Genomic DNA, 50,647 nt, shown 5'->3' with positions numbered 1-50,647 from the left:
CATCACGTTGCCCCCTATGGCAGCATGATCAACCCGGCTTGGCCGGAGATCGCTAAGGCTACGCCGGCGAACCTACACCACCATATGGGACACGACCTGTCACAGCCGATAGCTACATCTCGATCAGTCAATCCAACGGGAGACCACCACAATGTCCAGCAGCCCTTGGGCACACCACCGCAGCGCCTCGATTGCCGATGACATCGATTTCGAGATCAAGGGGCAGGAACTCCAGTTCCTCGAAATCGAACTCGATCCAGGCGAAAGCGCCGTCGCCGAAGCCGGCGCGCTGGTGTGGAAGGATGGCGCCATCGGCATGACCACCGTGTTCGGCGATGGCAGCGGGGCTGATCAGCAAGGCGGCTTCATGGGCAAGCTGCTCGGCGCAGGGAAGCGGCTGGTTACCGGAGAAAGCCTGTTCACCACCGTTTTCACGCACAACGGCCATGGCAAGGCCCGCGTTGCCTTCGCCTCGCCCACACCCGGCGCAATCCTGCCGATGAAGCTTTCGGACGTTGGCGGAACACTGATCTGCCAGAAGGACAGCTTCCTTGCCGCCGCGCGCGGCGTCTCCATCGGCGTGGCGTTCCAGCGCAAGGTAATGACCGGCCTGTTCGGCGGCGAAGGCTTCATCATGCAGAAGCTTGAAGGCGATGGCTGGGTCTTCGTGCAAATGGGCGGCACCATCGTTGAGAAAGAGCTGCGCCCCGGCGAGGAACTCCATGTCGATACCGGCTGCCTTGCCGCCTATACACCCTCGGTGGAATTCGACCTCGTCACCGCTGGCGGCGTAAAGTCCGTGCTCTTCGGCGGCGAAGGCCTGTTCTTCGCGCGCCTGCGCGGCCCGGGAAAGGTCTGGATCCAATCCCTGCCCTTCTCGCGCCTCGCCGGGCGGATGCTCGCCGCAGCCGGATCGCGCGGTGGCCAGAACCGTGGCGAAGGTTCAGTACTGGGCGGGCTTGGCGATTTTATCGGGGGTAACAACTAACCAGCCACGAGGCCGGTGGCGCAAACCACCGGCCTCACGCCGTCAGAAGTTCTTGCGCAGGGTAAGCCCCCACGTGCGCGGATCACCCGGAAGCCCGGCAATCAGCCCGGTATTGCCCGGCCCTACGAACAACTGCTCGAAGTAGTTCTCGTCGAATGCGTTGCGCACCCAACCGTATACATCGAACCCATCGTCCGTGCGAAAACCAGCGCGGAAGTTCGACAGCGAGTAGCCACCGACATTGGTGTAAGTCGAAGCGCTGGGGTTCGACGAGAAGTCCGACCGGTAACTGCCGTCATAGCCGAAATAGATCTGCCCATCCTGCTTCAGGAAGGTGACCGGCGCGTTGGTTTCGAACCCGAACGAGAACGACCACTTCGAGACACCCGGCAGACGCTGCCCGGATATGTCGCAGTTGGCAGGGCTGAGCGCACCCGGCGTCCCCGCTGCACCCGGAACATGTGATCCGGTCGCCACGGTGCCGCCCGAAAGCTCTGGCGGGCATGGCGCGTCGATGAACGTGCGATAGGTCGCGTCGGTGTAGGCTGCGTTGGTATAGGCGTTGAACCGGTCGCTCGGCCGGATCGAGAAGTCTGCCTCGACGCCCTGTGAGCGAACCGCCCCCGCGTTGGCCAGATAGCCTCGCAGCACCCCGAACTGGCCGTTGTTCACATTGGCCTGATAATCCTTGATGTCCGTGCGGTAGGCCGAAAGGTTGAAAATCGCGCCGATCTCGCGAAACTCGGTCTTGATCCCCACTTCATAGTGATTGACCGATTCCGGCTTCACCGTTGCTGTGCCCAGCAGCGGATTGTTCTGCGTATCAGTGGGCACGCCGTTCTGGTTGATCCCGCCTGACTTGAACGACTTGGCATAGGTCGCATAGGCCAGCACGCCCTCTGCCACCTTGTAGCTGGCGGTAAAGTCGTAGCTGAAATTCCAATCGCTGAATTTCGGCGCGATTTCCTGCGGCGTAAATATCCCCAGTTGCGCGGTCTTGGTCGCACTGGTCGTCCCGTCGAGGAGAATTTCGGTGCCTGCTCCGGTAAAAACCCGGCGTTGGTAGAAGCCGTCCTTCTTGTCGTAGTTTACGCGGAGGCCGAGCTGCAGCGTCAGCTCCGGCGTCAGCTTCCAGCTCGCCTGTCCATAGACTGCAAGGCTGGTGTTCTTCAGGAACTGCGTGTTCCGCGCAGTCAGCCCGTCCAGCACGTTGGAATTGTAGAGCGCGTTGGTCGGCGCAAGGTTCCACTTCGTGGAGGCCGAACCATGCGATTCCGTGCCTTGCGTGTCGATCCGCTGGTAAAAGCCGAACGCCCCCACAACAAAATCCACCGTATCGCCGCTATAGTTGTAGCGCAGTTCTTGCGTGTACTGGTCCTGCTGCGAAGGGTTCTGCGATCGCGTAACAATCGGCAGACCGGTAAAGTCGCGATCGTTCTCTGGCTCCCAGTCCCAGAAGCGCCATGCCGTGACCGACGTCAGCGTGCCCGGCCCCACATCCCACTTCACCTTGATCGACGCACCGCCGATCTTGTTGCCAGCCTGCAATGCGGCATCCAGATCGGTCACACGATCGAAAGGCTCGGTGCTGGCAGGCACATAGCCTTGCGCCGCGGCCAAGGCCGCAAACTGCCGGTTGAGCGTGCGCTGGGTCAAACCGGTACGGACGAAGACGGACCCGCAGCACACCGCGTCCTGCTCGCTGTAGTCGCCCGCCAGCGTGATGCTGAAGGCCTCACTCGGCTGGAACAACAACTGTCCACGCAGACCCACGTTGTCCTGACTTTGAATCCACTGCTGCGAAGTGACGTTGTAGATCGTCCCACGCCGGTTGGTTGCAGACACCGCAAACCGCGCCGCCAGCGTATCGGTAATCGGCCCGGACACCGCCGCCTTGGCCTGAACATAATTCAGGTTCCCCACGCTCGCCTCGGCCCGTGCTTCGAAATCGAAGGTCGGCTGGTTGGTCGTGATGTTGATCGCACCTGCCGTGGTGTTCTTGCCGTAGAGTGTGCCCTGTGGCCCGCGCAGCACTTCGATTTGCTTCACGTCCAGAAAGTCGAACGTCGCCGAAGCCACGCGCGAATTGTAGACATCATCGATATAGATGCCGACGCCCTGTTCGATCCCGTCGTTCGTCAGCCCGAACGGCACGCCCAGGCCGCGAATGTTCACCGCCGTGTTGCGCGGGTTCGACGAATAGAATTGCAGCGTCGGCGTCAATTGCTGCAGGCGGCCCACGTTGAAACTGCCGGTACTGTCGATCTGGTCACCGCCCAGCACGGATATGGCCAGGGGCACCTCCTGCGCTGTCTCGGCACGACGGCGCGCGGTGACGACGATCGTGCCGCTGTCATTCGCGCCTGTACCGACCGACGATTCCTGCGGTGCCTCATCATCGGCAACTGGTGCGGTGGCGGCCAAAGCCGGCCCGGTCTCTTCAGCGAATGCGCTAGACGAAACGGAGAACGAAGCAATGGCAAAGGGCGCTGCCCCCGCCAGAAGCAAGACACGGAAATTCATCGCAAAGACCTCATGGTTTTTTGTGCGATGCTTCCGGTGGTCCGGTCAGCGGTGCGGTTGCTTGTTGTCGTTTCTGGTGAAAATGTCGGACGCCCGTATCAGTTCGGCTTGAGCCGCCGCTTTTCCGTTACGTCGATTTGGACGACCCGGCCCTCGTGAACCGTGAGTTGCACTGCGCCATAGCGCAGCCCTGTCAAAGCCTCGCGCACACTGGCAAGGCTCTCGTCGAGATGATCGTTGCCATCACCGGGCAGTGGCCTCCCGGAAGGTGCTGATTCAGTCATCAGTTTGTTCATCCTGTATCCTCGCAAGCCGAACGTCCTGCGCAAACGTCGCAGGATCGGTTGCCCCCACCCACGACAGCGATTCGCCTTCCAACACACCCTTATAGTCAATCAAATAGGTAGACATTAAACTTTGACTATGCTGGTGCGAAGGCCAGCTTGTCGGCCAATCAGTGGGAACCTTCGCAAAGAAGGCAGGCCCGAGTGCATGCGCACACTCGACCTGCCCACACATTATGGTAACTCAACTATTTCAGTAGACAAACGTCTTGCGATAAAGTGAGCGGTTTCACCGATGAAACGCTCAAGGCCGTAGCGGCCCGAATCCTATGGGTCGGAAGCCTCGGTTTGGTGTGCAGAAACGGTGATGCCCGATGGAGCGGGCCGCAAGGACGCGTCAGATCAGGATGAAGCTACCAACCGAAGATGTGGGCGGCGTTCCATACTGGAGTCCGCTTCATTCGCCGGATCAAGACACTCCCGCAGGCAGTCTACGGCCATTGCCAGATGCAGTGCGGCCATTGCCTCGCCATGGTAGTCCAGATCATCCAGCGCCCCGGACAAAGCTACGAAAACTTCCGCGAGTGGTCTTGCCGCTGCTTGCATACCGACGCCCCATCCTGATCTTTGGCAGTACGCTCGCCCCGGACAACCCAACAGGCTGTCTTCACTTGCGCCCCGTATTCATGCAGGCGTCGTAGCCGAATGACGCGATTGCGAAAGCAAAGAATGCACCGCTTAAGAGCAAACGAAGGCGCACATCCATGACGCCACCCGGCCTGCATTCGCATAATTACTTACGTCACTGACAGTTAGCTTGACCGGCCAACGTCGTGGCCTCGCAGCAGCCTTGCCAGAACGATGCATATAACTGGTTCGAAAATGGTGAAGGCCCGAAAACCGAGGGACGCTGCCGCCTTCAAGTGGCCATGGGCAAGGCCTCGGAACTGCGAATCATGACGGGTGGCGTGCAAAAAATCGCCTGCAAACAGCAGCGCAACGTCCAGTCCGTTTTAGCTGAAGCGGCAACGAAAGTTTATAGAGGTTAATCTTCCGAACCGGAACTTGTCGAACGCTCACCCGCGCGTTCGGTAGAAGTCCCGAAAAGCTTCCGGCGCACCGCATTTACGAATGGCCGTTTCAACATGGCGCTTTCGCTCTGCCACCAGCGACGCAGAGGTCAGCGCGAACCGGCGTTCGTATTCCACTTCCTGTGCGGTGAACGGCTGCGTGCCGGGGATCACGCTGTCCCCACCCAGACCAAAGACCATGAAATTCAGCATGTCTGCCAGTTGCTGATTGTCGCTGATCCGGCTTTTGGCAATGTTGGGCAGCCGCAGCAGATAGGCGCGGGTATCGGCGGTACACATCATGTAGCCTACCCGCCCGCGCAGTTCGGGCAGTTTTGCCGGGGCAGAGATCCCCTGCACCCCGTGACACCCGGCGCAGTGCTCCACATAATCGCCCCGCGCCAGTTCCGGGTCACTCAGTGCGGCAAGGCCTCGCGCCACCGTTGCACTGCGCGGATCGTCCCGCGCCGCCAGTTGCGGTGCCAGAACAAGGGCTACTGCCGCCAGGACCAGTGCCCTCACCGCCAACCTCTCACGCAGCCCCGATCATCATGGCGGTGGAACAGTGGTATTCCATACTGCTCGTCCCGAAGCACCAGATGATGTTGTTGTTGAGTTGTGGCAGGTATAGCTGCGTTTCACGGTCGATGTTGTCGCAACCGCACTGGCCGCAGGTCGGCTTGCCGCAGCAATCGCGGTAGGCAATCATATAGGCCTTGCCGTCATCCGGGTTGATGCACGAACCCACCCACGAAACGGGCGATGGTTCAGACCCTGCCGGGCAAGTATGCATCCCGCCACCGCAGCACGTGCAGAGCGACCCATCAATCGCGCAATAGCGCCAATAGTCGCACTTGGTGTCGTCCTTGGTCTGCGCAGAGCGCGCAAACGCGGTTTTCGCCTCGGGCGAACGGTCAGGCTTGGCAGCCTCTGCCCGGCTCACCGGCAGCAGCGGAAAGACCGGAGCCGCCACCAGCGCCGCGCCAAGCCGTGAAAGAATCCCCCGGCGTGAAGTGCCCCCGGCCAACCGCCGCAGCAGCTTCTCGCCAGTTGCATCGGGATTGAACTTGATCATCAAATGCCCCCTTCGTTCGTCCCGCTTACGCCGCAACCGGCTGCTTCAGCCCCGAAATGTAATCCTGCACCGTCGCGATGCCCAATTCGTGGGCCACCACCAGACTTTCCAGATGCTCACGGCTGTTCACCAGCCCCTTGGACAGGATCAGCCCTTCGGAATCCAGCAGCACTGCATAGGGCAGCTTGCCCACCTCGAACGCCTGCCCCACTTCCGGCCCGTTGATGAAGCGATAGTCTTCCAGCCCCTGCGCCGCGATCAGCCCCTGCTGCGCCGCAACCGTATCGTCACCCACAAAGGTCAGCTCCACGCGCTCATCCTTGGCAAAGGATCGCGCCGCCGGGATCAGCCCCTTGCACAGCGGACACGTGGCCGAAACGAACATCAGCAACCGCAGCGGCACACCTTTGGCGGGGCCACCCACGATCACGTCCTTGCCCTCCAGCGTCTGTGCAGGAACCGCAGGGGCCTTTCCGCCCACTGCCGGGCCGCCGCTCGTCTGCAAAGCCCCTGCCGGCGCCACGCGCATGTGCAGCACGCCCACCTGCCGCGCCAGCGCCAGCAGCGCCACGACAAGGGCGATGATCACCACCCACGAAAGCACCTGCCCCACGATCAGCGCGGTCATCATCGTGAATTCCTTTCAACGGCCAGCGGCCCTGCCGCCAGCGCGGACAGTGCATTCACCAGCAAAGTCAGAAGATAGAGCGCCAGTCCGCCCGCAAGGGCAAAGCCCCACTCGACCGAGCCGAACACCGGCACCGCAAACATCGCAGGAACCAGCAGTCCCGCCAGCACGAGATTGCGCACCACGAGCGTCCGGCTCAACGGCTGGCGCAGTTCAGAACGCCCGCAACCGCAATCGATATGCGCCCGCCCCCGCCCGATATTCACCGCCATCGCCGCAGCAAAAGCCAGCAGCAACGCCGCAGCAGGCACCGCCGCCAAGGCAACGCCGCCCAGCAACGCCGCACCGATCAGCACCTCGGCCAAGGGCAGAACGGCTGCTACTGGCCCAACCAGCGCTTCGGGCAACAACCGATAGTTTGCCACCACACCCGGAAACACCCGGCGGCTGCGCAGCTTGGCAAAGCCAGCGGTCAGAAACACCAGCCCGTTCCCCACGGCGGCAACACCACCGCAGATCGCCAAAGCCGTGTCGAAAGCCCCGCTCACTTCGGCTCAACCACCGTAATCAGTCCGCCGCCCGCGTTCTCGATCTCGTGCTTCACTTCGCCTGTCTTGGAATCGATGATCATGGCATTGTTGTCCATTCCGTTGACCATGATCATCGCGGCATCGTCCTGCGTAATCTCGATATTGCGCGGATGGCCCCTCACCGGGATGCGCTTGACCAGCTTCTTCGTCGCCAGATCGAGGCCCCAGATTTCCTCGGCGCCTTCCTTGTGGCTCCAGTATTCACCCTTGTGCATCAGCACCCACAGTGTGCCACTTGGCCGGTGCAGTGCAGTCGGCTGCATCCCGCCCGGATACCACGCGATGTCCAGCGGCTTCACGTCCGCCGCCCGCATCCCGCCCGCTTCCTGGATGGAGAACGGCGCGCTCACCACCGGAGCCGCGCCCATCGCCACCGTGCGCACCAGCCCGGTATAGCTCAGCAGCACCGCCATGTTCTTTTTGCGGTCGAACACCACGTTGGAATAGATCGGGTCCGCCGCCGCATCGAAGAACTCGGCAGACCGCGTAATCTCCTGCGTCGCCCCCTTCACCGCCACCGTCGCCAGCGTGCCATCGGCACAAAGCGCGGAAAAGCCAACCCCCTCGTTGGGGATCAGGCTCGCACAGCCCGGCAGTTCGATCGCCCGCACGAACTTGCGCTTGGCCATATCGATCACGTTGACCGAAGACGCCGGATCGAAGTTGTAATCGTAGGCCGTCTTGCCATCGTCGCTCAGCACGAAATTTGTGGTGAACCCACCCACGATCAGCCGCCCCGGCGTGGGGATTTCCGTCACCAGCTTCAGCGTTTTGCTGTCATAGATCGAGATGAAGTCCATCCGCGTTCCACGGTTGACCTTGGTCCACATCGTTTCGGCCACGTAATAGAACTTGCCCGCAGGATCGATGGCAAGATCGGAATCGCGGCTGGTCGATACCATGCCCAGCATCTTGCCGGTGCCCGCATCGAAGATGCTCGATCCCGCAGAGCCCCATCCGCCCCGCACATAGAACCACCCCAGCTTGGGCGGATCGATGGTGTTTACAGTGGCCTCTTCAGCCTCGGGTACGATGTTTTCGGCCACAACCGGAGCGCCGAACGCTCCCATGCCCATCGCCCCCATAGTCACCGCACCGATAGCAACTCGTGCCAGCCTGCCCATACGCTTCATCGCGGCCCCCCTGAAAACCTCGCAACGAAATACCTCGCAGGCCCAAGGCTTGACGAATGTCCAGATTCGGTCAAGCGCCTTGTTGCAGTTGCGAAAGAAAAGTGCCCGGCAGCGACCTACTGTCGCGCGTCCAGACCTGCAATCTGCGCCGAAGTGATCGTCTTGGCAATATGCACCAAGCCATGCGCGGCAATCGCGGTGAACGCCGGCATCCGCGCTGCCCAAGGCTTTTCATAACCCAGGAACGGCGTTGCCCCCTCCATCGATGCACTGATGAACAGGGCCACATCACGCACTTCCTGATGGCTCAACGCCGGGTTCAGCTGCGCCACATAGTCCGAGATAAAATCATGCACGCGCTGGTAGAACACCCGCACCCGGTCCGCCACAAACTCGTTGTGATTGGCCAGTGCCCACAGTTCAGGGAACAGCCGCGTGGTCCGCTTGCCAGCAATGTCATCAAGGCACATCACCACGATCAGCCGCAGCCGCTCTTCGGCATCAAGCCCCGGCTGGCGCACGGTGCGTTCCAGCAATTTGTCATAGCTGCCGATGATATCGTCCAGCAGTGTCTGGATCAGCAGTTCCTTCTTGGGGAAGTGGTAGCTGACATTCCCCACTTTCATCCCGCATTCGGCGGCAATCCGGCGAATGGTGAACGCGCCTGATCCCTCGTCGATCAACACCCGCAGCGCGGCCTTGATGATCGCATCGACCGTTTCGGTTCCACGCGCATAGGTTCCGGGGCGCGGTGAAGACGGCAATTCCGTGTCGGCAGGGTCGGGGCGAGCGGCCATAAGCCCCGCGCATAACACCAAGCTTGCGCCCACGCCAATGGCAATGATCTGCCAGTTGTGCTGCCCGTTGCGCCAGATCAGAACAAGGTGCTTGACCAAAACTGCGCGCCTGTCCAGATTCCGCGCACGATGCGGGCCTGCTATCGGCGCGCTTGTTCGACCGAAGCGGCATATCCCAAGGAATCAATACGATGAGCGTCTCTCTCACCGTCAACGGCCGCAAACGCACAGTGGAAGCGGAAGCGGACAAACCCCTGCTGTGGGTCTTGCGCGAAGATCTGGACATGCCCGGCACGAAGTTCGGCTGCGGCGCAGGTCTGTGCGGTGCCTGCACCGTCCATCTCGATGGAGAGGCGGTCCGTTCATGCCAGACGCCGATTGCCGATGCCGCCGGAAAACAGGTCACCACGATCGAAGGCGTGGCCATGAACGAACTGGGCAAGCGCGTGGCCGATGCCTGGACCGCGCTGGACGTGCCCCAGTGCGGTTATTGCCAGGCAGGGCAGATCATGTCCGCCACCGCGCTGCTTAAACAGAACCCGAAGCCTACGCCCGATGATATCGACGGCTGGATGAGCGGCAACATCTGCCGCTGCGCCACGTATCTGCGCATCCGCGCCGCTATCCGCAAGGCAGCAGGCCTCCCCGCCGAAATGGCCGATGCCTCAGCCCTTCCCGCAATTGGCGTTTCCGGGGAGCAACTGGCATGACCCAAACAGTCGCCCTCTCGCGCCGCTCGTTCCTCGTCGCCTCGATGGCAGGCGGCGCGGTGCTCACGCTCGATGCTTCCGTTGTCCTCGCCGCTGCCAGCGCCACGGCACCTGCCGATGTGCTCAACGCCTTCGTCCGCATCAATGCCGACAACACCGTGACCATCGGCGCGAAGAACCCGGAAATCGGTCAGGGCGTCAAGGTCATGCTGCCCATGCTCATCGCCGAGGAAATGGACCTTGCATGGGAACAGGTGCGCATCGAACAGACCGATGCAGACGAAAAGCTCTATGGCCCGCAAGTCGCAGGCGGCAGCAGCGCCACCCCGCGCAACTGGATTCCCATGCGGCAGGTTGGCGCGGCCGCGCGCGAAATGCTGGTCATGGCCGCTGCCAAAAAGTGGGGCGTAGATCCCGCCACGCTCTCCACCGCCAGCGGCACAGTAGTCCAGACCTCGTCGGGCAAGACTGCCACTTTTGCATCGCTGGCAAAAGATGCCGCCGCCCAAACGCCGCCCGATCTCGCCAAGGTAACACTGAAAGACCCGGCCGCCTTCAAGATCATCGGCACGTCCAAACCCGGCGTCGATGTGCCAAAGATCGTCAAGGGCGAACCGCTCTTTGGCATCGACACCCGCGTGCCCGGCATGGTCCACGGCGCGGTGGTGAAATGCCCTGCCCACGGCGGCACAGTCGCGTCGTTCGATGATGCCGGGGTCAAGGCAATACCAGGCGTGCTGGGCGTCGTCGCCGTCAACAGCGGCTTCGTGCCTGAAGGCAAGGCGGACACGCTGGTAATCGTTGCTGACAGTTGGTGGAAGGCCAGCAAGGCACGTGAAAAGCTGGCCGTAAAATGGGACGATACCGCCGTCACCAGCTTCTCCACTGCCAAATATGAAATCGATGCTGCAAAGCTCATTGCAGGCACGCCGCAGACCAGCGTGTTCAAGGCCGGTGATCCTGATGCCGCACTGGCCAAGGCGGCAAAAGTCGTCACGGCCGACTACGAATACCCCTTCCTCGCCCACGCCTCGCTAGAGCCGCAGAACTGCACCGGACTGTTCAAGGATGGCAAGCTGGAGCTTTGGGCGCCCAGTCAGGCGCCCGCCGGTGGTCGCGCCGAAACCGCCAAGTTCTGCGGCCTCACACCTGATGATCTGACCATTCACCTCACCCGCATCGGCGGCGGCTTTGGGCGCAGATTGCTCAATGATTACATGGTGATCGCCGGGCAAGTGGCCAAGGCCATGCCGGGCAAACCGGTCAAGGTTCTGTTCGACCGGACCGACGATTTCCGCCACGATTTCTATCGCCCCGCAGGCTGGCATCGCCTCACCGCAGGGCTTGGCGCGGACGGCGCGCTGGTTGCCCTGAAAGATCACTTCGCCACGTTCGGTGCAGATGGAAAGCCTGTGCGCGCCGCGCAAATGTCCCCCGGCGAATATCCCGCGCCCGTCGTGCCCAATGTCGATCTTGGCGTCAGCTATATGGCCACCAACCTCGCCACTGGCTGGCTGCGCGCACCGTCTTCCAATGCCATGGCCTTCGTGTTCCAGTCCTTCCTCGATGAAGTGGCCGAAGCCGCGGGGCTGGACCTGCCCGAACTGATGCGCCGCACTTTGGGCGAACCGCGCGAAATTCCGGGCGAACGGGCCAAGTTCCATACGGGCCGCGCGCGCGGCGTGATTGACGCCGTGTGCAAGACCGCGGGCTGGAAGGGGCGTGAGAAAGGCCGCGGCTTCGGGTTCTATTTCAGCCACTTGGGATATTTCGCGGAAGTCGTCGATATCTCGATGGCCGATGGTGCGTTGAAGGTGGACAAGGTCTGGGTCGCCGGAGACATCGGCGCACATGTCATCAATCCGCTCAATGCCATGAATCAGGCCCACGGTTGCGTGATAGAAGGGCTGGGCCAAGCCATGGTCGGCCAGAAGATCGTTCAGGAAGCAGGCGCCATCACCGCTGACAACTTCGGCGATTTCGCACTCATGCGGATTGACGCAGCCCCGCGTGAAATTGCCGTCGAATTCGTGAAGACCGATTTCCCGCCCACGGGACTTGGCGAGCCTGCCCTGCCCCCGGTAATTCCCGCGCTGGCCAACGCAATCTACTCTCTGACCGGAAAACGGCATCGCCGTCTGCCGCTGGAGGTGGTATAGCGCCCGCCTGATGGTCGCTGCCTCCCCGCTTGATATCCTCCGCTTTCTCGCCACCCGGGCGGACGAGGGAGTGGAATGCGTCCTAGTCACTCTCGTCGGGATCGAAGGCGGATCATCGCGCGCACTTGGCGCGCAGATGGCGGTTGCGGCGGATGGCCGGAAGATCGGCTCCTTTTCCGGCGGCTGCATCGAAAACGCCATTGCCACCGAAGCCCTTGAAACGCTTGAAGAAGGCTGGGGCCACGTAGTCCGCTACGGCATCGGTTCGCCCTATATCGACATTCGCCTGCCCTGCGGCGGCGGGATCGACCTGTTGTTCACCCCGCGTCCCAAACCCGAAGCAATCATTGCCGCGCTCGACATGCTTGACCAGCGCCAACCGGCATCCCTTCGGCTTGATTGTGACAGTGCGGTGGTGGCTGAACCGCTGGCGCAACGGGCTTGGGATGGGCGGGAGGTTACACTCGTCTATCAGCCGCCGTTGCGCGTGATCGCACTCGGCCAGGGTGAGGATCTGACCGGTTTTTGCCATCTTGCCAAAGCTTTCGGCACGGAAGTTACGGCACTTTCTCCAGATGCCGGAACGCAGCAGTTGCTGGCGCAATCGGGCATAAACAGCCTGCATCTTCCAACGCGCACTACCCTGCCCCCGATCGAAGGCGATACATGGACCGCCATCGTGTTCCTTTTCCATGGCCGCGATTGGGAGGAATTCCTTCTGCCTCAAGCCCTTGATTTGCCCGCCTACTATCACGGTGCCATCGGCAGCCGCCGGACTCATGCGGCCCGCCTTGCGGCGCTGCGCGCTGCGGGGCTGGGTGAGCAGACCATCGGGAAATTGCGCGGCCATATCGGCCTGATTCCGGCAACGCGCGATCCGGCCACGCTGGCACTCTCAATTCTTGGCGAAATTGTATCGGAATACAACAGCTTGGCTAATTGGACATACTGGACCGGCGAACCTCTCAGCGCTGCCGCGTTACGGTGAGCGACCTGCGAATAGCAACCATCCTGCTCGCTGCCGGACGAGCGACCCGCTTTGGCGGCGGCAAGCTCGGAACCGCGCTGGCGGGAAAGCCCCTCGCCCGCCATGTAGCCGATAGCCTCAGCGCCCTCCCGTTTGACCGGAAGATCGCACTTTGTTCAACGCAAACACCTGATCTACCCAGATTTTCGCGCATCTTGCTCGATCCACCCGATGCACCTCTGTCGCAGTCGATAGCTACTGGCGTTGCTGCACTCACCGACGAAGACGCCGTGCTTTTCGCCCTCGCCGACATGCCGCTTGTCCCGACAGACCATTTCGCGCGGCTCATCGCGCAGTTCGATGGCAGCATGATCGCCACGCAAGTTGACGGGCGGAACATGGTTCCGGCGATCTTCGGAAAGCAGCATTTCGAAGCGCTCAAAACGCTGGTTGGAGACAGGGGCGCCGGCGCTCTCCTGAATGATGCCCCCTCCGTCGAACTCTCGCCGGAACTTGCGCTCGATATCGACACTTTGGAAGACCTGCAGAGTGCGCTGGAACACATTAAAGGCCGTTAGGTGCGCTTTAGGTGCGTTTTGGTGCACTTCAGGTTATCGTCCTTACGGCAAAGGCTGCCGCTGCCGCGCGTGTTTCAACGCCAAGCTTTTCAAACACTTGCTCAAGGTGCTTGTTCACCGTGCGCGGGCTTATACCCAAAATCTCGCTGATAACGCGGTTCGGCTTGCCATAGCTGATCCATAGCAGGACTTCGGCCTCACGCAGCGTCAATCCATAACGCTCGCGCAGCAATTCCACCTCAGCACCTTCGCGGATGACATTGAGACGCACCAGCACCTCCTCGCCCCGCGTCGGCCCGACGAGGACGAGTTCGATGGTCTGCCCGCCCGCATCGAAGCGCAGCGACGTGCCCGGATTCTCGCCCGGAATCATCAAGCGCGCGAGCGGCTGGGCGAATTCGGCAGGCAGCGCATCGGCACTCCCCAGCGTTTCCAGCAACCGCTCAACTTGCGGCGTCGCCCACAGCAGATCACCCCCCGGAGTCACCGCGAAAAGGTGTCGCCCGGTGGCGTCCAGCGCGCTGCGACCGGCCTGCGATACGCGGGCCGCTGTCAAATGCACGCGCATCCGCGCCAGCAGTTCCTCAATCGCGATGGGTTTGCGCACATAGTCCACCCCGCCAGCCTCAAGCGCGCGGACGGCATGTTCGGTTTCGGTCAGCCCGGTCATGAAAATCACTGGAATATCAGCGAGGCGCGGTTGCTTCTTGATCGCGCGGGTCGTGTCAAAGCCATCAAGGCCGGGCATGATTGCATCGATCAAAATCAGGTCGGGCGCGGCGTGTTCCAGCAGTTCAAGCGCATCGTTGCCGTTGGTGGCGATAAGCACCGTCATGCCCGCACGCTCGATCGTATCGATCAGGAAATGGAGCGATTCCGGGTTGTCATCGACCACCAGCACAGTGTCGCGCCCGGCCACTACATCCTTAGCTGACATGGACCACCCCTCGGCGGAGGGCTTCTCGTAAGCTCTTGAAATCGAAGCATTCGAGACAATTGCGAAGGTGGGCGACGAAACGGGCTGCATCAGGGACGGCTTCCTCAAGTTCGGAAAGGCGGCTTTGGATCGCCCGGACATTGCCGATGCGCGCAAGACCTTCGATTTCCGGCACAAATGGCAAGGCGGCGGCGGGAAGGTGAAGCTCAATGCCTGAAATTGACTTGGCTTCACGCAAAGGCGAACCGTCGGCCACGGTCCAGGTCAGATCCAGTTGCCACGAAACGGCATCGAGCAGGCTGTCCAACTGGATCGGCTTGGTCAGGAACATATCGTGCGGATCATGCCCATCGCCGCCGCGCCGGAACTGGTGCGCATCGGCGGAAACCATCACGATGCGCAGCGCAGAGCCATGTGCGGCCCGCAGAGCGGCAGCGGTTTCCCAACCGGTTTTGCCCGGCATGGAAATATCGAGCAGCGCAATATCGGGCCGCGAGGCTGCCGCGAGCGCAATCGCCGTATCGCCGTCTCGCGCGCCAGTGACGAGGAAACCCAATGGCTTCAGAAGGTTCTCGATTACGGCCGCCTGCGCCGCATCATCATCGGCGATGAGCACGTGGCGGCGCGCGCCTTCGTATCCGGTGATCACATCGGCGCGATGGCTCTGCACCGGCTGCGTAACCGGGCGCGAAAGCATGAGGCGCAAGCCAAAGCGGGTGCCTTCGCCGGGATTGCTCTCAACATTCAATTCGCCGCCCATCACGTGAACAAGCGTAGATGTGATGGCGAGGCCCAGTCCGATGCCCGGCTGCCCCGCCGCCGATTTGCTGCTGCCGCGTTCAAAAGCCCCGAAAATCCGCCCCATATCTTCAGGCGCGATGCCGATGCCGGTGTCGATCACTTCAAAAGTGGCGATCTCTCCGCGCCAGCCAATGCGGAACGTGACCGAGCCGGACGGCGTGAACTTGATCGCGTTGGAGAGCAGGTTGATGAGCACCTGCCGCAAGCGTTTCTGGTCCCCGCGCACAAATTCGGGCAACGGCTGCGGCACTTCCAGCACGAATTTGACGCCCTTGGCCCCGGCTTGCGGGCGGAACATGTTGGCGATCTGTTCGACGAAAGCGGGCAGGCGGATCGTATCGCGCGACAGGCGAAGCACACCGGCTTCGACCTGCGCAATATCGAGCAGGCCATCGACGAGGTTCGAGAGGTGTTCGCTTGACCGGCAGATGACCTTGCCCGCATCTTCAGGCTTCAGATCGCTGCCGCGTTCGAGCAACTGGGCATAGCCGTAGATCGAATTGAGCGGCGAGCGGATTTCGTGGCTGACCGAGACGAGATAGCGGCTTTTTGCGGCATTCGCAGCTTCAGCCACTTCGCGCGCCTTTTGCAGGGCGGCGTCGGTCTCCTCATGCGCGGCAATTTCCTGTTCGAGTTCGGCAAGGTGGCCACGCGTTTCCTCTTGCGCGGCGCGGCGGCTCTGGTGGGCCAGCACGATGATCCAGCTGCCAAGCCCGGACATGAAGAAGAACACGATGAACACTGCCAGCAGGATGGCCCAAACGTGCGAAGACAGCGCAGGGTGGGTGCGAGAATATTCGCGCCCGATCAGCCCGATCACCAGCGCATTGGCCAACGTGAACACGCCAATGACCCCGATAAAATGACCGGTAGCGGTGTGGACATAGCGGGCGAGCCGTTGCGGCAGCATCCATTCGGCAAGGTTGGTGAACTGCTGCGTGGCGCGGCTGCCCTGCTTGCACATATCGTGGCAGCGGGTTTCCAGCGAGCAGCACATCGAACAGATCGGCCCGGCATAGAGCGGGCAATGCGCAGTGTCAGGCGCCTGATAGGTGCATTCACAAATCACGCAGGTCTTGTCGGCTATATCCCACGCATCGCGCTTGCGGGCGATATAGAAGTGGCCCCGCGTAATTGCGGCAATCGCAGGGGCCGCGACAAAGGCAACGCCAAGTCCGATGATTGGCGCGAATGCCTGCGCTGCCTCTCCGAACAAGTGCAACTGACACAAGCCCGAAGCCGTGATGGACAACAGCAGCGCGCCGATGCCGACAGGGTTGATATCGTAGAGATAGGCGCGCTGGAACTCGATCCCCGGCGGGCTGAGGCCAAGCGGTTTGGACACGATCAGATCCGCCGCCAGCGCGCCGATCCAGCCTGCCGCAAGGCTGGAATAGAACAGCAGCACCGCCTCCATCGACCTGGTGATGCCGAACAGCAGCAGGATCGTGGCGAGGCCGACGTTGAACAGCAGCCAGACCACTCGGCCCGAATGGCTTTGCGTCAGACGCGAGAAGAAGTTCGACCATGCGACCGACCCGGCATAGGCATTGGTCACGTTGGCCTTCATCTGGCAGACGACGATCAGCAGCGCCGTGGCCCAGAGCGCAGCGCGCGGACCGCCGAACACTGGTTCAAATGCGTGGCGGAACATCCCGGTGGGCGATTCTGAAAGGGCAGGCGATACGCCGGACGATACCGCCCATGCCGCCAGCACCGAGCCGAGCAGCATCTTCACGCCGCCGATCAGCGTCCACCCCGGCCCGCCGATCAGCACCACCGTCCACCAGCGCCGCGCGCCCATCTGTTCACGCGCAGGCAGGAAGCGCAGATATTCCACCTGCTCCCCAATCTGCGGCAGAAGGCACAGCAGCAAGGACAGGGCAAGGCCAAAGGCGATCAGCGGCGGGCGGGCGGCATAGATGCCGGTAAATTCCCCCCACTGCGCCAACACATCGCCGCCCTGCCACAGCAGATAGGCAACCGGCAGCAGTTGCAGCCCAATCCACAGCGGCTGGGTCCATACCTGAAAGCGCGAGATTCCGCCCATGCCGTATTGCGCAATCGGGATCACAACCAGCGCGCTGACGAGATAGCCGAGTTGCGTGGGCAGCCCCGTGAGCGCGCGCAGGGCGACGGCCATGATGCTCGCCTCTACGGCAAACAACAGAAAGGTGAAGGCGGCGTAGATCAGCGAGGTGATGGTCGATCCTAGATAGCCGAAGCCAGCACCGCGCGTGAGCAGATCGATGTCTACTCCGCGCCGGGCGGCATGGACCGCGATGGGCAGCCCGGTGACGAACATCAGCAGACAGGCGGTGACAATCGCCGCGACGCTTACAGTCATGCCGTGGAGCAAGGTGATCGATGCGCCAACCGCTTCGCAGGCAAGGAAAGCCGCGCTGCCGATGGCGGTTTGCAGCACGGCAGCAGAGGACCACTTCCGCGCCGCATCAGGCGTGAAGCGCAAGGCCGGATCGTCATGCGTCTGGCTGGCGACCCACTGGTTATAACTGCGGCGTTCAGGAACGACAGTTGCAGAACGCGCCATGTTCAGCGCTGCCCGTGCCGCAAGGAAGGGCAAACGCTCGCAATGGCCTCGGCATGGTTCATGGCGCTGATAGTGCAGCCCGGCGGGCCTGCTGAGCATGGGCCGATTTACGTATGCCCGACGGGGCGATCCGGGGCGGTTTCGCCCGAAACTACGTCAAATGGCGAATGTGCCACTTTTTGCAACCGCGTAGCCTTGGTCACACTCTGGATGGAAACGCCGGTGCCGATTTTGGGGAGAAGCCCCATCCGAGCACTTTGGCGGAACAAACCGGCCGGGTCGAAACGGCTCCAGCAACAAAAGAGGGCCGTAGGCGGGGATGACTGAAACCATGAGACAAGAAACAACAACATGAGGGTTTCAATGAAATTTTCCCTGAAGCGCGCGGCGTTGCTGTCTGCCACCGCCATCGCAAGCATCACCGCCCTTCCCGCGCTGGCGCAGGAAGCCCCGCAGGCCGATGCGGCAGATGAGCCGGGCACCGAGATCATCGTGACTGCAACGCGCCGGGCAATTTCCCTGCAAAACGCACCAATCAACATTTCGGCAGTCACTGCGGAAAGTCTGAAAGATCAGCGCGTTGATGATGTTCGTTCGCTGGCTGCGTTCACTCCGGGCATTACCATTCAGGACACCGGTCCGCGATCAACAGGCGCAATCGTGATGCGCGGCCTTTCGGCCAATGATACCAGCGCTTTCGGTTCAAACTCCGACAACACGGTTGGCGTCTACCTTGGCGAAATCCCGCTCTATCAGGATTTCAAGTTCATCGACATGAACCGGGTCGAAGTGCAGCTTGGGCCGCAAGGCACGCTCTATGGCCTTGGCACGCTTGCCGGCGCAATCCGTTACATCCCCAACCGTCCCGATCCTGACCGGTGGGAAGGTGCCTTCCACGTCCGCGTCTATGACGTGGCCCATGCCAAGGATCCCGGCTTTGTCGTCGATGGGATGATCAACGTGCCGCTGATCCCCGGCAAGGTCGCTTTCCGTTCGGCGACTGGCTACTTCAACGATCCGGGCTTTATCGACTACAATTACCTGCTCAAGACGCCCGGCGTTTCCGATCCGCAGCCCAACCGTCCCGGCACATTCTTTGGCTCGATTGGTTCGGCAGATGAAATTGCGCAGAACTTCTCGACTTACGAAGACGCCAACTTCGAACACACCTTCACCAGCCGCAACCAGTTGGGCCTCTATCCGTTCGAAGGGCTGGCGCTGACGCTCAGCTATGTGCGCCAGCAGACCGATACCAACGGCAGGCAGGCCAATGGTGGCGGTGTGTTTGGCACGGGCAAGTACGAAGCCCCGTGGCGCTATCTTGAACCTTCAAAGCGCGTGACGGACCTGTTCGCCGCCGAAGTGGAAGCAGAGCTGGGCGATATTGCGCAACTGGTTTCAGCCACCGCGTTCACCCGCCAGAAGTTCTCAGGCCAGACCGACGTTACTGACCTGCTGCTCGATCTGGATTATGATTACGAACTGTTCCCCGCATTTTCAGGCTATACCCGTTCGACCGGCAAGAATGAGCAGTTCAACCAGGAAATCCGCCTTGTTTCCACGCATGGTGGCCCGTTCAGCTGGGTACTCGGCGGGTTCTACAACCGTCTCAAGACGCGGTCGGACTACCGCGAGATCGTTCCGGGTTATCCGGCCTTTGCTGGCATCAACCGGCCAGACGAAGTGGAATACGCCTCGTTCGTTGACACAAAGACCACCGAACAGGCGGTGTTCGGAGAATTGACCTTCCAGCCCATCGATGCGCTGACGCTGACGGCAGGTGGCCGCTACTTCAAGTACAAGGCCGAAGTGACCGGCGGCACCGCATTGCCTCTGTTCCAGACGTTCCCCGCCATCAATTTCCGCACGCGTTCGGGCGATACCAACGATGATGGCGCGGTCTGGAAGTTCAACGGATCGTACAAGTTCACGCCTGACCTGATGGTCTATGCAACGTTCAGCAAGGGCTATCGCATCGGCGGCGTAAACCGCGTTGCGCCCTGTGTATTGCCGCTCAATCCCGGTCAGAACCTCTGCGCCCTGCCCGATGAACTCTCGTTCGGGCCGGACACCACAAGGAACAAGGAAATAGGCATCCGCGCCAGCCTGTTCGATGGCAAGCTGCGCACGACGCTTTCAGTGTTCCACATCGACTGGTCAGGCATTCAGCTTGACGGTCTGACCGAGAACGGGGCCATCGGCATTACTGTGAACGGCGGCAAGGCGGTGTCGAAAGGCGTGGAATTCTCGTTCAACGCACGGCCCTTCGATGGCTTCAGCGTGCAGGGCAACTGGTCCTACACCGATGCCTATCTGACAGAAACAGTGCCGGGCCTGCTCAAGACCCGAACCGGTGAATTCGATGCGCTGCCGGGGGACCGTCTGCCGGGTTCGACCAAGGTTTCGGGTTCCATTGGCATGAACTACGAATTCACGGTCGGCGAAGACACCATGACGCTGAGCTGGACATCCACCTACACGGGCGACATCTTTACCCGCGTTGGCGCGCGCGCTGCCGGTGAAGTGCTGCCAGCTTACACTACGCACCGTGCATCGGTGGCCTATGCGCTCGACGAGACGCTCGAATTCCGCGTCTATGCCGACAACATCTTTGACAAGTTCGCGGTTGTTTCGGTCTCGAACGACCGTTCGCGCCGCATCGTCAACGATGGCGTGGTCTCACGTTACTACTCCAACGCTGTGCTCAGCCCGCGCAAGATCGGCGTTGAGATGACCAAGAAGTTCTGATGGCTCCATCCCCGGCCTGCATCGCGCAAGGCTGGGGGAGTTGCTGCGAACACGTTCCTGCGAAGGACTAGGCCGCTGTTCCATTGGAACAGCGGCCCCTTTTTTGCCTCGCAGGATCAATCCAGCGGGATGCCGTTGGCGGTGAAAAAGTCCATCACTTCGCCAAGGTGCGCTTCATAGGCGCGCCAGCGGCCCACGGCGCGGGCGTTGATCGGCTCGCGCACTTGCTGCGCGCTGGGTGTGGCCACGGCGGCGGTGTTGTTCTGGAAATCGAGGCAGGCTGCGTCCCAATCCAGACCGCAATAGGCGAGCATCTTGCGCGTGTTGGCTTCCTGATCGGCCACCAGCCATTCATAGGTGACTTCGTGAATGCGCCCCGGAAAGCGCTGGCGCCAGAAGGCCATCAGCCGCTGGAACAGCAGCACATAGCGCGCCGTGTCCATAAGGTCATAGGACCAGCGATAGTAGGGCGAACCGATGGCGAAGAGATGCTTGTAGTTGGACCACACGCTGTCCATCGCACCACGCCGCAGGCACAGCACCTTGGCATTCGGAAACGCCTGAAGAATCCAGCCTATGTAGAGGAAATTAAGCGGGAACTTGTCGGTAAACAATGGGCTTTGTGCACCTGCGTTCTGGCGTGCCCTGCCAAGGTAGAGTTCACCGAGCACTTGCGCCGATGCACCTGATAGCGCGCCGATCGTTTCAGGATCCAGCACCATGCGCGAACCGGTCTGCGCCAGTTGTTTCACCGCCAGCGGCATTGCCTGAAGTTCACCGGCAGAGGTAATCGCGTGGTGCGACGAGACGATCCGGTCCACCAGCGTGGTGCCGGTGCGTGGCAGGCCGACCACGAACAACGGCGCGTCCTCAATCGTGCTGTCGGCCTGTAGCGGCAAGTGGCCGACGAAGGCTCGGCGTACAGCGTCGAACACAGCCTCGTCATCGGCAAACCTGTAGCCCAACCGCGCACGGTGAATGGCGTTGCCTTGCGCCAGATGGGCAAAGGCGCGGTCATGTTCGCGCAAATCTTCCAGCGCCGCCGCCGCCGCATAGTGCAGGCGAACTTGCTCCAGCGGATCGTCAGCCTGCGGCAGCGATGCCTCAATCCGGGCGACGCCTTCGGGGCTGGCCTTGCGCTTCAAACCGGCAAGGCCAAGGTGCGCGCGGCCATGCGCCGGATCGCGCGCGATGATGGCCTCGTACTGGGTTGCAGCGTCGCTCACCCGCCCAAAGAAGCCGAGTGTGCTGGCAAGGTTGAAACGGTATTCCACCGCATCAGGCTGCGCCGCCACGGCGTGTTCGAACAGCGGCAGCGCCTCGTCATGCGCGCCGAGCCGGGCGAAGACGCAACCGATGGTATCGAGCACCAGCGGATCGGAAGGCGCGGCGTCCACCGCTGCGCGTGCCGCTGCCAGCGCCTCACCCTCACGCCGGGCCATGAGCAGGACGCGCGCCTGCTGGGCAAGGTATTCCGCATTGCCGGGGACGGCACGCACGACAGCGCCGATAGCCTTCAGCGCATCAGCAACGCGCCCCGCCTCGGCCAGAGCAACCGCTGCAACAAAGCCCGCGTCGGCATCAGCGGGGTTGCGGATGAGCGCTTCTCCTGCCGCAGCCAGCGCACGGGCCGGATCGCCGGCCGCGAGCAAATCTCGCAATGATGGCGCGGGCGCTTGCGCCATCAGGCTGGCAGGCTCCTGTCGATTGCTGGCCCGGTCACGCGGCTACTCCTCATCATCGGTTCCCCCTGTAACCGGCAGCCTAGCGGCGCGGCCAATCTTCATTGCTACGCCAATTTACGCATCTGCAATATGTCGGCACGGAACAGTGCCCCCTTGCCCGCGTTTAACCAACCGGACTGACATGAGGAGCCAAGCGATGCCCGCCAAATCCGCCGCCCAGCAGAAGGCTGCTGGCGCTGCTCTTTCCGCCAAGCGCGGTGATACGCCCAAGAAGGACCTTAAGGGCGCTTCGCGATCCATGGAGAAATCCATGACGGAAAGGGAACTTGAAGATATGGCTTCCACCAGCCGGAAGGGCAAACCGGAACACGTAACCAAGAAGTGAGCCTATATGGACCAAGTCTTTACGCGTATCGCCAACCGGGTCTCGCTTTGGGCAGGTCAGGCAGGCACTTTTGTGTTAGCCATGGCGATCATCATAACGTGGGGTGTCAGCGGCCCCTTGTTCCAATGGAGCGACACTTGGCAACTGGTGATAAACACCGGAACGACCATCGTGACATTCCTGATGGTCTTCCTGATCCAGAACAGCCAGAACCGTGATGCGGCAGCGATGCAGGCGAAACTTGATGAACTGATCCGCGCGGTGGACAAGGCAAGGATAGGCTTTGTCGGGATCGAGCATCTGACCGAAGACGAGATCGAGAAATTGCGCGATGCATTGGAGCGTGAAGTCAAAGGTCCAAACGGCAAACTGGCGACAACAAGCGACACTGTTGAACATCTACTGGACCGCACATGACTGAATTTCGCAGCGAAACCGATAGTCTGGGGGCTGTTCATGTCCCTGCCGGCGCCTATTGGGGTGCGCAGACACAGCGGAGCATAGAAAATTTTCCGTTCGGCGCGATGGAGCAGATGCCCATCGGTATCGTGCGTGCATTGGCCGTTGTGAAACAGGCGGCAGCGCGGGTGAACCGGCGTCATGACCTAGCGCCCGACCTTGCCGATGCGATTGAGGCAGCTGCGGCAGAAGTGGTGGCAGGCAAGCTGGATGATCAGTTTCCGCTGGTGATCTGGCAGACCGGCAGCGGCACGCAGTCCAACATGAACGCCAACGAAGTCATCGCGGGCCGCGCCAACGAGATGCTGACGGGCCAACGTGGCAGCAAGATCCCCGTGCATCCCAACGATCATGTGAACATGGGGCAATCTTCGAACGACACCTTCCCCACGGCGCTGCACGTTGCTGCGGTGACTGCCCTGCACCGGGACCTTTACCCAGCCTTGGGGCGGTTACGGGGGAGCCTTGCGGGTGCGGCGCTGGCTTGGAAGGATCTGGTGAAGATCGGGCGCACGCATTTGCAGGACGCGACGCCGCTGACACTGGGGCAGGAGTTCTCCGGCTATGCCCAGCAGTTGGCGAATGTAGATGCGTTTCTGAAGAGCACCGAGATGCACCTACACGCACTTGCGCAGGGGGGAACCGCCGTTGGTACGGGGTTGAACGCGCCCGAAGGCTTTGCGGAAGAGGTAGCGGCGCAAGTTGCGGAACTGACCGGCTTGCCCTTCGTGACGGCGCCCAACAAGTTTGAAGCCCTCGCCTCCAACGATCCGCTTGTGCAGCTTTCGGGCACGCTTTCGACGCTGGCGGTGGCGCTGACCAAGATCGCCAACGACATCCGTCTGCTCGGCTCAGGCCCGCGCTCAGGCCTTGGCGAACTGGAGCTTCCGGCCAACGAACCGGGCAGTTCGATCATGCCGGGCAAGGTGAACCCGACGCAGGCCGAGATGCTGACGATGGTGGCTGCGCAAGTGATCGGCAATCATCAGGCAGTGACCGTGGGGGGGATGCAGGGGCATCTGGAACTCAATGTTTTCAAGCCGATGATCGGTGCTGCAGTGCTTCGGTCAATCCATCTGCTGTCGGTCGGAATGCTTAGCTTTGCGACGCGCTGTGTCGAAGGAATCGAACCGAACCGGCGGCGGATCGGGGAACTGGTTGAGCGTTCGCTGATGCTCGTGACCGCGCTTGCCCCGGAGATCGGGTATGACAATGCGGCAAAGATTGCCAAGCACGCACATGAGCATGATCTGAGCCTGCGCGAAGCGGCTTTGGCGCTGGGTTTGGTGGATGAGACCATGTTTGAGCGGCTGGTCCGGCCCGAACAAATGATCTGAAACGGGCCTAAGTGTTAGTGCGGACTTAACCTCGTTTCTTGGGTTGGTGCTAAGCGGGGCGTGACCATATGGTGGCATGACGATCCGCGCCGCCACCCTGTTTGCGTTTGCCAGCCTTGCGCTGGTGGCTCCGGTGACCGTGCCTGCAAAGGCTCCGGTTGCTGCCAAGCAGATGCGCTTTGGGCCTTTTGTGGTGATTTCAGCTGACAAGGCGCGGCTGGTGGGGGTTACTGATGGCGGTTCTCCGGCAGCGTTCCTTGCCATGGTTGAGGCCTATCCGGCGATCCGTTCACTGGAACTGATCGATTGTGCGGGGACAAGCGACGACATCGCCAATCTGCGGCTGGGGCGGATGATCCGCCAGCGTGGTATCACGACGGTTGCGCCAGCGGGGGCTTCGGTCCGATCAGGTGCTGTGGATATTTTCCTTGCCGGTTCAACACGCAAGGCGGCAGCGGATGCGCGCTTTGCAGTGCATTCGTGGCTTTCGGCAGATGGGCGCGATGCGAGTGCGGCACGGGCCGATGATCCAGCTCGCGCCGCCTATGAGCGTTACTATCGCGACATGGGCCTCACCGAAAGCGATGCGCGCGCGTTCTACGCGCTCACCGTTTCTGTGCAGAACAACCGCACTTTGCAACTGGCTCCGCGCGATCTGGCGCGCTTTGCCAAGGTTGCCCCGGCGACTTAGAGCGCTTTCCGACCAATCTGGCTCAGCGTGATTGACGCAGGAAGCCTCTCGGCAAGGCGCCTTGCGCAGGGCGGGCTGGTTGCCCGTCCAAGCAAGGCAACGCTGTCCGAGGGGCTTCCTGCGTCAACCCCTCCGGGGCGGGCCCCTTTTGGCCGATTGCTGCGTCTTTCGTCGGTCACTATGCGATGGCATGGCTCCCTCCTCAATCCTTGCACTCGGCCAAAATCTGCTCCGTCACGGTGAGCCAGATTGGTCGGAAAGCGCTCTAACTCCGCTTCGAGGCACCACAGGCCTGCGCCAGCGCGAGGATGCTGGAGGGGCCTTCCTTGCCGCCGAACTCCACCGTGGTGGTCTGACCGGCGACGACGATCTGATCGAACTTCATCATCGCCTGCAATTCCTTGGCCGAGAGCGGGTGCCCCTTACCATCCTTGCCGGGTTCGACCGGGAAACGAGCGAGCATTTTGCCATCGGCATAGACTTCTGCCGTGTTGGCGGGGCCATTGACCGATTTCATGAACGCAGTGGCATTCTGCGCAGCGGCGTCCTTGACGCTGGCGTGGACTGAGCCGTTGCGGAACATGGCGTGTAGTTGCCCGGCGCGGCAGGTGACTTCGAAGTTGAAGCTGGCCAGTTCGTTGCCGGGGAAGCCGGAAACCGAGGAGAATGCCTGATAGCTGCCGCGCGCCGGATCGGGCGTGAGCAGGCCGGGCGCAAAGACCCAGCGTGATTGCAATAGCTGCTTTTGTGGCGGCTTGGGACGGCTGGCGCTTTCCACCGCCATACGGCTGGCGCGGATCGGCGAAGCACCGCCGCATACCAGCGAATTGGTGGCGGAAAGCGAGCCATTGCCGGTGAACCAGAAGACCTTTTCGCCAACCTTGATCGTGACCGAGCGGGCGTTGCGGATAAGGGCGTATTGCTCTGCCGAGAGATAGCCCGCGATATAATCCGCCACGCCGGTCTGGCTGAGTTGGCCTTTGCCTTCGAGCGCGACGCCGAATTCTGCCCAAGCGGACTGGGATTCGACCGAGATATTGATGACCTTGGGTCGCGTGGTGGTCAGCGCCCTCAGCAAGCCGGAGCCGTCCTCGTTGCGATAGGCACCGAAGATCAGCCGACGTCCACGCATGTCGTTGGGATCGCACTGCACGCCGAGCATGGCGCCCGACTGCTGCTTTCCAGCGGAAACCAGCGCAGTGCTGCCTGCCTCTGCCAGACGCCAATCGGCTTGCGAGGAGACGACACCTTCGGCCAGTACCTGCGTGGGAACGGCGGCAAGCGCGGCGGCGAGCATGATGGATGCGGAGCGCGACATTGTTTTAGTCCCCCAACTCAAATTCAATTGAGCCCGTGTTAACCACACTGAGCAAGCATTTGCTTACCAAGGGACTACGCACAAATCCTTAACGCACGAGTTCAGCTTCCATCATCTTGCGCATTTCGAACTTCTGAGCCTTGCCAGTGACGGTCATCGCGAAAGCCTCGACGATCCGCACATGGCGCGGCACCTTGTAGTGCGCGATGCGGCCTTTACAGTGGGCCAGCACATCATCTGCGGTAAGGCCCTGCCCTGCCCGCGCGATCAGCCATGCGCAGACTTCCTCACCGTATTTCTCGTCGGCCACACCGAAGACCTGCGCATCCTGCACCGCCGGGTGGGTGAGCAGGAACTCCTCGATCTCGCGCGGGTAGATGTTCTCGCCGCCGCGGATGATCATGTCCTTGATGCGGCCGGTGATGCGGATGTAGCCGTTCTTGTCCATCGTGGCGAGGTCACCCGAATGCATCCAGCCCTCTTCGTCGATGGCTTCGGCGGTCTTGGTCGGATCGTCCCAGTAACCGAGCATGACGGCATAGCCGCGCGAGCAATATTCGCCCTGTTCGCCGATGGGCAGCGTTTCACCATTCAGGCCGACGACTTTTGCTTCGGCATGGGGATGAACACGGCCGACTGTGCCAACGCGCTCTTCGATCGGATCGTCGGTGGCGGTCTGGGTGGTGAGCGGGCTGGTTTCGGTCATGCCGTAGCCGATGGTCACCTGCGTCATGTTCAGACGGTCCATCACCTGCTGCATCGTGGAAACCGGGCACGGCGATCCGGCCATGATGCCGGTTCGCAGCGTGCTGACGTTGTAGTCTGCAAGATCGGGCTGGGCGAGGATGGTGATGAACATCGTCGGCACGCCATATAGCGCAGTGCAGCCTTCGGCCTGCACAGCTTCGAGCGCCAGTTTGGGATCATAGGCCTCGCTCGGATAGACCATGGCGGCACCGCTGGCGAGCGCGGCAAGGTTGCCCAATACCATGCCGAAGCAGTGGTAGAGCGGGACCGGAATGCAGATGCGGTCCTTGTGCGTGAACTTGACCGTGCAGGCGGTGAAATGGCCGTTGTTCAAGATGTTGCGATGGGTGAGCGTCGCGCCCTTCGGGAATCCGGTGGTGCCGCTGGTGAACTGGATGTTGATCGGATCGTGGGGATCGAGTGTGGCGTCCACCGCCGCAAGCCGTGCGGCATCGGGTTGTGCGCGCAGGTCTTCCCACGGCTCGAAGCCTTCCTGCGCTTCACCGCCAAGCACCACGATGTTGCGCAGCATCGGCAGTTTTTCCGACCCCAGTTCGCGCAGCATTGCGATGTAATCGCTCGTCTTGAAGCGGGCGGCAGTGACAAGGAATGTGCAGCCGACCTTGTTCAGCGCGTATTCGACTTCGCTGGTGCGATAGGCCGGGTTGATGGTGACAAGCACTGCACCGATGCGTGCGGTGGCGAATTGGAGCACGGTCCATTCCGCGCAGTTTGGTGCCCAGATGCCGACACGGTCGCCTTTGGCCACGCCACGATCCAGCAGGCCGCTGGCAACGCGATCCACTTCGGCATCAAGTTCAGTCCAGGTCCAGCGGATACCCTGATGACGCGAGGCGAGAGCCAAGTCATCGCCCCACAGCACTGCGGCGTCGCGCAGCGCCTGTCCGATGGTTTTTTCCAGCAGCGGTTCGTCAACCGCGCCTTTGGCATAGGAAAGCTGCGTCATCGCTTGATATTCACCACTTGCGTCTGCGTGTATTCGGCAAGGCCTTCGACCGATTGCTCGACGCCAAGGCCACTGTTCTTGAAACCGGCCATAGGGATGTGCGGGCCGATGGCGATATGCTGGTTCACCCAGACTTGCCCGCTTTCAATGCGCGCGGCAATATCTGCGGCCCGGCCCACATCCCTTGACCAGACCGAGCCACCCAGACCGTATTCGCTGGCGTTGGCACGGGCGATGACATCCTCGACATCGTCGAACTTGATCAGCGGCAGGATCGGGCCGAACTGCTCCTCATCCACGATGCGATCACCATCGGTCACATCGCGCACGATGGTGGGGCGGATGAAGTATCCGGCGCGCTCCATCACCTCGCCGCCTGCCACCACAGTGCCTTCGGCACGGGCGGAATCGAGGAAACCCTTCACCTTTTCGAACTGCATCGCGTTCTGGATCGGGCCGATCTGGGTGCCCTGCTGCAGACCGTCATCGACCACGGCCGCTTCGGCAAGGCGCGCCAGTTCGCCACACATTGCGTCATAGATATCGGCGTGGACATAGGCGCGCTTGATCGCAAGGCAGACCTGCCCGTTGTTGAGGAAGGCATTGCCGAAGATGGCCTGCGCGGTTTCGCGCACGTCGACGTCTTCGAGCACGATGGCCGGATCATTGCCCCCGAGTTCGAGCGTCACGCGCTTGAGCGTGTCTGCACCGCTGGCGGCTATACGCTTGCCGGTGGCGGTGGAGCCGGTGAAGCCGACCTTGGCGACATCGGGATGGGCCGTCAGATGAGGGCCAAGGTCATTGGCATCGGTGATGACATTGACCACGCCCGCAGGGAACACCTCGCGACAGATCTCGCCCAGGATCAGCGCACAGACCGGAGTGGTTGGCGCCGGCTTCAGCACAATGGCGTTGCCCGCCAGCACCGCAGGCCCGATCTTCCAGCAGGCGACGAGCAGCGGGAAGTTCCATGCAATGATGCCGACAACCACACCGAGCGGCCGATGCTTGACCGCGATATACCCGGCCGCGTCGTCCTGAATTACCCGTTCGGGCAGTTCCAGCGTGGCATAGTGGCGCAAATAGCCATCTGTCCACGCGAGTTCGCCCATGGCCTCGGCCAGCGGTTTGCCCTGTTCCATGGTCAACGCACGAGCAATCTCGTCCTTGCGGGCGGCGATAGCGTCGGCCAGCGCGACGAGCTTTGCCTGACGGTCTGCCCAGGGCACCGCAGCCCAGCCCGGCACCGCAGCCTTTGCCGCCGCAATGGCGGCATCGGCCTGCGCAGCGCTGGCACGGGGCACCGTGCAGAACGGCGCACCCGTGGCCGGGTTGATCACGTCCATCGTCATGTCACCATCGACGAGCTGGCCGCCGATCAGCAGCTTGTAGTCAGTCATTGTCCTCTCCCGGCTCTTCAAGGAGCCTTGTGGTTCACGTTATCAGAATTTCACGCCGACACTTACGCCATACATGCGCGGGTTGCCGATGTGGTTGTAATCAAAACCGAACCCGGCCAGCAGATCGACGCGCGAGGTGAAGAAGAACTTGTCGGTCAGGTTCTTGCCCCAGACCGACGCGTTAAACCGCCCGTCCGCGCTTTCCCAATCGATATGGCCGCCGACGATGGCATAGGCCGATTGCTCCAGCCGGGGCACGTTCAGCACTTCGAAGAACTGGCTGGACTGGTAGGCGATGTCCGGGTGGAGTGAAAGCTTGCCCATGTCACCATCGAACAGCGTCAGGTCGACAGTGGTATTGAAGGTGAGGCTTGGCGCATTGGACAGGCGATTGCCCGATACGTTGTTGCCGCTCACCGTGCCGCGCTGGATCTTGGTGGAGAGTAGTCCCAGGCCGGAGTGAATCGTGAAGGCGTCGCTGGCGCGGATCGTCAGTTCAGCCTCACCGCCGAAGATGCGCGATTTGGGGATGTTGAGAAGGGTCTGTGCGGCGCTGGTCGGGTCGACGTTGATGAACTGCTGGTTCTTGTAATCATAGTAGAAGCCCGAGACATTCAGCGTGATCTTGCGATCCATGAACTGCGTCTTGACGCCAGCTTCGTAGCTGGTGACTTCTTCGGGCCGTGCGATGGACAGTTCCGATGGATCGAAGAAGGCCTGCGCGTTGAAGCTTGGTGCGCGGTAGCCACGGCTGACGCTGGCGTAGAGCAGGTTGCCATCGGCCAACTTGTAATCGAGGCCGATTTTGCCTGAAAGGTTATCCTGCGAATAGCGCAGCGCCGAAATCGGGATAAGGTTGGCAATCAGCGTGCCATCCACGCCCAGCGCATCGGAGGAAAAGTCCGTCTGGCGGCCGGTATCGTGCGTAAAGCGCAAACCGCCGCGGAGGGTGAGCGCTTCGGTGAGGTCGTACTTCAGGTCGGAATAGAGCGCGTAGCTGTTCTTCACCTGATCGAACTGGTTGCGGAACAGGCAGCCCAGCGGAAGCCCCACCGCGCAATCGTTGGCCGTGATGCCGGGAAGGCCATCGGAATCGATGTCCTTGCCGATCTCGAACGTGGTCTGATTGTAGACCTTTTCGCGGTGGTAAAATGCGCCGAGGATGAAATCGAATGGCCCACCGGTGTCGCTGGTGAGGCGCAGGTCCTGCGAGAACTGGGTGGCGCGGTCACGATAGGGGATTTCCAGCAGTTCGCCTGCAGTGCCGTCGGTGTCTTCGTAGAACGACAGGTTGCCCTTGTCCCACGCGGTGATGCTGGTGATGGTGAGCGCATCAGACACGTCGAACGTGCTGGTCAGCGCGACCGAATAGGTCCGGGCGCGGCGCTTTTCGTCGATGTTCGAGGCGATTTCGCGTTCGCCGAGGCCCGGGCGGTTGGTCGCTTCGGGCTGGGCATAAATGCCGTAGTTGTAGGGGTTCTGGAAACTGGTCGAGGCGCGCAGCACGAAGCGCACCGTTTCGCTCGCTTCCACGTTCAGCGTGGCGCGGATGGCGTATTCATCGGTCGAAGCAAGGTCGGGCTTGCCGGGGATGACGTTCTTGAACCAGCCATCGGCCTTGGCATAAGTGCCCGCGATGCGCAGCGCCGCCTTCTCACCCAATGGCACGTTGATGGCGCCGTTGAGGTCGATGCGGTTGTAGTTGCCGTAGCCTGCGTTGGCATAGCCGCTGGTTTCGCCCAGCTTGGCCGGGGCCGCAATGATGTTGACCGCACCGCCGGTGGTGTTCTTGCCATAGAGTGTGCCTTGTGGGCCGCGCAGCACTTCCACACGCTCCAGATCATACATCGCAACGCCTAGGAAAGCGAAGTTGCCCTTGTAGACTTCGTCGTAATAAGTCGCCACCGGGCTGGATTGGTTGAGGCTGTAGTCCGACATCGACACGCCGCGAAGGCTGAAGATCGGCGTGTTGTCCCCGACGATAGAGGTCAACTGGAGGTTGGCGACTTTCGTGACAAGGCTGTCGACGCTGTTCACGCGTGCCTTTGCCAAAGTATCGCCGCCGATGGCCGAGACAGAGATTGGCACCGATTGCAGACTTTCTGCGCGCTTGGTGGCGGTGACGACGATTTCGCCGTCAGCAAAGGCGCTTTCGGCTTGTGCATCCTGCGCAAAGGCCGGTGCTGCGGTGAAGATGGATGCGGCGGCGACCCCTGCCAGCGCGATTCCACGGTAAAGACGTTCCCTCATCATTGCCTCCCAATCAGGGTGTTTGCGTTTCTGTTCTTTCCTGCGCGAACCCTGCCACCAGCCGCGCTCTCATATCGGCGCGTTCCAGCCGCAGGGGGTGGCGGCGCAATTGCCCGATCTCTTCCGGGGTGTAGGGCCGGAAGTCAGACGGCATGTGCGCCGCATCAAAAGTGTAGAGGGTCCAGTTGACGAGGTTCGCCAGTCGGACATTATCGAGATCGACAGTCGAGACGCCGGGCACGCGGCCAAGGAACTCGCGTCCTCCCGGCACGCCGAGGAACTGCGCGACCACGTGCTTCATCGGCGGGTTTGAGCGGTCGTCGCCTCCGCCATCGGGGCGGTGGCAGCCTTGGCACTTGAGCATGTAGTCGATGCGAGCCTGCTTCGGATCGGGCACGCCGCGCATCATGCTTTCGTTGGCTCCCGCAGCCACGCCTGCCGCCAGAACGGCAGCGGCAGCAGCGGCAAGAGGCAACATCCGGTTCACTACTCCGATGCCACGCCGATAATCACGGCAGTGGAGCAGTTGTAGATGCTGCTTTCGGTTCCGAGGCACCAGTTGTAGTCGTTGTTCGATTGCGGGCGCACTTGCGGGCGGTCACCTTCGTTGCGGTTGCACAGGCACTGGCCGCACGAGGAAACGCCGCAGCAATCGTTATAGCTGATCACATAAGCGCGCTTGTCTGCAGGGTTGGTGCAGGTGCCTACCCATGTGATAGGCGACATTTCGGTGCCGGGTGGGCACGTGCTGACAGAGCCGCCGCAGCAGGAGCAAAGAAAGCCATCGATTGCGCAATAACGCCAGTAATCGCAACTTGCCTGATCGCCGGGGTCCTGCGGATTGCCGGATGTCATCGGAGCATGGCTCCCTCCCCCGCCATGCGGTGATCCGCTGGCTGCGCGAGCAACGGGGAGGACAGGGAAGACCGCCGCTCCGGTGATCGTAGCGCCGAGCCATGCCAACGTGCTGCGCCGGGAAGTGCCGCGCGCCACGCGGCGGGTCAGGCGTTCGGTCCATTTATCCAATGCGCTCATGGCTCAGGCTCCCTTCTTGCGAGCGAGGAAATCCTGGATCGAGGCGACGCCACGCTCCTTGGCTTCGAACAGGCTTTCGAGATGTTCGCGGCTGTTGATCAGGCCCAGCGAGGCGACCCGGCCTGCTTCGTCGAGCAGCACTGCATAGGGAAGCTTGGAGACGCCGAAAGCCCGGCCCAGCGCTTCGGACAGAACAAGCGGCACAGTTTCCAGCCCATGCATCTGGCGCATCTGTTGGTATTCAGCCTTGGAGCCATCGCCTGCCACCACAACGTCGAGCCAGTCCGCCTCGGCACTGGCGGCAGAGCGCAGGACCGGGAGCAGCGATTTGCACATCGGGCAATCAGGAGAGGCGAAAAAAAGAAGCTGGCTGCGGCCTTCACGCTTGCCGCCGATTTCGATTGGCGCGCCTTCGAGGGTGGTCACCGTCATCGGGCTGGCAACTTCGCCCACGTCCACCTTCTGGTGCAGGGTCAGCGCGCCCGCAGGGGCGATACGTTCGTGCAGGATGCCGACCTGACGGGCGAGCGCTGCGATGAGCAGTCCCTGAACGATCACGACCGTCCACAACAGTATCTGCGAAGTCAGCATCACGAATTCCTCCAGCGAGGATGGGGAATGGCAAGGAGTTCCGAAGCGCCAAGGTAGAGCGCCAGCATGGCGGCGGCGGCAAACGGAGCATCGAGCGCGAAGGACGGATCGGCAGGCAAAAGCGACAGGATCAAGGCGAGCAGCGAAAGCGCCGCAGGCCGAAGAATCTGCGCTCGCCCGACCGGCTTTTCCCGCGCCACCAGATCGCACCCGCAATCAAGCGTTTGCCCGCGTAGACGCAGCAAGGCCAAGGCATAGCCCAGCCATACACCCGCAGCGATCAACGCTCCGGTGGGGCGCAGCACGGGGATCAGGAGCGCTGTGGCGGCGGCAAGTTCAAGGCATCCCGCTGCAATCAGCACCAGTTGGCCTTGGCGATAGAGCCCGGTCAGCCGGGCTGCCGCCGCGACCATCCGGTCACGCGACAGCGCTTTGTGTGCGGCAGACCCCGCCAGCAGCAGCGCCAGGAAGAGTGTGAGCGCCGTCATCTCAAGGCGCCGTGATCAGGATGGGATTGTCGCCGCCTGCCTTGCCCAGCGAGCGCACGAAAGCCCCGCTGGCAGCATCGTGGACATCGATCTCGCCATCGGCGCGGGCGACGATCAGTTGGGGTTTGGCTTCCTTGGTTAGCCCGATTGCGGTGGCGACACCGCGCAAGGCAATCCGGGTCACGCGCGTCTTGGTTGCAGGGTCTGCCACCCATACTTCGGTGCCGCCGTCCTTGTGGCTGCCTTCGCGGCCATTGGGGCTCATCAGCACATAGAGCTTGCCCGCTGTGTCGGTGGCAATCACCTGCCACCCGCCGGGCCGCCATTCGGGGGCCGCGCCCTCAGCCGTGCCGAGTTCAAACGCACCGGGAAGCGCCTTGCCGACATCGCCAGAGAAATCGAAACCCTGAATGCGGCCATGATAGCTGACGAACCACGCGGTCTGTCCCTGCCATGCAGGCGTGCCGAACAGGGGCTGGCTGTCGATATCGTGGATGTTCTCGACTGTTTTCGAGGACACCGCCTGCCCGTCCGGCCCGAGTTTTACGCTCAGCAGCGATCCATCCGCGCAGAAGCTGGAAAACCCGCGCGCGCCAGTGGGGTAGAGTTGCGCGCATCCCGGAAGATCAATCTCGGCAATCACCTTGCGCGCATCAAGATCAAGCACGCTGACAGACTGCGCAGGCGTGAAGTTTGCAACCAACGCCCATTTTTCAGCATTGGTGAACTGGAACACCTGCGGGTAAGTAACTGATTGTTGGCGTTTTCCGCCGGGCATCACAATTTCACCTTTGGGCAGGAGCGTAGCCATATCCCAGATGCTAACTACGTCCGTTCGTTCACCTTGCGTGAGCCGGGAGTAGAATGTTTCGGCGGTGAGGACTTCACCCCGCATTGGAGAGACAAGCATGTTGGCGAACTGCGCCGCGCGGATCATTCCCCGCACCGGGCGTTCAACCGAGCCGGTATCGACGAGCATGACCCGCCCATCGAGGAGAGAACTGAAATGGAAATCGTGGATCAGCACCCAGTCCGCCGGCCACTGTGCGGGCAACTTTTCGACAGCGGGAATGGCTTCGTCGGGCAAGGCCACCGGAAATGGTGTCTTGACAGCAGGAGCCGCAAGCACGGCAGCACTTGAAGACGAAAGGGCCAGAGCAAACGCAAACCACCTCATGCAAGCACTCCATGACCGGCCGGGTCTGTGCTCCGGCTGCATGTCGATAGTCTCAAAAACACAACAAATCTGTCAAGTGACCTAAATTTTTCGTATGACAGGTTTTCTGATACTGTGACAGATGCGTCTAGGGGGACATTTTTTAATTATGCTTCAAAGAGATAGTATACCCATTACGGTTACCGACATGATCATGCCTGAGCGTGAAGGCGGTTATTTGAAGGGGCATGAGACGCGCGAGTTGATCTTGCGTACCGCCCTCTCGATCCTGATCGAAGAGGGCTATCGTGCCATGTCCATGCGCCGAGTCGCGGCAGTCTGCGGCATGAAATTTGGCAACCTGACCTACCATTACCGCAGCCGGGAAAACCTCGTTCGCGAACTCACAGATGCCGTCATCCGCGCCTACGAAGCCGAATTCGAAGCCATCGTTCACATGCCTGGAGTGCCACCTGAAGAGCGCCTTGGCCGTATCTGCACGCTGGTTCTGGATGATATCCGTTCCAAGAAAACGACCCGGTTTTTCCCGGAACTGTGGAGCCTTGCGAACCACGACCCCTTCGTGCTGGAACGCGTACAGGAACTCTATGTTCGCGCACGCGCGCCGTTGAACGACATCATCGCGGAAATGCGCCCGGATCTTGGCGCGCAAGAACGCGAAATCATCGCGCTGTTCATCTCAGCTTCGATGGAGGGCATGACGGTCTTTGCCGGGCACGAAAAGCCGTTTGAACCTCGTATGCCCGAGATCGAACGCATTGCGGTCCATTCATTCTGCACGCTGGTGAGGACAATCACCACCGACCAGATCAAAGGCCTCGCGCCGTCCGTACCGGATAGCCCCGCATCTGCTTGATCCGGCGCAGTGAAAAGCTTGATCGCATCGATGAAACGCCGGGCAAGCGGGCCAGGCATTCGCGGTGGATGCTGTCATACTGGTCAAGATCGCGGGCCGCCACGCGCAAAAGGTAGTCGGCGGAACCGGACATCAGGTGGCATTCGAGAATGTCATCAAAATCCCCCACAGCCTGTTCGAACCGGTCCATGACCTCGCGGCTTTGCCCGGTCAGTGTGATTTCCACGAAGACCTCTACCGTCAGCCCCAGCAGTCGAGGCTCCAGCCGCGCACCATAGCCGGCAATCACGCCGGCCTGCTCCAACGCCTTGACCCGTCGATGGCACGCCGATGACGATAGAGCGACCTTCTGCAATTGAAAGCGCTGAGTCGGCCTGTAGCGCTTCAAGCAGGGCGATGTCGGCCCGGTCCATGCAAAATTATCCCGCAAATTATCTATATTCCAGATAATATCACCACGAACACGCTACACAATGGGCCAAATAGGCAAGAAATGCCGGATATTTCGCGGTAGTTTCCCGTTTGAAGGCCATAAGGCCCAACTCAGAGGGAAATCGTCATGCGCGTCGGCACCGTCAAAGAGATCAAGAACCACGAATATCGCGTCGGCCTCACGCCAGAAAGCGCGCGCGAACTGGTTGCCAACGGCCACGAAGTCTGGGTTGAAACCGGCGCGGGCAACGGCATCGGCGCCACTGATGCCGACTATGAAGCCGCCGGAGCCTCGATCAAGGCCGACGCAAAGACGCTGTTCGATGGCTGCGAAATGATCGTCAAGGTCAAGGAACCGCAGGCCGTGGAGCGTGCGATGCTGCGCAAGGGCCAGATCCTCTACACCTACCTCCACCTCGCGCCCGACCCCGAACAGACCGCCGATCTCGTCAAGTCCGGCGTCACCGCGATCGCTTATGAAACCGTGACAGGCGCAGGCAATGCCCTGCCTTTGCTCAAGCCAATGAGCCAGGTTGCAGGCCGCATGGCCATTCAGGCAGGTGCCACTGCACTCGAAAAGGCCAATGGCGGCCGTGGCGTGTTGCTGGGCGGCGTTCCGGGCGTTCTGCCGGGCAAGGTCGTGGTCATCGGCGGCGGCGTGGTCGGCGTGAATGCTGCGCAGATGGCTGTCGGCCTCGGCGCGGACGTCACCATCCTTGACCGCGATCCCGATGTGCTCGAACGCCTCGACAACCACTTTGAAGGCCGCGCCCGCACGCTGTTTTCGGGCAAGTCCGCGCTGGCTGCGCTGGTGGCCGAGGCTGACCTTGTGATCGGTGCTGTTCTGATCCCCGGAGCCGCAGCTCCCAAGCTGGTCACGCGTGACATGCTCTCAACCATGAAGCCCGGCGCAGTGCTGGTTGACGTTGCCATCGATCAGGGCGGCTGCTTTGAGACGAGCAAGGCCACAACCCATGCAGAGCCGACTTATGTGGTTGATGGCATTGTCCATTATTGCGTAGCCAACATGCCCGGCGCCGTGGCGCGCACCAGCACATATGCGCTGAACAACGTCACCCTGCCCCACGCTCTGCGCATCGCAAACATGGGCTGGAAGGCTGCACTGAAGGCCGACGCACACCTTGCTGCAGGCCTCAACGTCCATGAAGGCAAGGTGACTTACGAAGCCGTCGCCCGCGAACTGGGCTATGAATACACGCCGGTGGCCGACGTTATCGCTTGATCGCATCCGGGTGGGGGCCACGCGCCCTCACCCACGATGCAGGATTTTCCACAACACCGACCGGTCGCGCAGTATCTCGCGCGCTGCATTGTGCCCCGGCGCACCCGTCACCCCGCCGCCGGGATGAGTGCCCGATCCGCACATGTACAACCCACGGATCGGCGCGCGGTAATCGCCGTGCCCAAGCACCGGACGGGCCGACCACAACTGGTCAAGGCTCATTCGCCCGTGGAAGATGTCTCCGCCGACCAACCCGAACTTGCGCTCAAGATCGAGCGGCGAATGGATTTGCCGCGCAACAACGCTGGCCTTGAAATTGGGTGCATGGGCAGTGACGGTATCGATGATCAGATCCGCAACGTCCTCACGGCATTCATCCCACGACCGGCCATCGGGCAATTCAGGCGCGAACTGCTGGCAGAACAGGCTGGCCACGTGGCATCCCGGCGGGGCGAGGCTATCGTCCAGAGTTGAAGGGATCAGCATTTCAACGATGGGCTGACGCGACCAGCCATAGGCTTTGGCATCGTCGAACGCGCTGTCCATGTAATCCATCCCCGGCGCGATCACGATGCCCGCTGTATGATGCTCTGCCAGAACTTTCCCCGGTAACACGCTAAAATCAGGTAGTTCTGACAGCGCCACGTTCATGCGGAACGTGCCGGAGCCGGTCTTGAACCCTGCCATGCGTTTCCGGAAATCGGCATCGAGATCGCTCTCATCCACCAACTGCCTATAGAGCAGCGCCGGACCGACATTCGCGGCGACGATCGGCGCATAAAGTTCCTCCCCGCTTCCCAGACGCACACCGGCAGCCTTGCCTTTGTCGACGAGCACCTTTGCTACTGGCGTTTCGAGGCTGATCTCTACACCCGCGCCAACGCAAGCGCTGGCCATCGCTTGCGTGATCGCGCCCATGCCGCCAATCGCGTGCCCCCATGCTCCCGCTTTGCCGCTCACTTCGCCAAAGACGTGGTGCAGCAGCACATAGGCGGAGCCCGGCGTAGACACGCCCGCGAAATTCCCCACCACGGCGTCAAACGCAAAGGCGGACTTCACCCGATCATCGGTGAACCAGCCGTCCAGAAACTCCCGTGCGGATCGCGTGAATATCTCCAGCAGATCGCGCTGCGTGGCTGCATCGAGTTTGGCAATTGGCCAACCCTGCCGCGCCGCTGCCTGCAATGCGACAAGCCCGCCACCCACATTCGGCGGCGTTTGCAAGGCCAGTTCACGCAGCACACCCGCCAAACGCGCCAATGCTGCATCATAACGCGGATAAGCCTCGGCATCGGCCGACGAGAAACGCGCGAACGCCGACTGTGTACGGCCTTCGCCGCCACCGATCTTCACATAACTGTCCGCAAAGGGGAGAAAATTCGAAAGCTTCCGCTCAACCACACGATAGCCGTGATCGTGCAGCCGCATGTCGTTGATGACCTGCGGCTGTAAAAGGCTGACCGTGTAGCTGGCAGTCGAATTGCGAAATCCGGGGTGGAACTCTTCTGTAACTGCCGCACCGCCCACCACATGCCGCCGTTCCAGCACACGCACCCGCATCCCGGCGCGGGCAAGGTAAAATGCGCAGGTTAGGCCGTTGTGGCCGCCTCCGATGATCAGGGCGTCGTAACGATTGGACAAGGCTTGCTTCTTTCGCGCTGGCAGGAACTGCTTACCCTAACCAGCGCCCCGTCCAAGGCTACAGCCTTTCGCACGAAAAACCCCGGCCGCAGAGGCGACCGGGGCATTTCAAATTCAAGCGCTCCGAACGATCAGCGCTTGATCTTGCTCGTATCGAACGTGCCAAGACCCGGCTTGAAGCTCTTTTCGTCAAGGAACTGACGCGTGGCTTCCTTGCGCGCTTCAACACCGCCGAAGTTGTGCAGCGCTTCCTGTGCGCGGATCAGATAGTCTTCGGCGTTATCATAGGTCATTTCGGTCATGCGGCGCACAGCCCACTTGGTGGCACGCAGCGCATGGCCATCCTTCTTGCTCAGCGCTTCTGCGATTTCGAGCACGCGGGCCTTCAAACGCTCCGCAGGCACAGCCTCGGTAACAAGACCCTGCGCTTCGGCCTGTTTGCCAGTCAGGTTTTCACCCATCATCGCATGATAGACAGCCTTACGCAGAGGCATCAGGTCTGCAACAACCTTTGATGCGCCGCCGCCGGGCAGGATGCCCCAGTTGATCTCCGAAAGGCCAAACTGCGCGTCTTCCGCAGCAATCGCGATGTCGCAGGCGAACAGCGGGCCATAGCCACCACCAAAGCACCAGCCGTTGATCATGGCGATCGTGGGCTTTTCGTACCAGCGCAGGCGGCCCCACCAGGAGTAAGCTTCACGCTGTGCCTTGCGGATCGCGCCAAGACCTTCAGCCTCAGTTTCGCGGAAGTATTCCTTCAGATCCATGCCGGCCGACCACGCATCGCCCTCACCCGAAAGCACGAGCACCTTCACGTCATCGCGGAATTCCAGATCAGTAATGACCTTGCCCATCTGGCGGTTCAGCTTCGGGCTCATGCAGTTACGCTTTTCGGGGCGGTTGAACTTCACCCAGGCGATGCCGTTTTCAACGGTGAAGGCTACGGTATCTTCTTCCGCGCGCTCGATCTTTTGTTCGGTCATTTTAAGTCCTTCGGGATAGTCTTGAATTCGATTTGGGCTTTGTTCGATCAGATCGGGAAATGCCCCGGCTGCGTTTCCATCGTGATCCACCGCAGTTCGGTGAAGCTGTCGATCCCGGCCTTGCCGCCAAAGCGGCCATAGCCAGAGGCACCAACGCCACCGAAGGGCATCTGCGCTTCGTCGTGCACGGTCGGGCCGTTCACGTGGCAGATGCCGGACTTGATCTGGCGGGCAACGCGCAGGCCGCGCGCAGTATCACGGGTGAACACAGCGGCAGACAGGCCGTACTCGGTGTCGTTGGCCAATTCGATGGCATGGGCCTCATCAAGCGCCTTGATCACGCCGACCACCGGGCCGAAGCTTTCATCGCGGAACAGTTTCATGTCCTGCGTCACGCCGTTGACGACATGTGCGGGCATCAGCACGTTCTGTGTGGTTTCGCCGCCGGTAAGCAGTTCAGCGCCCTTGGCCAGCGCGTCTTCGATCAGGCTCTGGCAATGCGCCACAGTCTTGGCATCGACCACCGCGCCCAGCGGCGTAGTGCCCTCGCGCGGATCGCCCACAGCCATGCTGGCAACCTTGGCCTTGAATTTGGCCGCGAATTCATTGGCCACGGCTTCGACCACGATGATCCGCTCGGTGCTCATGCAGATCTGGCCCTGGTTCATGAAGGCGCCAAAGGCAGCAGCCTTCACCGCTTCATCAAGGTCTGCATCATCCAGCACGATCAGCGGAGCCTTGCCGCCCAGTTCAAGCAGGCACGGCTTGAGGTGCTGTGCTGCGCGCATCGCGATGATGCGGCCCACTGCGGTGGAGCCGGTAAAGTTGATGCGCTTCACTTCTGGCGCGTCGATCAGCGCGCCGACAACGTCTGCCGCATCGGCCGGAGCGTTGGTGACGACGTTGACGACGCCTTCAGGGAACCCTGCCTCGGCAAAGGCCTCGATGATAAGCGCGTGGGTGCGCGGGCATTGCTCGCTCGCCTTGAGGATCACTGCATTACCACACGCGAGCGGCACGGCGATGGCGCGCACGCCAAGGATGATCGGCGCATTCCACGGCGCAATGCCCAGCATCACGCCCACCGGTTCACGCAGCGCCATGGCAACACAGCCGGGCTTGTCAGAAGGGATCACTTCGCCCGAAATCTGGGTGGTCAGTGCAGCCGCTTCACGCACCATGCTGGCAGCAAGGCCGAGGTTGAACAGCGCCCAGCCCTTGGTCGCGCCGATTTCGCCCATCATGGCATCCACGAAGGCGTCTGCGCGCGATTCGAGTGCGGTAGCGGCCTTCATCAGCACGGCACGCCGGGCGTTTGGCCCCATAGCTGCCCATACAGGGTAAGCGCTTGCAGCTTTGGCAGTAATTGCAGGAATATCTGATGCCTGCATCGCTTTCGCGGTCGAAGCGACGGCACCGGTCAGCGGATTGATGCGTTCGAAGTCCATGAATGCTCTCCCAATCTGTTATACTTTATAGCAATCATGTCAGACCGGTGCAACAGTGGATTCAATCGGAGTAGCCCTGTCACAATGTGCAGGTGCAGCATTTATCGACTGATCACCTCTGATTTCATACAAGCTCAGGCGGTAGCCGTAGCCATTGATAACGCTGACAAATTCCGTTGAGACCCGACAAAACCGGCATTTTGAGTGAGACTATTGCAAAAACTGCAACCTTTCCTCCAGAATTCGCACTTGCGAAAAATATGGCTCAGGCCCATTTCAAAATGGCCTTTCAGGCATCCTCTCCCAAACTTTCAAGGGCCGCCCGGCAACGGTGCGGCCCCTTTTTTTGCCCAAAATCTGCTGGGTGTTGATCGCTGGCCATTCAACCTTCGTGCGGAAGGATCACACTGCGCCCGATCACATCACGTTGCTCCATCGCGCGATAGGCTTGCGCCCAATCGGCCATCGGATAACGCGCATGAACATGCGGGCGGATCTGCCCTTCCTTGGCCAGACGCAGCACATTCGCGATGTTCTCAGCCCCGCGATCAGGGAAGCGACGACCGTATTCGCCGGCCCGAACGCCAACCACGGAAAAGCCCTTGATCAAAGGAATATTCGCGCCGATTTGCGGAATCCTGCCAGCAGCAAAGCCAACCACCAGCAAACGCCCGTCGAAGGCAATGCAGCGTGTCGATTCGTCGAACACATCGCCCCCCACAGGATCAAATACGAGATCCGCTCCGCAACCGCCGGTAAGCGCCAGAACCTGCTCGCGAAAGCCAGCACTCCCATCGATGACTTGAGCCGTTTCGTAGAGTCCGCTGATCGCGCCACGCTTCGCGGCGGTGGAGGCCACGGCGATCACGTTAAGGCCAAGCGTCACCCCAAGATCAACGGCAGCAAGGCCGACGCCCCCTGCCGCGCCGTGAACAAGCAACCAGTCGCCCGGCCTGGCCTGCCCCCGGCACACCAACGCCACCCAAGCGGTAAGATAGGCCGCCCGCAACGAGGCTCCTTCGGCCATGTCCAAACTTTCAGGCAGCGGCAGGACAGAAGCCTCGGGAAACACGCCATATTGCGCCACGATGCCAGTCAGGCCGCCCACGATCACCCGGTCCCCTTCGCGCACGCGACTGCACCCCGGCGCGGCGACCACGAACCCAGCCCCTTCCATGCCGGGCACGAACGGCAAGGGCGGCTTGGCCTGATACTGGCCGCGCGTCATCAACAGGTCGGGAAAGCCCAACGCCGCAGCTTCGATCCGCACGAGCACTTGGCCACGAACCGGCACCGGGATCACCTGCTCCACCAGCGCCACACCACCCAGATTGTCACCGAGGGCCTGCACTTGCAGCGCGGTCATCATCGTCATGCAATCGCCTTCATATTTCGCTCTTTCGGCATAGATTGGCGCAACAACTGACAGTGGCCAAGCGCCACGTTATGACTGAACGCAGCGGGATTGCCAGATACCCCACCCAAAATGTTGCAATGCAGCATCCGCTTTTGAAGCACCGCAGCCGGTGGACGCCGCAAACCGCCTCACTGTTAACTCGCTGACTTCCGGCAATTTTTGGACATGTGTCAAAACTCGCAGTAATACGAACCTTCCGGATCGTATGATGCACATGGTCAGACCTGTATTATCTTGTTGCAGGGCACAAGTAGAACTCTCTGAATTACTTGCCTTTATTGCATAAAGTGGCTTGTGAAGCTGTTCCGCAGCGCCTATTTTGGGGGTGGATTAGGAAAGATCGGGAACACCCGCCAATCCTCACAACCATAAAATCGGCAGCCGGAAAACCGGTACCGAAACAAAAATGACTTTCGCAGGAGAATGTCCATGAACAAGTTGCTCGCCGCCACCGCGGCGCTCGCCTTGCTGTCTGCGCCGCAGATCGCATCGGCCACCAATGCACCACAGACCGTCAACATCTCGGTTTCAGCTGATGGCCTTGACCTCAGCCGCGCCGACGACATGCGCAAACTGCGCAACCGCATCGCCGACGCTGCTGCCGAAGCCTGCGATCCCGCAGACCGGATGATCGTGACGCCGTTGCCGGATTACCAGTGCCGCCGCGCCGCCGTCGCCAATGCGGAACCGCTGGTGCAGGAGCTGGCCCAGAACGCCCGCCGCAGCACCATGGCGCGCCGTCGTTAAGTTTGCTGCACAACGCCGGAACGGGGCGGTTTCCCCCGCCGCTCCGGCGTTGTCAGTTCAATTGCCAAGAACCTTGATCGCCACGGCCGCCGCTGCGGCGCGTGTTTCTACACCCAGTTTCTCGTAGATGCGTTCAAGGTGCTTCTGCACAGTGCGCGGGCTGATCGCCAAGACTTCGGAAATCATCCCGTTGGATTTGCCGTAGCTGATCCACAACAGCACCTCAGCCTCACGATCGGTGAGCGAAAGACGCTGTTGCAAGCGGCTGACATCTGCGCGAGGATTTAGCTCGTTCAGGCGGATCAGCACTTCATTGTCACGGTAATGCGCGATAATCACCAGTTCGAGCGCGTTCTCTCCCTGCTCCTCGATCCGCGCCGAAGCGCCTATTTCGTTGCGGCCCAGCAACCGCGAAACAGGCGTGCGCATGGCATCTGGCATCACCCCACGCTCGCGGTTCCAGTCTGGACAGATGCGCATGATGGCCTGTTCAGCCATTGGCGTACACCACAGCAGTTTCCCTTGCGTATCCGTGGCCATCATCAGGCGTCCCGTGGCGTCCAGCCCCGCAGCCCCTGCCTGCATCGCGCGCGCATGGCCGATGTGGACACGCACCCGCGCCAGCAATTCATGGACATTCACCGGCTTGCGCAGGTAATCCACCCCGCCCACCTCGAACCCTTCGATAACGTGTTCGCTCTCGGTCAGCCCGGTCATGAACACCACCGGCACATGCGCGAGCGCACCGCGGGCCTTGATGCGCGATGTCGTCTCGAACCCATCGATGCCAGGCATCACCGCATCCATCAGGATCAAGTCGGGCGTGATATGCTGCAGCAGATCAAGCGCGGCATCGCCAGAGATCGCCACCAGCACGGAGATCCCCGCGCCCTCAAGCGTATCGGTGAGGAAGCGCAGCGAATCCGGCTCGTCATCGACGACGAGGACCGTATCGCGCCGGGCGTCACTCATCGTCAAAATTCCTCAAGCGTCTTCCCCATCGCGGCCAGATCAAACCGATCAAGGCAGGCATACAATTTGGCTACAAGCGGCGCGGCGGCAGGATCGGCCTGCTCCAGCGCACGAATCTCACCTTCCAATGCGCGCACGTGGCCGATCCTTACAAGTGATTTCAATCGCTCAGCATGTTCGCGCGCCGCGTCAGATATGGCGACTGGCCCCGGCGTCGGGGTTCCAACTGCATCCGGTTGCGGTGGATATACCCATTCCAACCCAAGGTGACGGCCCACCGCATCAAGCAATCCGCCCAGTTCCACCGGCTTGAGCAGAAACGCGTCGTGGTCTGCTGCCTGCCCCGCCAGCCCGTGCCGTTCATCGGCATTGGCCGAGAGCATAAGTATCTTCAGTGCGGGTCCATGGGTTGCGCGCAAATGCGCGGCAACCTCCCACCCGGTCATCCCCGGCATACTGACGTCCAGCACCGCAGCGTCAAACCGCCCCGACGCCGCCGCATCTCCAGCCAGTGCCAACGCGGTGGGCCCGTCGCTTGCAAGGGCGACGTCAAAGCCCACCTCGGCAAGGGTTGTGCGCAGAACGGCCAGATGATCGCGATCATCGTCCACCAGCAGAATGGAGCGTCGCGCCCCGGCATAACCTGTTGGCCGCACCCGCTCCACCGTACGATCGACAAAGCCCGAGACTTGCGGTGCCATGATCACGATGCGGAATGTGCTGCCCTTGCCCGGCTCACTCTCCAGTTGCAGATCCCCGCCCAACATCCGCACGATTGCGCTGGTGATGGCAAGACCCAGCCCTGCTCCCTCCTGTATACCGGCTCCCTCCTGCGGCTCTGCCAGCCCGGCCCGCACATAGGGTGCAAAAATCGCCATCCGGCGATCCTCGGCGATACCGGGGCCGGTATCACGCACTTCAAACGTGGCCATTTCGCTGAACCACCGAAAGGTCAGCGTCACTTCGCCCGCTTCGGTAAACTTCACGGCGTTCGATACCAGATTGATCAGCGCCTGCCGCACGCGCCGCTCATCCATCCGCACAAATTCGGGCAGTCGCTCAGGCAGTTCACAACGGAACGTCAGGCCCTTTTGCGCCGCCAGCGGGGTGAACATTTCCGCCACCTGCTGCACCAGCGCGCCCGCCCGCACCACGCCGCTGTCCACCCGCACCACGCCCTGCTCCACCGAGGCGAGATCGAGCAGGCCTTCTACAAGGTTGGTCAGATGTTCGGCACTGCGCCGGATCACGCGCGCGGCATGTTGCGGATCTACGTCCGCACCACGCTCCACCAGTTGCGCGTAGCCGTAGATCGCATTGAGCGGCGAGCGGATTTCGTGGCTGACATTGGCAAGGAACCGGCTCTTGGCGGCGTTGGCGGCTTCGGCAGCTTGCAGATCGCTTGCCATCTGCGCCATTTCCGCGCCGCCAGTCGCGATTTTATCGGTCGGCATATCACCGGCAACAAGCGCCACTATGCGCCCCCGCACACGTTCTGAAACAGCGCGCACAAAGGATTTCAGTTGTCCGCTTCCGCCGTCACGGAACGTGTGCATTGCAATCGACCCCGCGCCCGCACCGGTTGTCTGTCCAATAGTTTCGGCGGAGCAGGGTGATTGTGCACTGCAACTGACACAAACTCAACCCCCGGAGGGCATTGCCGGGGGACTCTTACAACTCTCTTGTCGGTTGCAGCGTAACCGGTCAAATCACCTGATCACGCTGCAACCGCTGCAGCAGGCGCACCGCCACCGAATGACGGATAGCCTTGCCCTCGCGCAGCTTGACCCACGTGTTCAGCCCGATGCCAAAGTGGTTCTGGATCACTTCGGGCTTCTGGCTATTGAGCATCGAGGCCATTTTGTGGACCACGGCGGGCTCTACCTGAATGAGACGCTGAGTAGTCATATTCCCTCACGGTGATGCAGGACCGCCCTTTCGACCACGTTGATTCTCGGACGATCTCGTTGGTTTCTGGCGACACCATATTTTTTGCACCGCAATATCGCCCATACGTCATTTGCCGCATGGCATTACTGGACAAACGTCCGATTTGTGTGAGCCAGTCAAAAAACGGCATATTCTCCTGCCTTTTCGCGCAATCCAGCCTTGGCTTCCCGCCTCACCAATGCAATCTTTGCGCCGTGGCTCGGAGCGTTGGACCTACGCACCCGGCGTCACGGGCTGGCATTTGGGGGGGCGGCAATGGCCACAATAGCAAACACACAAGCCATCGTGCGTTACAATGCCGTCGCTCGTGCACTCCACGCTACCATCGCGGCATTGGTGGTGTTCAACCTTGTTTCTGGCATCGGCGGCGAAGCAATCGAGAATTTCTGGAATCCCTATCCCCTGCACAAGGGCACCGGTATGGTCATTCTTGTGCTCTCGCTGGCGCGCATAGGCTGGCGATTTACATGGACCACGCCGGAATGGCCCACCACCATGGGGCGCCTGCAACGGCTGACGGCAAAGGGGACTCACGCCACGCTTTATGTGCTGATGCTGGTGCTTCCCGTCACGGGCTGGATCATGTCATCGGCCAACAGCAAATATCCGATCAGCATATGGGGCCTTTTCGAATGGCCAAAGCTGGCCGTGGCCAAAGGATCGGCACTCGCTGAGGTATCGCATGAAGGCCACGAAGTGCTCGGCTTCCTGATGGCCGGGCTGGTCGTGCTGCATATTGTAGCTGCGCTGCACCACCATTTCATCATCAAAGACAATATCTTGCGCCGAATGTTTTGAAAATTTGGCCCTAAACGCAGACGTATTCTTGCACACATCGCTCCCACCTGCGCCTACAAACGGGGGGTGAGGATCGCTGGTTGGGGCATTCAATCCGTAACGGAACCTGATTTGCAGGGCACATGCTTGCCCGGCAGATTGCGGCTTGCCCACACCGCGCAGCCTGTCATACCCAATGCCGGGGAGTATGATGGTTTGCTGCACAGCCCAGGGCCGGTCGCTTATGCGCAAGGCCGCAATAACAATGGGCGTGCTGGCGTGAAGGGCCGGTGCAACGCGCATCGACGCAAAGCGGGTCGCACCCGCTTTTGCGCCGGGCCAATCAGGGTGAACTGCGTACCATGACCCTTCAATCGAATTCCAAGGCCGCCGAAATCGACGCCCAGATCATCGACGTTCTGCGCAAGCGCGTCGGCAAGGACGAGCGCGCGGCCAAGCCGCATGACTGGTACACTGCCACCGTGCTCACCCTGCGCGATGCGATCATCGACCGGTGGATGGAATCGACGCGCGAGACTTATGACAAGGGCGCGAAGCGGGTCTATTATCTGAGCCTCGAATTCCTGATCGGCCGCCTGCTGCGCGATGCCCTGTCCAACATGGGCCTGACGCGCGACATGGAAAAGGCGTTGCGCGAACATGGCTTCGATCTTTCTGCACTGGAAGATCTGGAACCCGATGCGGCGCTTGGCAACGGCGGCCTCGGCCGCCTCGCCGCGTGCTTCATGGAGAGCCTCGCGAGCCTTGATATTCCCGCTTACGGCTATGGCATTCGCTACGTGAACGGCATGTTCCGCCAGCGGATTGACGATGGCTGGCAGGTCGAACTGCCCGAAACCTGGCTTTCGCACGGCAACCCCTGGGAATTCGACCGCCGCGAAAGCGCTTATGTCATCGGCTTCGGCGGTGAAGTTGTGGAAACCGGCGATGGCGTCGAATGGCGCCCGGCCGAACGGGTCGAGGCCAGCGCGGTCGACACCCCCGTGGTCGGCTGGCGCGGAAAGCGTGTGAACACGCTGCGCCTGTGGACCGCCCACGCCTTCGATCCGCTCAGTCTCGCCGCATTCAACGCAGGCGATCACATCGGGGCCATGACCGAGCAGGTCCGCGCCGAAAGCCTGGTGCGCGTGCTTTACCCCGCAGATTCCACCCCAGCCGGGCAGGAACTGCGGCTGCGGCAAGAGTACTTCTTCACCTCGGCCTCCATTCAGGACATCGTCCGCCGCCACATGCAGCATCACGGCGATATCCGCACCCTGCCAGACAAGGCCGCGATCCAGCTTAACGATACGCACCCCGCCGTGGCCGTCGCCGAAATCATGCGCCTGATGGTCGACGCACACGGCCTTGAATTCAGCGAAGCGTGGGAACTGACCAAGGCCACCGTCGGCTACACCAACCACACGCTCCTGCCCGAAGCGCTCGAATCATGGCCGCTGCCACTGTTCGAACGCCTGCTGCCGCGCCACATGCAGATCGTCTATGCCATCAACAGCCGCGTGCTGCGTGAAGCGCGCAAAGCCGGTCTGGACGATGCTGCGATCTCGGCAATCAGCCTGATCGACGAAGGCGGAGAGCGCCGCGTGCGCATGGCCAATCTCGCCTTCACCGGCGCGCACAGCGTCAACGGCGTGGCCGCGCTCCACACCGATCTGATGAAGACCACGGTCTTCTCCGATCTGCACAAGCTCTACCCCACACGCATCAACAACAAGACCAACGGCGTCACCCCGCGCCGCTGGCTCCAGCAGTGCAATCCCGGCCTCACTTCGGTGCTCAAGGACGCCATCGGCGATGCCTTCCTCGATGATGCGGAAAAGCTGTCCGATCTTAACGCCCTGGCCGAAGATGCGTCGCTGGGGGAACGGATTGCCGAGGTTAAGCGTTCGAACAAGATAGCTCTGTCCAAACATATCAAGGAGTTGATGGGCATTCGGCTAGATCCCGACGCCCTGTTCGACGTGCAGATCAAACGCATCCATGAATACAAGCGCCAGTTGCTCAACCTGATCGAAACTGTGGCGCTCTATGATCAGATCCGCAGCCACCCTGAGCGTGACTGGGTGCCGCGCGTGAAGATTTTCGGCGGCAAGGCCGCGTCGAGCTATCACAACGCCAAACTCATCATCAAGCTGTCGAACGATATCGCGCGTCGCGTCAATTCCGATCCTTCGGTCGGCGGGCTGCTCAAGGTCGTGTTCGTGCCGAACTACAACGTCAGCTTTGCCGAGAAAATCATCCCGGCGGCTGATCTGTCAGAGCAGATTTCCACCGCAGGCATGGAAGCCTCGGGCACCGGCAACATGAAGTTCGCGCTCAACGGCGCGCTCACCATCGGCACGCTCGATGGCGCGAATATCGAGATCAAAGACCATGTTGGCGATGCAAATATCGAAATCTTCGGCCTCACCGCCGATGAAGTCGAAGACAAGCGCGCCAACGGTTATGCCCCCCGCGAAGTAATCGAAAATTCGCGCGAACTGCAGCAGGCGCTCGAAGCCATCGCCACCGGCGTGTTCTCGCCCGACGATCCTGACCGCTACAAAGGCCTGATGGGCGGAATCTACGATCACGACTGGTTCATGGTCGCCGCCGATTTTGACAGCTACCACGCCGCCCAGCGCAAGATCGACCGCCGCTGGGAACAGCAGGCTGGCTGGCGCGCTTCTGCAATACGCAACATTGCCAACGTAGGCTGGTTCTCGTCCGATCGCACGATCGGCGAATATGCCCGCGACATCTGGGGGGTCTGAAAGCCGAAATGAAGCCACCGGCGAGCGCCATCGAAGCCCTGCTGAACGGGACGCACGCCGATCCATTCTCGGTCCTTGGCATCCACGAAGGCCCGGATGGCGCATTCACCCGCGCCGTCCTGCCCGGCGCAGAAGAAGCCACCGCATGGTCGCTCTCCGGCAAGAAGCTCGGCAAACTCACCCGCGTGGACGGGCGCGGGTTGTTCGAAGGCAAGCTCGACGGCCCGCGCCAGCCCGTGCGCTATGCCTGCAAGGCGGGCGCCCACGAATGGCTGGTCACAGACGCCTTTTCGTTCGGCCCGGTTCTCGGTCCGCTCGATGATTTCCTGATCGCGCAA

At 61.3% G+C, this 50,647-nt stretch carries 43 protein-coding genes and 2 pseudogenes; 17 read left to right on the top strand and 28 right to left on the bottom strand.

What is annotated here, in order from left to right; translation table 11 throughout:
• The first annotated feature begins 151 nt into the window (after positions 1–151).
• Entirely contained in the window at positions 152–988 is an 837-nt protein-coding gene (locus tag B7X90_RS02700; protein WP_292621445.1) for a TIGR00266 family protein, read from the top strand.
• A 42-nt stretch (positions 989–1,030) separates the two neighbouring features.
• Here B7X90_RS02700 and B7X90_RS02695 read toward each other — a convergent pair whose 3' ends face one another.
• On the bottom strand, positions 1,031–3,511 hold the full coding sequence (locus B7X90_RS02695) for a TonB-dependent receptor (protein ID WP_292621443.1): 2,481 nt from the start codon (positions 3,509–3,511) through the stop codon (positions 1,031–1,033).
• Between the two features lie 98 nt (positions 3,512–3,609).
• Positions 3,610–3,795: a YezD family protein gene (locus B7X90_RS02690; protein ID WP_292621441.1), complete on the bottom strand. Its 186-nt coding sequence runs from the start codon at positions 3,793–3,795 to the stop codon at positions 3,610–3,612.
• 833 nt (positions 3,796–4,628) lie between these two features.
• Here B7X90_RS02690 and B7X90_RS02685 point away from each other — a divergent pair.
• Positions 4,629–4,844: a hypothetical protein gene (locus B7X90_RS02685; protein ID WP_292621439.1), complete on the top strand. Its 216-nt coding sequence runs from the start codon at positions 4,629–4,631 to the stop codon at positions 4,842–4,844.
• A 27-nt stretch (positions 4,845–4,871) separates the two neighbouring features.
• On the opposite strand, the gene B7X90_RS02680 is transcribed toward B7X90_RS02685, so the two are convergent.
• From B7X90_RS02680 to B7X90_RS02655, 6 genes are all read right to left on the bottom strand, one after another.
• On the bottom strand, positions 4,872–5,387 hold the full coding sequence (locus B7X90_RS02680; RefSeq protein WP_292621438.1) for a cytochrome C: 516 nt from the start codon (positions 5,385–5,387) through the stop codon (positions 4,872–4,874).
• Between the two features lie 10 nt (positions 5,388–5,397).
• Positions 5,398–5,940, bottom strand: coding sequence for a methylamine dehydrogenase light chain (locus B7X90_RS02675; protein ID WP_292621437.1), 543 nt, complete (start codon positions 5,938–5,940; stop codon positions 5,398–5,400).
• Between the two features lie 25 nt (positions 5,941–5,965).
• Positions 5,966–6,568 carry a methylamine utilization protein MauD gene (locus B7X90_RS02670; RefSeq protein ID WP_292621435.1) on the bottom strand — a complete coding sequence of 201 codons (603 nt, stop codon included), beginning with the start codon at positions 6,566–6,568 and terminating at the stop codon, positions 5,966–5,968.
• Positions 6,568–7,116, bottom strand: a complete 549-nt coding sequence (locus tag B7X90_RS02665) for a MauE/DoxX family redox-associated membrane protein (protein ID WP_292621434.1) — start codon at positions 7,114–7,116, stop codon at positions 6,568–6,570. Before B7X90_RS02665 ends, B7X90_RS02670 begins: the two co-directional genes overlap by 1 nt.
• Positions 7,113–8,291, bottom strand: coding sequence for an amine dehydrogenase large subunit (locus B7X90_RS02660; RefSeq protein WP_292621432.1), 1,179 nt, complete (start codon positions 8,289–8,291; stop codon positions 7,113–7,115). The genes B7X90_RS02665 and B7X90_RS02660 overlap by 4 nt, the downstream gene beginning before the upstream one ends.
• Positions 8,292–8,407: 116 nt before the next feature.
• Positions 8,408–9,187 carry a TetR family transcriptional regulator C-terminal domain-containing protein gene (locus B7X90_RS02655; protein WP_292621431.1) on the bottom strand — a complete coding sequence of 260 codons (780 nt, stop codon included), beginning with the start codon at positions 9,185–9,187 and terminating at the stop codon, positions 8,408–8,410.
• A gap of 92 nt (positions 9,188–9,279) precedes the next feature.
• On the opposite strand from B7X90_RS02655, the gene B7X90_RS02650 reads away from it, so the two are divergent.
• From B7X90_RS02650 to B7X90_RS02635, 4 genes are read left to right on the top strand one after another with little or no spacing between them, the layout of a single operon-like run.
• A complete protein-coding gene (locus B7X90_RS02650; RefSeq protein ID WP_292621430.1) occupies positions 9,280–9,798 on the top strand; it encodes a (2Fe-2S)-binding protein in 519 nt (172 codons plus the stop codon).
• Entirely contained in the window at positions 9,795–11,957 is a 2,163-nt protein-coding gene (locus B7X90_RS02645) for a molybdopterin cofactor-binding domain-containing protein (protein ID WP_292621428.1), read from the top strand. Before B7X90_RS02650 ends, B7X90_RS02645 begins: the two co-directional genes overlap by 4 nt.
• A 10-nt stretch (positions 11,958–11,967) precedes the next feature.
• Positions 11,968–12,945: an XdhC family protein gene (locus B7X90_RS02640; protein WP_292621426.1), complete on the top strand. Its 978-nt coding sequence runs from the start codon at positions 11,968–11,970 to the stop codon at positions 12,943–12,945.
• Positions 12,942–13,502, top strand: a complete 561-nt coding sequence (locus tag B7X90_RS02635) for a nucleotidyltransferase family protein (RefSeq protein ID WP_292621424.1) — start codon at positions 12,942–12,944, stop codon at positions 13,500–13,502. The genes B7X90_RS02640 and B7X90_RS02635 overlap by 4 nt, the downstream gene beginning before the upstream one ends.
• Positions 13,503–13,530: 28 nt before the next feature.
• Here the strand turns inward: B7X90_RS02635 and B7X90_RS02630 are convergent, their stop codons facing one another.
• Both B7X90_RS02630 and B7X90_RS02625 read right to left on the bottom strand, forming a co-directional pair.
• Positions 13,531–14,439 carry a response regulator gene (locus tag B7X90_RS02630; protein WP_292621422.1) on the bottom strand — a complete coding sequence of 303 codons (909 nt, stop codon included), beginning with the start codon at positions 14,437–14,439 and terminating at the stop codon, positions 13,531–13,533.
• Positions 14,429–17,791, bottom strand: a complete 3,363-nt coding sequence (locus tag B7X90_RS02625) for an ATP-binding protein (protein ID WP_292621420.1) — start codon at positions 17,789–17,791, stop codon at positions 14,429–14,431. The genes B7X90_RS02630 and B7X90_RS02625 overlap by 11 nt, the downstream gene beginning before the upstream one ends.
• A gap of 363 nt (positions 17,792–18,154) precedes the next feature.
• On the opposite strand from B7X90_RS02625, the gene B7X90_RS02620 reads away from it, so the two are divergent.
• Positions 18,155–20,539, top strand: a complete 2,385-nt coding sequence (locus tag B7X90_RS02620) for a TonB-dependent receptor (RefSeq protein WP_292621419.1) — start codon at positions 18,155–18,157, stop codon at positions 20,537–20,539.
• Between the two features lie 116 nt (positions 20,540–20,655).
• On the opposite strand, the gene B7X90_RS02615 is transcribed toward B7X90_RS02620, so the two are convergent.
• The gene (locus B7X90_RS02615; protein WP_292621416.1) at positions 20,656–22,224 is read right to left on the bottom strand and encodes a tetratricopeptide repeat-containing sulfotransferase family protein; all 1,569 of its coding nucleotides are present in this window, start codon (positions 22,222–22,224) and stop codon (positions 20,656–20,658) included.
• Positions 22,225–22,420: 196 nt separating this feature from the next.
• Between B7X90_RS02615 and B7X90_RS02610 the strand changes: the two genes are divergently transcribed.
• The 4 genes from B7X90_RS02610 (at position 22,421) to B7X90_RS02595 (ending at position 25,096) form a co-directional block, all read left to right on the top strand.
• Positions 22,421–22,609, top strand: a complete 189-nt coding sequence (locus tag B7X90_RS02610; protein WP_292621414.1) for a DUF3008 family protein — start codon at positions 22,421–22,423, stop codon at positions 22,607–22,609.
• Positions 22,610–22,615: 6 nt separating this feature from the next.
• Positions 22,616–23,026: a low affinity iron permease family protein gene (locus B7X90_RS02605; protein WP_292621412.1), complete on the top strand. Its 411-nt coding sequence runs from the start codon at positions 22,616–22,618 to the stop codon at positions 23,024–23,026.
• Positions 23,023–24,405, top strand: a complete 1,383-nt coding sequence (gene fumC / locus B7X90_RS02600) for a class II fumarate hydratase (RefSeq protein ID WP_292621410.1) — start codon at positions 23,023–23,025, stop codon at positions 24,403–24,405. The genes B7X90_RS02605 and fumC overlap by 4 nt, the downstream gene beginning before the upstream one ends.
• Before the next feature lie 76 nt (positions 24,406–24,481).
• The gene (locus B7X90_RS02595; RefSeq protein ID WP_292621409.1) at positions 24,482–25,096 is read left to right on the top strand and encodes a hypothetical protein; all 615 of its coding nucleotides are present in this window, start codon (positions 24,482–24,484) and stop codon (positions 25,094–25,096) included.
• Between the two features lie 265 nt (positions 25,097–25,361).
• On the opposite strand, the gene B7X90_RS02590 is transcribed toward B7X90_RS02595, so the two are convergent.
• The 9 genes from B7X90_RS02590 to B7X90_RS02550 form a co-directional block, all read right to left on the bottom strand.
• The gene (locus B7X90_RS02590; RefSeq protein WP_292621408.1) at positions 25,362–26,414 is read right to left on the bottom strand and encodes a hypothetical protein; all 1,053 of its coding nucleotides are present in this window, start codon (positions 26,412–26,414) and stop codon (positions 25,362–25,364) included.
• Positions 26,415–26,502: 88 nt separating this feature from the next.
• The gene (locus B7X90_RS02585) at positions 26,503–28,128 is read right to left on the bottom strand and encodes an AMP-binding protein (protein WP_292621406.1); all 1,626 of its coding nucleotides are present in this window, start codon (positions 28,126–28,128) and stop codon (positions 26,503–26,505) included.
• Positions 28,125–29,528, bottom strand: a complete 1,404-nt coding sequence (locus B7X90_RS02580) for an aldehyde dehydrogenase family protein (RefSeq protein WP_292621405.1) — start codon at positions 29,526–29,528, stop codon at positions 28,125–28,127. Before B7X90_RS02580 ends, B7X90_RS02585 begins: the two co-directional genes overlap by 4 nt.
• A 42-nt stretch (positions 29,529–29,570) precedes the next feature.
• Positions 29,571–31,778, bottom strand: coding sequence for a TonB-dependent receptor (locus B7X90_RS02575; protein WP_292621404.1), 2,208 nt, complete (start codon positions 31,776–31,778; stop codon positions 29,571–29,573).
• 13 nt (positions 31,779–31,791) lie between these two features.
• The gene (locus B7X90_RS02570; RefSeq protein ID WP_292621448.1) at positions 31,792–32,256 is read right to left on the bottom strand and encodes a cytochrome C; all 465 of its coding nucleotides are present in this window, start codon (positions 32,254–32,256) and stop codon (positions 31,792–31,794) included.
• 8 nt (positions 32,257–32,264) lie between these two features.
• Positions 32,265–32,813, bottom strand: coding sequence for a methylamine dehydrogenase light chain (locus tag B7X90_RS02565; RefSeq protein ID WP_292621402.1), 549 nt, complete (start codon positions 32,811–32,813; stop codon positions 32,265–32,267).
• 3 nt (positions 32,814–32,816) lie between these two features.
• Positions 32,817–33,404 carry a thioredoxin-like domain-containing protein gene (locus B7X90_RS02560; RefSeq protein WP_292621401.1) on the bottom strand — a complete coding sequence of 196 codons (588 nt, stop codon included), beginning with the start codon at positions 33,402–33,404 and terminating at the stop codon, positions 32,817–32,819.
• A complete protein-coding gene (locus B7X90_RS02555; protein WP_292621400.1) occupies positions 33,404–33,892 on the bottom strand; it encodes a MauE/DoxX family redox-associated membrane protein in 489 nt (162 codons plus the stop codon). The genes B7X90_RS02560 and B7X90_RS02555 overlap by 1 nt, the downstream gene beginning before the upstream one ends.
• Position 33,893: 1 nt before the next feature.
• Positions 33,894–35,069 (bottom strand): amine dehydrogenase large subunit, encoded by a 1,176-nt coding sequence (locus B7X90_RS02550; protein WP_292621398.1) that lies wholly within the window; start codon positions 35,067–35,069, stop codon positions 33,894–33,896.
• A 187-nt stretch (positions 35,070–35,256) separates the two neighbouring features.
• On the opposite strand from B7X90_RS02550, the gene B7X90_RS02545 reads away from it, so the two are divergent.
• A complete protein-coding gene (locus tag B7X90_RS02545) occupies positions 35,257–35,925 on the top strand; it encodes a TetR/AcrR family transcriptional regulator (protein ID WP_292621396.1) in 669 nt (222 codons plus the stop codon).
• Here the strand turns inward: B7X90_RS02545 and B7X90_RS02540 are convergent.
• A pseudogene (locus B7X90_RS02540) lies at positions 35,879–36,338 on the bottom strand (Lrp/AsnC family transcriptional regulator). The gene B7X90_RS02545 and the pseudogene B7X90_RS02540 sit on opposite strands and share 47 nt — an antisense overlap.
• A 146-nt stretch (positions 36,339–36,484) precedes the next feature.
• Between B7X90_RS02540 and ald the strand changes: the two are divergent.
• Positions 36,485–37,600, top strand: coding sequence for an alanine dehydrogenase (gene ald / locus B7X90_RS02535; RefSeq protein ID WP_292621394.1), 1,116 nt, complete (start codon positions 36,485–36,487; stop codon positions 37,598–37,600).
• Positions 37,601–37,627: 27 nt separating this feature from the next.
• On the opposite strand, the gene B7X90_RS02530 is transcribed toward ald, so the two are convergent.
• The 4 genes from B7X90_RS02530 to B7X90_RS02515 all read right to left on the bottom strand — a co-directional run bounded on the left by B7X90_RS02530 (position 37,628) and on the right by B7X90_RS02515 (position 43,047).
• Positions 37,628–39,241, bottom strand: coding sequence for an NAD(P)/FAD-dependent oxidoreductase (locus B7X90_RS02530; RefSeq protein WP_292621392.1), 1,614 nt, complete (start codon positions 39,239–39,241; stop codon positions 37,628–37,630).
• 131 nt (positions 39,242–39,372) lie between these two features.
• Entirely contained in the window at positions 39,373–40,224 is an 852-nt protein-coding gene (locus B7X90_RS02525) for a p-hydroxycinnamoyl CoA hydratase/lyase (RefSeq protein ID WP_292621390.1), read from the bottom strand.
• Positions 40,225–40,271: 47 nt separating this feature from the next.
• A complete protein-coding gene (locus tag B7X90_RS02520) occupies positions 40,272–41,672 on the bottom strand; it encodes an aldehyde dehydrogenase (protein ID WP_292621388.1) in 1,401 nt (466 codons plus the stop codon).
• A gap of 382 nt (positions 41,673–42,054) precedes the next feature.
• A complete protein-coding gene (locus tag B7X90_RS02515; protein WP_366409653.1) occupies positions 42,055–43,047 on the bottom strand; it encodes an NADPH:quinone oxidoreductase family protein in 993 nt (330 codons plus the stop codon).
• Between the two features lie 471 nt (positions 43,048–43,518).
• Between B7X90_RS02515 and B7X90_RS02510 the strand changes: the two genes are divergently transcribed.
• Positions 43,519–43,836 (top strand): UrcA family protein, encoded by a 318-nt coding sequence (locus tag B7X90_RS02510; RefSeq protein WP_292621386.1) that lies wholly within the window; start codon positions 43,519–43,521, stop codon positions 43,834–43,836.
• 57 nt (positions 43,837–43,893) lie between these two features.
• On the opposite strand, the gene B7X90_RS02505 is transcribed toward B7X90_RS02510, so the two are convergent.
• The 3 genes from B7X90_RS02505 to B7X90_RS02495 all read right to left on the bottom strand — a co-directional run bounded on the left by B7X90_RS02505 (position 43,894) and on the right by B7X90_RS02495 (position 46,716).
• Entirely contained in the window at positions 43,894–44,808 is a 915-nt protein-coding gene (locus B7X90_RS02505) for a DNA-binding response regulator (protein WP_292621385.1), read from the bottom strand.
• Between the two features lie 2 nt (positions 44,809–44,810).
• Positions 44,811–46,283, bottom strand: coding sequence for a hybrid sensor histidine kinase/response regulator (locus B7X90_RS02500; protein ID WP_292621383.1), 1,473 nt, complete (start codon positions 46,281–46,283; stop codon positions 44,811–44,813).
• A gap of 229 nt (positions 46,284–46,512) precedes the next feature.
• On the bottom strand, positions 46,513–46,716 hold the full coding sequence (locus B7X90_RS02495; protein WP_292621381.1) for a hypothetical protein: 204 nt from the start codon (positions 46,714–46,716) through the stop codon (positions 46,513–46,515).
• Between the two features lie 297 nt (positions 46,717–47,013).
• On the opposite strand from B7X90_RS02495, the gene B7X90_RS02490 reads away from it, so the two are divergent.
• The 3 genes and pseudogenes from B7X90_RS02490 to B7X90_RS02480 all read left to right on the top strand — a co-directional run.
• Positions 47,014–47,556 carry a cytochrome b gene (locus B7X90_RS02490; RefSeq protein WP_292621379.1) on the top strand — a complete coding sequence of 181 codons (543 nt, stop codon included), beginning with the start codon at positions 47,014–47,016 and terminating at the stop codon, positions 47,554–47,556.
• 341 nt (positions 47,557–47,897) lie between these two features.
• A complete protein-coding gene (locus B7X90_RS02485) occupies positions 47,898–50,309 on the top strand; it encodes a glycogen/starch/alpha-glucan phosphorylase (protein WP_292621377.1) in 2,412 nt (803 codons plus the stop codon).
• Positions 50,310–50,317: 8 nt separating this feature from the next.
• A pseudogene (locus tag B7X90_RS02480) lies at positions 50,318–50,647 on the top strand (1,4-alpha-glucan branching enzyme); the annotation flags it as partial.

It is taken from the genome of Novosphingobium sp. 17-62-19 (assembly GCF_002256775.1).
Lineage (GTDB): Bacteria > Pseudomonadota > Alphaproteobacteria > Sphingomonadales > Sphingomonadaceae > Novosphingobium.
The sequence above is the reverse complement of the archived record's forward strand: the minus strand, read 5'-3'. Positions and strand labels throughout refer to the sequence as shown.

Bases quoted from the DNA above. Each gene is read 5' to 3' on its own strand.
- B7X90_RS02515 (WP_366409653.1), bottom strand. From the start codon at position 43,047: ATGACGATGATGACCGCGCTGCAAGTGCAGGCCCTCGGTGACAATCTG.
- B7X90_RS02495 (WP_292621381.1), bottom strand. From the start codon at position 46,716: ATGACTACTCAGCGTCTCATTCAGGTAGAGCCCGCCGTGGTCCACAAA.
- B7X90_RS02670 (WP_292621435.1), bottom strand. From the start codon at position 6,568: ATGACCGCGCTGATCGTGGGGCAGGTGCTTTCGTGGGTGGTGATCATC.
- B7X90_RS02550 (WP_292621398.1), bottom strand. From the start codon at position 35,069: ATGAGGTGGTTTGCGTTTGCTCTGGCCCTTTCGTCTTCAAGTGCTGCC.
- B7X90_RS02510 (WP_292621386.1), top strand. From the start codon at position 43,519: ATGAACAAGTTGCTCGCCGCCACCGCGGCGCTCGCCTTGCTGTCTGCG.
- B7X90_RS02525 (WP_292621390.1), bottom strand. From the start codon at position 40,224: ATGACCGAACAAAAGATCGAGCGCGCGGAAGAAGATACCGTAGCCTTC.
- B7X90_RS02505 (WP_292621385.1), bottom strand. From the start codon at position 44,808: ATGAGTGACGCCCGGCGCGATACGGTCCTCGTCGTCGATGACGAGCCG.
- B7X90_RS02585 (WP_292621406.1), bottom strand. From the start codon at position 28,128: ATGACGCAGCTTTCCTATGCCAAAGGCGCGGTTGACGAACCGCTGCTG.
- B7X90_RS02660 (WP_292621432.1), bottom strand. From the start codon at position 8,291: ATGAAGCGTATGGGCAGGCTGGCACGAGTTGCTATCGGTGCGGTGACT.
- B7X90_RS02690 (WP_292621441.1), bottom strand. From the start codon at position 3,795: ATGACTGAATCAGCACCTTCCGGGAGGCCACTGCCCGGTGATGGCAAC.
- B7X90_RS02625 (WP_292621420.1), bottom strand. From the start codon at position 17,791: ATGGCGCGTTCTGCAACTGTCGTTCCTGAACGCCGCAGTTATAACCAG.
- ald (WP_292621394.1), top strand. From the start codon at position 36,485: ATGCGCGTCGGCACCGTCAAAGAGATCAAGAACCACGAATATCGCGTC.
- B7X90_RS02595 (WP_292621409.1), top strand. From the start codon at position 24,482: ATGACGATCCGCGCCGCCACCCTGTTTGCGTTTGCCAGCCTTGCGCTG.
- B7X90_RS02490 (WP_292621379.1), top strand. From the start codon at position 47,014: ATGGCCACAATAGCAAACACACAAGCCATCGTGCGTTACAATGCCGTC.
- B7X90_RS02555 (WP_292621400.1), bottom strand. From the start codon at position 33,892: ATGACGGCGCTCACACTCTTCCTGGCGCTGCTGCTGGCGGGGTCTGCC.
- B7X90_RS02630 (WP_292621422.1), bottom strand. From the start codon at position 14,439: ATGTCAGCTAAGGATGTAGTGGCCGGGCGCGACACTGTGCTGGTGGTC.
- B7X90_RS02645 (WP_292621428.1), top strand. From the start codon at position 9,795: ATGACCCAAACAGTCGCCCTCTCGCGCCGCTCGTTCCTCGTCGCCTCG.
- B7X90_RS02590 (WP_292621408.1), bottom strand. From the start codon at position 26,414: ATGTCGCGCTCCGCATCCATCATGCTCGCCGCCGCGCTTGCCGCCGTT.
- fumC (WP_292621410.1), top strand. From the start codon at position 23,023: ATGACTGAATTTCGCAGCGAAACCGATAGTCTGGGGGCTGTTCATGTC.
- B7X90_RS02615 (WP_292621416.1), bottom strand. From the start codon at position 22,224: ATGGCGCAAGCGCCCGCGCCATCATTGCGAGATTTGCTCGCGGCCGGC.
- B7X90_RS02695 (WP_292621443.1), bottom strand. From the start codon at position 3,511: ATGAATTTCCGTGTCTTGCTTCTGGCGGGGGCAGCGCCCTTTGCCATT.
- B7X90_RS02640 (WP_292621426.1), top strand. From the start codon at position 11,968: ATGGTCGCTGCCTCCCCGCTTGATATCCTCCGCTTTCTCGCCACCCGG.
- B7X90_RS02610 (WP_292621414.1), top strand. From the start codon at position 22,421: ATGCCCGCCAAATCCGCCGCCCAGCAGAAGGCTGCTGGCGCTGCTCTT.
- B7X90_RS02570 (WP_292621448.1), bottom strand. From the start codon at position 32,256: ATGTTGCCTCTTGCCGCTGCTGCCGCTGCCGTTCTGGCGGCAGGCGTG.
- B7X90_RS02565 (WP_292621402.1), bottom strand. From the start codon at position 32,813: ATGAGCGCATTGGATAAATGGACCGAACGCCTGACCCGCCGCGTGGCG.
- B7X90_RS02605 (WP_292621412.1), top strand. From the start codon at position 22,616: ATGGACCAAGTCTTTACGCGTATCGCCAACCGGGTCTCGCTTTGGGCA.
- B7X90_RS02545 (WP_292621396.1), top strand. From the start codon at position 35,257: ATGATCATGCCTGAGCGTGAAGGCGGTTATTTGAAGGGGCATGAGACG.
- B7X90_RS02575 (WP_292621404.1), bottom strand. From the start codon at position 31,778: ATGAGGGAACGTCTTTACCGTGGAATCGCGCTGGCAGGGGTCGCCGCC.
- B7X90_RS02650 (WP_292621430.1), top strand. From the start codon at position 9,280: ATGAGCGTCTCTCTCACCGTCAACGGCCGCAAACGCACAGTGGAAGCG.
- B7X90_RS02675 (WP_292621437.1), bottom strand. From the start codon at position 5,940: ATGATCAAGTTCAATCCCGATGCAACTGGCGAGAAGCTGCTGCGGCGG.
- B7X90_RS02620 (WP_292621419.1), top strand. From the start codon at position 18,155: ATGAAATTTTCCCTGAAGCGCGCGGCGTTGCTGTCTGCCACCGCCATC.
- B7X90_RS02520 (WP_292621388.1), bottom strand. From the start codon at position 41,672: ATGGACTTCGAACGCATCAATCCGCTGACCGGTGCCGTCGCTTCGACC.
- B7X90_RS02560 (WP_292621401.1), bottom strand. From the start codon at position 33,404: ATGCTGACTTCGCAGATACTGTTGTGGACGGTCGTGATCGTTCAGGGA.
- B7X90_RS02580 (WP_292621405.1), bottom strand. From the start codon at position 29,528: ATGACTGACTACAAGCTGCTGATCGGCGGCCAGCTCGTCGATGGTGAC.
- B7X90_RS02485 (WP_292621377.1), top strand. From the start codon at position 47,898: ATGACCCTTCAATCGAATTCCAAGGCCGCCGAAATCGACGCCCAGATC.
- B7X90_RS02700 (WP_292621445.1), top strand. From the start codon at position 152: ATGTCCAGCAGCCCTTGGGCACACCACCGCAGCGCCTCGATTGCCGAT.